The sequence below is a fragment of the Pelagibius marinus genome (genome assembly GCF_014925385.1).
Lineage (GTDB): Bacteria > Pseudomonadota > Alphaproteobacteria > Kiloniellales > Kiloniellaceae > Pelagibius > Pelagibius marinus.
The window spans coordinates 1-47255 of record NZ_JACSDK010000002.1 but is presented as its reverse complement, the minus strand read 5'-3'; the positions used below and the strand labels follow the sequence as shown (position 1 = coordinate 47255).

The 47255-nt window shown below is 68.2% G+C and carries 38 protein-coding genes and 1 tRNA gene; 18 read left to right on the top strand and 21 right to left on the bottom strand.

What is annotated here, in order from left to right:
- Nucleotides 1-105: 105 nt before the first annotated feature.
- A complete protein-coding gene (locus tag H7X47_RS05305) occupies nucleotides 106-1212 on the bottom strand; it encodes a TRAP transporter substrate-binding protein (RefSeq protein WP_193367614.1) in 1107 nt (368 codons plus the stop codon).
- Nucleotides 1213-1462: 250 nt separating this feature from the next.
- Nucleotides 1463-2239, bottom strand: a complete 777-nt coding sequence (locus H7X47_RS05300) for a DeoR/GlpR family DNA-binding transcription regulator (protein WP_193367613.1) — start codon at nucleotides 2237-2239, stop codon at nucleotides 1463-1465.
- Nucleotides 2240-2501: 262 nt separating this feature from the next.
- Between H7X47_RS05300 and H7X47_RS05295 the strand changes: the two genes are divergently transcribed.
- Genes H7X47_RS05295 through H7X47_RS05285 form a run of 3 tightly spaced genes read left to right on the top strand, consistent with a single transcriptional unit; the run spans nucleotide 2502 to nucleotide 6571 of the window.
- A complete protein-coding gene (locus H7X47_RS05295) occupies nucleotides 2502-3902 on the top strand; it encodes an NAD(P)/FAD-dependent oxidoreductase (RefSeq protein WP_193367612.1) in 1401 nt (466 codons plus the stop codon).
- Nucleotides 3892-5148 (top strand): NAD(P)/FAD-dependent oxidoreductase, encoded by a 1257-nt coding sequence (locus H7X47_RS05290; protein ID WP_193367611.1) that lies wholly within the window; start codon nucleotides 3892-3894, stop codon nucleotides 5146-5148. Before H7X47_RS05295 ends, H7X47_RS05290 begins: the two co-directional genes overlap by 11 nt.
- Before the next feature lies 1 nt (nucleotide 5149).
- A complete protein-coding gene (locus H7X47_RS05285; protein ID WP_193367610.1) occupies nucleotides 5150-6571 on the top strand; it encodes an FGGY family carbohydrate kinase in 1422 nt (473 codons plus the stop codon).
- 9 nt (nucleotides 6572-6580) lie between these two features.
- Here H7X47_RS05285 and H7X47_RS05280 read toward each other — a convergent pair whose 3' ends face one another.
- Entirely contained in the window at nucleotides 6581-7570 is a 990-nt protein-coding gene (locus H7X47_RS05280; RefSeq protein WP_193367609.1) for a magnesium transporter, read from the bottom strand.
- A 109-nt stretch (nucleotides 7571-7679) separates the two neighbouring features.
- On the opposite strand from H7X47_RS05280, the gene H7X47_RS05275 reads away from it, so the two are divergent.
- The 3 genes from H7X47_RS05275 (at nucleotide 7680) to H7X47_RS05265 (ending at nucleotide 10040) form a co-directional block, all read left to right on the top strand.
- Nucleotides 7680-8426 carry a BON domain-containing protein gene (locus tag H7X47_RS05275; protein WP_193367608.1) on the top strand — a complete coding sequence of 249 codons (747 nt, stop codon included), beginning with the start codon at nucleotides 7680-7682 and terminating at the stop codon, nucleotides 8424-8426.
- A 16-nt stretch (nucleotides 8427-8442) separates the two neighbouring features.
- On the top strand, nucleotides 8443-9774 hold the full coding sequence (locus H7X47_RS05270) for a hypothetical protein (RefSeq protein ID WP_193367607.1): 1332 nt from the start codon (nucleotides 8443-8445) through the stop codon (nucleotides 9772-9774).
- 65 nt (nucleotides 9775-9839) lie between these two features.
- On the top strand, nucleotides 9840-10040 hold the full coding sequence (locus H7X47_RS05265) for a hypothetical protein (protein WP_193367606.1): 201 nt from the start codon (nucleotides 9840-9842) through the stop codon (nucleotides 10038-10040).
- Between the two features lie 18 nt (nucleotides 10041-10058).
- Here the strand turns inward: H7X47_RS05265 and H7X47_RS05260 are convergent, their stop codons facing one another.
- The 11 genes from H7X47_RS05260 to H7X47_RS05210 all read right to left on the bottom strand — a co-directional run bounded on the left by H7X47_RS05260 (nucleotide 10059) and on the right by H7X47_RS05210 (nucleotide 25783).
- Complete coding sequence (locus H7X47_RS05260) at nucleotides 10059-11657, bottom strand: FGGY-family carbohydrate kinase (RefSeq protein ID WP_193367605.1); 1599 nt, start codon at nucleotides 11655-11657, stop codon at nucleotides 10059-10061.
- Nucleotides 11657-12349: an HAD family hydrolase gene (locus H7X47_RS05255; RefSeq protein WP_193367604.1), complete on the bottom strand. Its 693-nt coding sequence runs from the start codon at nucleotides 12347-12349 to the stop codon at nucleotides 11657-11659. The genes H7X47_RS05260 and H7X47_RS05255 overlap by 1 nt, the downstream gene beginning before the upstream one ends.
- A 30-nt stretch (nucleotides 12350-12379) precedes the next feature.
- Nucleotides 12380-13156, bottom strand: a complete 777-nt coding sequence (locus tag H7X47_RS05250) for an SDR family NAD(P)-dependent oxidoreductase (protein WP_193367603.1) — start codon at nucleotides 13154-13156, stop codon at nucleotides 12380-12382.
- A 13-nt stretch (nucleotides 13157-13169) separates the two neighbouring features.
- Nucleotides 13170-13940, bottom strand: coding sequence for an L-iditol 2-dehydrogenase (locus H7X47_RS05245; protein ID WP_193367602.1), 771 nt, complete (start codon nucleotides 13938-13940; stop codon nucleotides 13170-13172).
- Nucleotides 13940-14938, bottom strand: coding sequence for an ABC transporter ATP-binding protein (locus H7X47_RS05240; protein ID WP_193367601.1), 999 nt, complete (start codon nucleotides 14936-14938; stop codon nucleotides 13940-13942). The genes H7X47_RS05245 and H7X47_RS05240 overlap by 1 nt, the downstream gene beginning before the upstream one ends.
- A gap of 29 nt (nucleotides 14939-14967) precedes the next feature.
- The gene (locus tag H7X47_RS05235; protein ID WP_193367600.1) at nucleotides 14968-15798 is read right to left on the bottom strand and encodes a carbohydrate ABC transporter permease; all 831 of its coding nucleotides are present in this window, start codon (nucleotides 15796-15798) and stop codon (nucleotides 14968-14970) included.
- Between the two features lie 3 nt (nucleotides 15799-15801).
- A complete protein-coding gene (locus H7X47_RS05230; protein ID WP_193367599.1) occupies nucleotides 15802-16674 on the bottom strand; it encodes a carbohydrate ABC transporter permease in 873 nt (290 codons plus the stop codon).
- Nucleotides 16675-16795: 121 nt separating this feature from the next.
- Complete coding sequence (locus tag H7X47_RS05225) at nucleotides 16796-18100, bottom strand: ABC transporter substrate-binding protein (RefSeq protein WP_227010230.1); 1305 nt, start codon at nucleotides 18098-18100, stop codon at nucleotides 16796-16798.
- Nucleotides 18101-18265: 165 nt separating this feature from the next.
- Nucleotides 18266-19225 (bottom strand): sugar-binding transcriptional regulator, encoded by a 960-nt coding sequence (locus tag H7X47_RS05220; RefSeq protein WP_193367597.1) that lies wholly within the window; start codon nucleotides 19223-19225, stop codon nucleotides 18266-18268.
- 184 nt (nucleotides 19226-19409) lie between these two features.
- A complete protein-coding gene (locus H7X47_RS05215; protein ID WP_193367596.1) occupies nucleotides 19410-19877 on the bottom strand; it encodes a hypothetical protein in 468 nt (155 codons plus the stop codon).
- A 206-nt stretch (nucleotides 19878-20083) separates the two neighbouring features.
- Nucleotides 20084-25783: a NosD domain-containing protein gene (locus H7X47_RS05210; protein WP_193367595.1), complete on the bottom strand. Its 5700-nt coding sequence runs from the start codon at nucleotides 25781-25783 to the stop codon at nucleotides 20084-20086.
- A gap of 389 nt (nucleotides 25784-26172) precedes the next feature.
- Here H7X47_RS05210 and H7X47_RS05205 point away from each other — a divergent pair, with 389 nt between their 5' ends.
- The 3 genes from H7X47_RS05205 (at nucleotide 26173) to H7X47_RS05195 (ending at nucleotide 29728) form a co-directional block, all read left to right on the top strand.
- Nucleotides 26173-26766 carry a transglutaminase-like cysteine peptidase gene (locus H7X47_RS05205; protein WP_193367594.1) on the top strand — a complete coding sequence of 198 codons (594 nt, stop codon included), beginning with the start codon at nucleotides 26173-26175 and terminating at the stop codon, nucleotides 26764-26766.
- A 27-nt stretch (nucleotides 26767-26793) separates the two neighbouring features.
- Nucleotides 26794-27909 (top strand): helix-turn-helix domain-containing protein, encoded by a 1116-nt coding sequence (locus tag H7X47_RS05200; protein ID WP_193367593.1) that lies wholly within the window; start codon nucleotides 26794-26796, stop codon nucleotides 27907-27909.
- Nucleotides 27910-28570: 661 nt separating this feature from the next.
- Nucleotides 28571-29728, top strand: coding sequence for a helix-turn-helix transcriptional regulator (locus H7X47_RS05195; RefSeq protein WP_193367592.1), 1158 nt, complete (start codon nucleotides 28571-28573; stop codon nucleotides 29726-29728).
- Between the two features lie 51 nt (nucleotides 29729-29779).
- Here H7X47_RS05195 and H7X47_RS05190 read toward each other — a convergent pair.
- Nucleotides 29780-29855 (bottom strand) — tRNA-Ile (locus H7X47_RS05190).
- A 106-nt stretch (nucleotides 29856-29961) separates the two neighbouring features.
- Nucleotides 29962-30636, bottom strand: a complete 675-nt coding sequence (locus tag H7X47_RS05185) for a CHAP domain-containing protein (RefSeq protein WP_227010229.1) — start codon at nucleotides 30634-30636, stop codon at nucleotides 29962-29964.
- A gap of 331 nt (nucleotides 30637-30967) precedes the next feature.
- Between H7X47_RS05185 and H7X47_RS05180 the strand changes: the two genes are divergently transcribed.
- Complete coding sequence (locus H7X47_RS05180; RefSeq protein WP_193367591.1) at nucleotides 30968-31219, top strand: YMGG-like glycine zipper-containing protein; 252 nt, start codon at nucleotides 30968-30970, stop codon at nucleotides 31217-31219.
- A 7-nt stretch (nucleotides 31220-31226) separates the two neighbouring features.
- Nucleotides 31227-31754 carry a septal ring lytic transglycosylase RlpA family protein gene (locus H7X47_RS05175; RefSeq protein WP_193367590.1) on the top strand — a complete coding sequence of 176 codons (528 nt, stop codon included), beginning with the start codon at nucleotides 31227-31229 and terminating at the stop codon, nucleotides 31752-31754.
- A 74-nt stretch (nucleotides 31755-31828) separates the two neighbouring features.
- On the opposite strand, the gene H7X47_RS05170 is transcribed toward H7X47_RS05175, so the two are convergent.
- The 5 genes from H7X47_RS05170 to H7X47_RS05150 all read right to left on the bottom strand — a co-directional run bounded on the left by H7X47_RS05170 (nucleotide 31829) and on the right by H7X47_RS05150 (nucleotide 38411).
- Entirely contained in the window at nucleotides 31829-32431 is a 603-nt protein-coding gene (locus tag H7X47_RS05170) for an RT0821/Lpp0805 family surface protein (RefSeq protein ID WP_227010228.1), read from the bottom strand.
- A gap of 89 nt (nucleotides 32432-32520) precedes the next feature.
- Nucleotides 32521-33420, bottom strand: coding sequence for an MBL fold metallo-hydrolase (locus H7X47_RS05165; protein WP_193367589.1), 900 nt, complete (start codon nucleotides 33418-33420; stop codon nucleotides 32521-32523).
- A gap of 127 nt (nucleotides 33421-33547) precedes the next feature.
- On the bottom strand, nucleotides 33548-35671 hold the full coding sequence (rpoD, locus tag H7X47_RS05160) for an RNA polymerase sigma factor RpoD (protein ID WP_193367588.1): 2124 nt from the start codon (nucleotides 35669-35671) through the stop codon (nucleotides 33548-33550).
- Nucleotides 35672-35771: 100 nt separating this feature from the next.
- Nucleotides 35772-37730 carry a DNA primase gene (gene dnaG, locus H7X47_RS05155; RefSeq protein ID WP_193367587.1) on the bottom strand — a complete coding sequence of 653 codons (1959 nt, stop codon included), beginning with the start codon at nucleotides 37728-37730 and terminating at the stop codon, nucleotides 35772-35774.
- A 225-nt stretch (nucleotides 37731-37955) separates the two neighbouring features.
- On the bottom strand, nucleotides 37956-38411 hold the full coding sequence (locus H7X47_RS05150) for a GatB/YqeY domain-containing protein (protein ID WP_193367586.1): 456 nt from the start codon (nucleotides 38409-38411) through the stop codon (nucleotides 37956-37958).
- 178 nt (nucleotides 38412-38589) lie between these two features.
- Here H7X47_RS05150 and carA point away from each other — a divergent pair, with 178 nt between their 5' ends.
- The 7 genes from carA (at nucleotide 38590) to H7X47_RS05115 (ending at nucleotide 47252) form a co-directional block, all read left to right on the top strand.
- The gene (gene carA / locus H7X47_RS05145; protein ID WP_193367585.1) at nucleotides 38590-39813 is read left to right on the top strand and encodes a glutamine-hydrolyzing carbamoyl-phosphate synthase small subunit; all 1224 of its coding nucleotides are present in this window, start codon (nucleotides 38590-38592) and stop codon (nucleotides 39811-39813) included.
- 1 nt (nucleotide 39814) lies between these two features.
- Nucleotides 39815-43090: a carbamoyl-phosphate synthase large subunit gene (gene carB, locus H7X47_RS05140; protein ID WP_193367584.1), complete on the top strand. Its 3276-nt coding sequence runs from the start codon at nucleotides 39815-39817 to the stop codon at nucleotides 43088-43090.
- 78 nt (nucleotides 43091-43168) lie between these two features.
- Nucleotides 43169-43645: a transcription elongation factor GreA gene (greA, locus tag H7X47_RS05135; RefSeq protein ID WP_193367583.1), complete on the top strand. Its 477-nt coding sequence runs from the start codon at nucleotides 43169-43171 to the stop codon at nucleotides 43643-43645.
- A gap of 168 nt (nucleotides 43646-43813) precedes the next feature.
- Nucleotides 43814-44575 (top strand): ABC transporter ATP-binding protein, encoded by a 762-nt coding sequence (locus H7X47_RS05130; protein ID WP_193367582.1) that lies wholly within the window; start codon nucleotides 43814-43816, stop codon nucleotides 44573-44575.
- Nucleotides 44572-45285 carry an ABC transporter ATP-binding protein gene (locus H7X47_RS05125; RefSeq protein WP_319633541.1) on the top strand — a complete coding sequence of 238 codons (714 nt, stop codon included), beginning with the start codon at nucleotides 44572-44574 and terminating at the stop codon, nucleotides 45283-45285. The genes H7X47_RS05130 and H7X47_RS05125 overlap by 4 nt, the downstream gene beginning before the upstream one ends.
- 20 nt (nucleotides 45286-45305) lie before the next feature.
- Nucleotides 45306-46175 (top strand): branched-chain amino acid ABC transporter permease, encoded by an 870-nt coding sequence (locus H7X47_RS05120; protein ID WP_193367581.1) that lies wholly within the window; start codon nucleotides 45306-45308, stop codon nucleotides 46173-46175.
- Between the two features lie 15 nt (nucleotides 46176-46190).
- Nucleotides 46191-47252, top strand: a complete 1062-nt coding sequence (locus H7X47_RS05115) for a branched-chain amino acid ABC transporter permease (protein WP_193367580.1) — start codon at nucleotides 46191-46193, stop codon at nucleotides 47250-47252.
- Nucleotides 47253-47255 lie beyond the last annotated feature (3 nt).

The window sequence follows — 47255 nt, the reverse complement described above, 5'->3', positions numbered from 1 at the left end:
CCCGCCCCCCGGGAGCGGGGGGGGGGGCGGACCCCGCCCCAAAAAACAAGCGGGCGGCGGGCCCCCCCGGGCGCCCGCCCCTTTGAAACCCGCTGATCCGGGGGATCAGGAGTAGCGGTAGGGAACGCCGACCTGTTCCATGGTGGCGTTGTACTTCTTGAAGATTTCGATGACGCGGGCCGCGCGCGGGCTTTCGGCGGCGAGTTCGTCCCAGAAGCCTTCGGCGTCCTTCACCACCTGGTCCCACTCCTCGGCGGGGATGGTGGTCAGTTCCATCTTCTTGCCCTCGGCGCGCAGCTGCGCCTCACCGCCCCAGTACCAGACGTTGCGGTAGTAGTGCGACTGGTCGCAGGTGATGAGGAACAGCTCCTTCAGGTGGTCCGGCACCTTCGCCCAGGAGTCGGTGTTGGCGAAGTAGGAGCCGCACCAGGCGCCGGTCACGTTGTTGAGCAGCGCGTAGTTGCAGACGTCGGCCCAGCCCACCTCGTAGGCTTCGGTGAAGCCGCACCAGGCGACGCCGTCCAGCTCGCCGGTCTGAATGGCGACTTCCACGTCGTCCCAGGGAACGGTGACCGGGATCAGGCCGTAGCGGGCCAGGAAGCGGCCGGCGGTCGGCACACCGAAGACGCGCTTGCCGTTCATGTCGGCCAGGGAGTTGATCGGCTCCTTGGTGAAGATGTGCAGCGGATCCCAGGCGCCGGCGCTCAGCCACTCCACGCCCTCGACCTCGTCATAGGCTTCCTTCCAGATCTCGTTCAGGCCGTAGCGCTGGAACAGCACCGGCAGGTCCAGGCTGTAGCGCGTGGAGAAGGGGAAGTAGCCGCCGAAGACGGAGATATCGACCGGCGAGGCCATGGTGGCGTCGTCGCTCTGCACCGCGTCGATGGTGCCGTTCTGCAGGGCGCGGAACAGCTCCGAGGTCGGGACCAGCTGGTCGGCGTAGTAGAGCTCGATCTCCATCTCGCCGTTCGCCGCCTTGTTGAAGGCCTCGATCTGCGGCTTGATGACATGGGCGCCCAGCGGCGCGCCCGAATAGGTCTGCAGGCGCCACTTGATCGGCGCGCTTTGCGCGTGAACGTAGGGGGCCGCCAAGGTCGAGGCGGCTACCGCCGTGCCGCCGATGCCGGCGTTCTTTAGAAATGAGCGGCGCCCCGTGCTGACTGTCTTGTCGGCCGCCTTCCCTGCCTTGTTAGGTTGTGACTTCTTCGTCATTGCCTTCTCCTGTTTTATACGGATTCACTTCTCTAACCAGCCTCCCCCAGACGTGACCTGTCGTTCAGACCCGAAACCTCGCCTCACTTGAACGCGGCCCGAAGGCCACGAAGCGAGCTCGGGGAAGCCCATTACAGTTACCGGCCCCCGAAGTTCCCCTCGGGCGGATGCCCCTTGGCGCAGTCGCGCGCCCGGCCGGTAAATGTTCCTTCTAGATCTTTCCTTGCCCCCCTCGTCAGTGGAACGCTTCTCAGTGGACCGAGACCTCGGCCGCCGCCAGGGCCGCTTCCAGTTCGCCCGGCGGCGTACGGTCGCTGACCAGCGCGCCGATGCGCTCCAACGGGCAGACCGTGAAAGCCGCCCGGTTTTGAAACTTCGACGCATCGGCCACCACGATCAGGTTGTCGGCGTTCTCCATCATCGCCCGGGCCACCTGGGCCTCGTCGAAGTTGAAGTCGGTGGCGCCGGCCGCCGCGTCCAAGGCACCGATGGTAATCAGGGCGTGGTCGGCATGGAACGATTGAATCTCGGAAATCGCCGTCGGGCCGACAGTTTCCTGGTTATCGCCGTCGAATCGGCCGCCCAGCAGAAAAATCACCGTGCGGTTGCCACGCTCCGACATCACCGCCGCGATACGTGTGGAATTGGTGATCACCGTCAGCCCGCCGATCTTGGCGATCTCCTCCGCGCACATCAGGGTCGTGGAACCGGTGTCGATGAAGATCGTGTCCCCGGGCGCGATGAGGCCCGCCGCCTTTTCCGCGACCACGCGCTTGGCCACCGCGTTCAGCGCCATGCGCTCGCGGAAAGGGCCCTCCTCCTGGCGGCGCGGCAGCTTGGCGCCGCCGTGGAATTTCTGCACGCTGCCGGTCTCCGCCAGGGCGCTGAGATCGCGGCGGATGGTCTCGTGGGAAGTCTTGAAGCGGGCCGCGAGCTGCTCGACGCTGACCCTGCCGTGGCGGCGCACGGCCTCGGCGATTTTTTCCTGGCGCAGCTTGGGCCCAAGGGGACGCGTCTTGCTCTTCAAGGGCGATCTCCCGCCAGATTGCGCGCAGAGGTTTGACCAAAGGCATTGCTTCGCATTGCCCGAATCCACAAAATATCTTTCAACTTATTGTTTTTACTTAGATATTTTATGTTCACTTGCTCGCCATTCTATTGACCGAAAGGGCAGGCTTGAGTACGGTAGGCGGCGGCTCTTTGCGGGGCAAGCGCAAATTCCGAAAGCAGCCAGGCGCCGCGAGGCCGCTTCCCCGGCCGGCGCCAGCCACAAGGACCTCGCCTCCGTCATGCCAGACGCCCCGGCAGAGACTTTCGACGTCACGGTCATCGGCGCCGGGGTCGTGGGCTGTGCCGTGGCGCGGCGGCTGACCCTGGAAGGCGCCAGGGTCCAGGTGGTCGAGAAAGCCGTCGACATCCTGGACGGCGCCAGCAAGGGCAACAGCGGCATCCTGCACACCGGCTTCGATGCGCCGCCGGGCTCCCTGGAGCAGGCCTGCATCGCCGCCGGCTACCGCGAGTACCTGGAAATCCGCGAGAGGCTGAACCTGCCGCTGCTCACCTGCGGCGCCCTGGTGCTGGCCTGGAACGAGGAGGAGGAAGCCCGCCTGCCGGCGCTGATGGAACAGGCGCGCGCCAACGGGGTCGACGACGTCGCAGCGCTGAGCCGGGCGGAGATCCTGGCGCTTGAACCCAATCTCTCGCCCCGGGTCCGGGCCGGTTTCAATGTACCGCGCGAATACGTCATCGACCCCTGGAGCGCGCCCAGCGTCTACCTGCAGCAGGCCCTGGACAACGGCGCCGCCTGCCGGCGCGGCAGCGAGGTGCTGGGCGGCGCCTTCGACGGGGAGACCTGGGAGCTTGAGACCTCCGGCGGGCCGCTGCGCAGCCGCGCCGTGGTGAACTGCGCCGGGCTCTACGGCGATATCGTCGACCAGCGCCTGCTGGGCGAAAGCGGTTTCACCATCCGCCCGCGCAAAGGCCAGTTCGTGGTCTTCGACAAGGCCGCGGCCCGCCTCGCCCAGTCGATCATCCTGCCGGTACCGACCGCCAAGACCAAAGGCGTGGTCATCTGCCGCACCAGCTTCGGCAACCTGCTGGTCGGGCCGACCGCCGAGGACCAGGACAGCCGCGACGACGCCTCGACCGACGGCGCGACGCTGCAGATGCTGCGCGCCAAGGGCATCGAGATGCTGCCCGCCCTGGCCGCGCTGCCCGTCACCGCCACCTACGCCGGCCTGCGCCCCGCCAGCGAACACAAGGACTACCAGGTAAAGGCGCGCGCGGAGCAACGCTACGTCACCGTCGGCGGCATCCGCTCGACGGGGCTGAGCAGCGCCCTCGGCCTGGCGCGCGAAGTGCACCGCCTGCTGGTCTCCTTCGGCGACAGCTACCGGCCGCCGCAGCAGGTCGCCTGGCCCCGGGCCGGCGTGCTGACCGACTACGCCGAGCGCGCCTGGGCCCGGCCGGACAACGGTGGCATCGTCTGCCATTGCGAGCTGGTGACCCGGCGCGAGATCGAGGCGGCGCTGGACGGTCCGCTGGCCGCGCAGAGCCTCTCGGGCCTGAAGCGGCGCACCCGCGTCACCATGGGACGTTGCCAGGGCTTTTACTGCCTGGGCGCCCTGTCGCAGATCACCGAAGGGCGCTTCGACAGCCCGCTGGCGGAGGACGACCGCGATGCCGGGTGACGCCAAGGCCCTGCCGCAGGCGGTCGAGGTCGCCGTCGTCGGCGGCGGCCCGGCGGGCCTCGCCGCCGCCACCCGCTTGAAGGAACACGGCGTCGCCTCGGTCGCGGTGCTGGACCGCGAACCCCGGGCCGGCGGCATCCCGCGCCACTGCGGCCACTACCCCTTCGGCCTGCGCGAGTTCCACCGCCTGCTGCGCGGCCCCGACTACGCCCGGCGCCTGGTGGCCCGCGCCGAGGACGCCGGCGTCGAGATCTATCCGCAGACCACCGTGACCGGGATCACGCCGGGACCGAGGCTCAGCCTCTCGACACCCGGCGGCGCGGCCGACATGACCGCCAAGAAGGTGCTGCTGGCCACCGGCGTGCGCGAGACCAGCCGCGCCGCCCGCTTCATCGGCGGCCAGCGCCCGCTGGGCGTGGTCTCCACAGGGGCGCTGCAGTCCCTGGTTTACCTGGCCCACAAGCGGCCCTTCGCGCGGCCGGTGATCCTGGGCAGCGAGCTGGTCTCCTTCTCGGCCATCTTCACCTGCCGCCACGCGGGCATCCGCCCGGTGGCGATGGTCGAGCCCGGCGAAAGAGTCACCGCGCGCAGCTTTACCCGGGCCCTGCCGCGCCTCTTCGGTGTTCCCCTGCATCTCGGCACGGAGCTTGTCACCATCCACGGCAAGGAGCGGGTCGAGGGCGTAACCCTGCGCGGGCCCGGCGGCGCGGAGCAGGTGCTGGACTGCGACGGCGTTATCGTCACCGGCGCCTTCACGCCGGAGGCGACGCTCTGCCGCCTGGGCCATCTGGAACTCGATCCCGGCAGCGGCGGTCCGGTCATCGACCAGTTCGGGCGCTGCTCCGACCCCGACTTCTTCGCCGCCGGCAACCTGCTGCGCCCGGTGGAGACCGCGGGCTGGAGCTGGCACGAAGGCGTCGCCGCCGGCGACGTGCTGACCGAGTGCCTGGCCGGCAGGCTGCCCGCCGCCGAGCGCCATCTGGAGATCGTCGTCGACCATCCGGCGATCAAGCTGGCGCTGCCCCAGCGCATCGCCCTGCCTTTTTCCGACGGCGCCCTGACTCATCTGCAGCTGCGCGTGACGCGGGCCGCCGGCGGGAAACTGGAGGCGCGCGACGGCGACACCGTCGTCTGGTCCAAGACCCTTTCCGTACTGCCGGAGCGCCGGCTGCTGTTGCCGCTGCACGACGTCGTCGGCAAGGTGCGCGGCGCGACTCTTTCTCTCCGCTTTTCCGAGGTCGCGTGACATGACCATCGCCGCCATCGATCAAGGCACCACCAGCACCCGCGCCCTGGCCCTGGAGGCCGACGGCACGGCGCGCGTGGTCAAGGCGGTGGAGCACCGCCAGATCTATCCGCGACCCGGCTGGGTCGAGCACGACCCGGAGGAACTGATCGCCAGCATCCGCGCCTGCGCCGAAGCAGTCGAGGCGCCGGAGGCCTTCGGCATCGACAACCAGGGGGAAAGCTGCCTCGCCTGGCACGCCGAGACCAAGGAGGCCGTCTCACCCGTCGTCGTCTGGCAGGACGCCCGCACGGCGGAGACCATCGTCCAGCTGAAGGCCCAGGGGGCAGAGACGCTGACCCTGGAACGCGCCGGCCTGCCGCTGGACGCCTACTTCTCCGCCGCCAAGCTGGGCTGGATCGTGGAAAACCTGCCGGAGGCCAGGCACCTGCTGGACCAGGGCAAGCTGCGTCTGGGCACCACCGACGCCTTCTTCCTGGACCGCCTGACCGGGCGCTGCGTCACCGACATCACCACCGCCTCGCGCACCTCTCTCATGAACCTGGAGAGCGGCCAGTGGGACGCGGAGCTCTGCCGCCTCTTCGGCGTGCCGATGGAATGCCTGCCGAAGATCGTGCCCACCACCGGCGACTTCGGCGCCCTGGACGTGAATGGCAAGGCGGTGCCGGTGACCGCCAGCCTGGTCGACCAGCAGGCGGCGCTCTACGGTCACGGTTGCCGCACCGCCGGCGACGTGAAGATCACCTTCGGCACCGGCGCCTTCGTCCTCATGCTGACCGGCGCGGAGATCCTGCGCGCACCGGACAAGGGCCTGCTGCCCACCGTGGCCTGGCAGCTGGCCGGCGAGAAGCCGGTCTACGCCCTGGACGGCGGCGTCTACTCGGCCAGCGCCGCGGTCAACTGGGGACGCGGCCTCGGCCTGTTCCAGGACTTCGACTGGCTGAACCGCCTGGAGGGGCCGCCGGCCCTGGAAGGCGGCCTTGCCTTCGTGCCCGCGCTCTCCGGCCTCGCCTGCCCGCATTGGGACCGCCAGGCGCGCGGTACCTGGGTCGGGCTGTCCATCGACCACGGCCCGGCGGAGCTGATGAAGTCCATCCTGGAGGGCGTGGCCTGCCGCGCCGCCGAGGTGGTCCAGGCCATGAGCAGCCTGCTGCCGGCCAGCGGCCCGCTGTCCATCGACGGCGGCATGTCGGCCAATCCCTACTTCCTGCAGTTTCTTGCCGACATCCTGGAGCGCGAACTCAAGGTCTCCACCAACGCCGAGCTGACCGGCAGCGGCACGGCGAAACTGGCCGCCCTGGCCTGTGGCCGCAACGTGGCGGAAGGCGGCACGGCACAGGTGGTGGAGCCGGCGGCGGCGCGCGGCAACCTGCTGGCCAGGTTCGACGAGGCGGTGAAGGTCTCGCGCGCCTGGAAAGGTTGACCGGCCGGTTCAGATCACGATCGCGGTGACCAGCATGAAATAGATCGCGAGGCTGGCCACGTCCTGGATGATCGTGCAAACCGGACCGCTGCCCAGCGCCGGGTCGAAGCCGAAGCGCTGAAAGGCCCAGGGCAGGCCGAAGCCGACCACCGCCGAGACCGTGCCCGCGCCCAGCACCGCCAGCCCCAGCGCCACGGCCAGGGGGCCGTCGCCGAAGATCAGGTAGACCGGCAGGGCGGAGAGCAGCCCCATGGCGAGGCCGATGAACAGGCCGATGATCAGCTCGTCGCGCATCAGGCGGACCAGGCCCACCTCCACCACCGAAAGGGCGCGCACCGCCACCGAGACCGCCTGGGTGCCGATGGCCCCGGCGATGTAAACCAGCGCCGGCACGAAGAAGGCGATGGTGACGTTGGCATTCAAGGTTTCCTCGAAGAGGGCCACTACGCCTGTCGCCGCAGTGGAGGCCACCAGGCCGACGATGAGCCAGGGCAGGCGGCGGCGCACGCGGTCGTGTATCGGCGCCTCCAGGGCCTCAGCCGCGCCGTCGCGATGGCGCTGGATGCCGGCCAGGCGCTGCAGGTCTTCCATGTGTTCGTGACGCAGGATATCGAGCAGAGCATCGGGCGGCACCGCGCCCACCAGCTTTCCCGCGCCGTCCAGCACCGGCACCGCGATCATGTCCTTTTCCATGGCCAGGAGGGCGATGTGCTCCTGGTCGTCGCCGAGCTGCGCGGTGCCGTGGCGTTCCTCGACGATGTCGCCGATCTCCTCCTCCGGCGCGGCGGCCAGCAGGTCGTTGATGCGCACGATCCCGGTGAAGCGGCCCTCCCTGTCGGTCACGAAAATGCAGTCCGCACAGTCGAAGAGGTGCCCGCGCAGCTCCTCCACCACCACCGCAACGGGCAGGTCTGCGGTCGCCTTGGGGATTCCGGTGACCATGTGAAAGGCGGCAGTTTCCAGCGCCTCTACCCTGTCTTCCGCCATTTCCGCTGCCATTTCCACCGGGCTCCTCTCCTGGCCTTGCCGCGGCGCTTGACCCACGTCAATGTGGCCGGGGCGCCGTCGCCGCAGCATAGCATCACCTTCTCCCAGCGAGAGCCGTCCCATGCCCTCCACGCAGACTGCACAAGACGTCCTCAACGCCGTTCGCCGGGCTTGGCGCAGCGAGCCGCGCATCGGCCCCAAGGCACCGCACGGCAACTTGGAGTTCGACGCCGGCACATTGACGCTGGAAGGCGAGATGCCGGACATCGCCGCCAAGAAGCTGGCCCTGGAGCTGGCCGCCGCGGTGCCGGGCGTCACCGGCATCATCGACCGCCTGCATGTCGCCCCGGCCGAACGCCTGGAGGACGGCGAGGTCCGCGACCTGGTGCGCCGCGCGCTGGAGCAGGAGCCGGCTTTCGCCGAGCTGGCATTGTCCGAGATCGCCAAGGGCGAGGAGCAGACGCTGCGCGAGCCTGCCGAGCGCAAGCGCGGCTGGATCCGCCTTTCAGTCGCCGAAGGGGTGGTGACGCTGGACGGCGAGGTGCCGGGCCTGGAGTTCAAGCGCCTGGCCGGCGTCCTGGCCTGGTGGGTGCCGGGCAGCCGCGACGTCGTCAACGGCCTGGGCGTCACCCCCGAAGAGCCGGACAACGACGCCGAGATCACCGGCGCCGTGCGCATGGCTCTGGAGAAGGACCCCTTCGTCAACGCCGGGCAGGTCATCGTCGGCACCGTCGACGCCGTGGTCACCCTGGCCGGGCTGGTACCCAGCGAGAGCGAACGCGAGATGGCGGAGTACGATGCCTGGTACGTCTTCGGCGTCGATAGGGTGCACAACAAGATCGAGGTGGCGCCCTTTGCGGCGGGCTGAAGGCCGCGCGTTTTCCTTGAGCCCCCGGAACGGCATGACCCTGGTGAAGAAACTCCTCTTCTGCATCCTGCTGCTGGCCACCGTCTTCGCCGAGACGGCGCCGGCCGCGGCCCAGGACGGCGAAGAGAATCCCTGGTACCGGGTCACTCCCCAGGGCGAGGTCGAGGTCTCGCTGCACTTCTTCTATTCCGCGACCTGCCCCTACTGCGCCGAGGCGGAGCGCTTCCTGCCGGGGCTGCTGCTGCGGCGGCCCTGGCTGAAGCTGGAGTCCTATGAGGTCGACTCCTCGGCGGAGAACCGCGCCCTCTTCGCCGACTTCGCCGCCGCCCTGGACGAGGAGATCCTGGGCGTGCCCGCCTCCTTCATCTGCGGCCAGATGATCGTCGCCTTCGCCGAGACCACCGGCGGCGTCCTGGCCCCGGCCGCCGACTCCTGCCACGACCTGCTGCAGCAGGACGTGGCGGCCGGAGGAGCGCCCGGAGCGGCCGCCGGGGTGGAAGCCGCGGAGGCCCCGGCTCAGGAGGTCGCCCTGCCCCTCTTCGGCAGCCTACAAGCCGAGCAGCTCTCCCTGCCCGTCCTGACCCTGGTGCTGGGCGGGGTGGACGCCTTCAACCCCTGCGCCTTCTTCGTGCTGCTGTTCCTGCTGAGCCTTCTGGCCCACGCGCACAGCCGGCGGCGCATGCTGCTGGTCGGCGGCGTCTTCGTGGTGTTCTCCGGCCTGCTTTATTTCCTCTTCATGGCCGCTTGGCTGCATTTCTTCCTGGTGCTGGAGGGTCTGCGCGCGGTGACCCTGATCGCCGGCCTCGTCGCCGGCGCGCTGGCCGTCATCAACATCAAGGATTTCTTCCTGGCCGGCCAGGGCCCCTCCCTGGAAATCCCCGAGGGGCGCAAGCCGGGGCTCTTCGCGCGTATGCGCGGCCTGCTGGCGGCCGACAGCCTGCCGGCGATGCTGGCCGGCACCGTGGTCCTGGCCCTGGCGGCCAATACCTACGAACTGCTCTGCTCCACCGGATTTCCGCTGGTCTACACCCGGGCCCTGACCCTGAACGAGCTGTCGACCGCCGGCTACTACCTCTACCTGGCATTCTACAATCTGGTCTACGTGCTGCCGCTGCTGGTCATCGTCGTCGTCTTCACCTTCACGCTGGGCAGCCGCAAGCTGAGCGCCGGCGAGGGTCGCGTGCTGAAGCTGCTGTCGGGCTTGATGATGCTGGGCCTCGGCGCGGTCCTGATCGCCGCGCCGGAGCTGCTGGACAACGGCCTGACCGCGATCGCCCTGCTGGCCCTGGCGCTGCTGGGAACCTGGCTGCTGCACCGCCTCGTGAAAGGGCGCATACTCGGGTCTTGACCCACATCAAGGTGGCGGTGGTGTGCTGCTGCTTTGCTGTTCCCAGGCTGGGAAGGAGGGACACCATGAACCGCGCCGAGACAGACCCCCGCAAGGGCAAGCAGCCGAAGCGGCCTTACAGCTATACCGAAGGCACCGACGAATCGCCCTCGCTGCTGGAGGAAGAGCCGGTGGACGTCGAGGAGAGCACCCCCGCCGACAAGCGCAGCTCAGTGGAAAGTGTAGACGACGACGACGACAAGACGCCGCCGCTGTTCGAGGAATAGAGCGCGACGCGGCTGCGGTCAGCCGGCGCCGCCCTGGCAAAGCGCGTCCAGGGCGCGGCGTTGTTCGTGCATCTTCAGGAAGACCGCGTAGTCCCGGTCGAAGCGGGGCCGCGCCGCCGGGTTGGGATGGCGCTCCTGGCCGCCCTGCTGCATGCCCTCGGCGGCGCTGCGCAGGCTGTCGTAGATGCCCGCCGCCGTAGCCGCCACCATGCCGCTGCCCAGCAGCACCGCATCCTCCGCCGCCGGTTCGATCACCTTGCAGCCGACGGCGTCGGCGTAGAGCTCCATGAGCAGCGGGTTCTTCAGGTGGCCGCCGGTGACGTGCAGGGTGTCGATGCCGTAGCCGCGCGCGTTCAGCGCTTCCAGGATGTGGCGCACGCCGAGCGCGATGCCTACGGCGGTGCGCCAATAGAGCTTGCACAGGCTGTCGAAAGAAGAATCCAACGTCAGGCCGCTGATGACGCCGACCGCGTGGGGGTCGGCCAGGGGCGAGCGGTTGCCGTGGAAGTCCGGCAGGACGTGCAGGCGTCCGGCGAGGTCGAGGCCCGCATCCCGGCGCAGCTCCATGATGCGCTGGGTGATGCGCCGGTGGCCCTCGGCGCTGGGGCTGCCACCGGCGCTGTGCCAGCGGATGATGTGGTCCAGCAGCGCGCCGGTGGCCGATTGGCCGCCTTCGTTCAGCCAGCAGTCCGGCAGCAGCGCGCCGAAATAGGGGCCCCAGACGCCCTGGGTCGGCCGCGGCTCGGCGGAGAGCGCCATGACGCAGCTGGAGGTGCCGGCGATGAGCGCCAGGTGGCGGTCGATCCCTGCGGGATCGCCGGCGTAGCCGCCCAGCACGCCCAGCGCCCCGGCATGGGCGTCGATGAGCCCGGCGCCGACGCGGCAGGCGGTGGTGAGGCCCAGCTCCGCGGCCGCCGCCTCGCTCAGCGGGCCCAGGTCCGCGCCGATGGGGCTGGCCCGCTCCGGCAGGCCGCCGCGCGCACGCAGGTCGCCGAGCCCGACCTGTTCGAAGAAATCCTGCTGCCAGCCGGGGTTCTCGTGGCCCAGGTAGGTCCACTTGCAGGTCACCGTGCATTGAGAGCGCGCCGCCTTGCCGCTGGCCTTCCAGGTGAGGAAGTCGGCGAGGTCGAAGAAGTGGCCCGCCCCCTCCCAGCACTGCGGCAGGTGGCGCTTCAGCCACATGAGTTTCGGCGTCTCCATCTCCGGCGACATGACGCCGCCGATGTAGTCGAGCACCCGGTGTCCGGTGGCGGTGCACTCCTCGGCCTCCGCCAGCGCCCGGTGGTCGAGCCAGACGATGGTGTCCCAGCGCGCTTCGCCGCCGGTGGAGACGCTGAGCTGACCGCCGGCGGGGTCGCGCACCACCAGCGAACAGGTGGCGTCGAAGGAGATGCCGGCGACGTCGCCGCCCGCGGCCCCGGCGGCCGCTAGGGCCCCGCGCACGGCGGAACCCACCGCCGCCCAGATCTGCTCCGAATCGTGCTCGCTGTGGTTGGTCTGCGGCTGGTTCATGTCGATGGGGTGCTCGGCCCGGCCCAGCAGCTTGCCGTCCCGTCCCAGCACGCCGGCCCGGGCACTGCCGGTGCCGACATCGACCCCAACCACCAAGTCACCCATCAGGATACCTTCCGGTCCTTCTCCAATCCCGCCAGCAGACCGGGCAAGGCCGCCATGTCGTCGAAGACGCCCGTCGGCCGCAGCGCCCGCAGCTTCTCGCGGTGCGTGGCCGCCTGCGCGTGGCTGCCGCCGGTAAATCCCAGCACCTGCATGCCGGCCTCGCGCGCCGCGGTGACGCCGGCGGGGCTGTCCTCGACCACCATACAATGCTCCGGCGCGGCGTGCATCCGTTGCGCCGCGAAGAGGAAAAGGTCCGGCGCCGGCTTGCCCCGCGCGACCATGGTGGCACTGAAGACGTCATCGCCGAAGAAGCGCTCGAGGCCGGTCACCGCCAGGGAAAGACGGATGCGTTCGACCTGGCTGGAAGAGGCGACACAGACCCGATGCGACAGCTTGGCGAGCGTGTCGGCGATGCCGGGAATGGGCCGCAGTTCCTCGCGGATCGCCGCATTCAGCCGGGCGCGCATGCGCTCCAGCGCGGCGGCGTCGACATCCACGCCGTAGTCGCGGCGCAGAATGCCGCAGACCGTGGCCAGGCTCTTGCCGAGGAAGGCCTCGTAAGCCTCCTCGGGGGCCAGCTCGACACCGGCCTCGGCCAGCGTCTGCAGCAGCAGACGCAGGGCCAGCGGCTCGCTGTCCACCAGCACACCATCACAATCGAAGATGACGAGGCTGATGGGGGTCGCGTTCACGGGACTGCGCCGATCCGCCGCCGGAGCGGGCTACCAGCAGGTGTAGCCGCCGTCGGCGGCGACGATGGCGCCGGTGACGAGGCTGGCGGCATCGGAGGCGAGGAAGTGGACCACCGAGGCGATCTCCTCCGGCTGGCCGACCCGGCCCATGGGGGTCATCTCCAGCCAGACCTTGTACATCTCTGGGTTCTCCTCGATGCCGAAAGCGGTCAGCGGGGTTTCGATATAGGTCGGCGCCACCGCGTTGACGCGCACGCCGCGCGCCGCCCACTCCGCGGCCAGCGAGCGCGTCAGGTGATGCACGGCGGCCTTGGAGGCATTGTAGAAGGACTGCGGCTGCGGCTTGTTGACGATGAAGCCCGACATGGAGCCGATGTTCACGATGGAGCCGTTGCCCTGGTTCAGCATCTCGCGGCCGAAGGCGCGGCAGCACCAGAACAGGCCGTCGACGTTGACCTTCATGTGAAAGCGCCAGTGATCGTCGCTGGTGTCCTCTGCGCGCACGTCGCTCTTCGCGACGCCGGCATTGTTCACCAGGATGTCGATGCGGCCGTGGTCGCGCTTCACCTTGGCGGCCAGTTCGTCGACCTGCCCCGACTGGGTGACGTCCAGTTCCATGGCCTCCACCTCCAGGCCCTGGCGGCCCAGCATTTCCGCGCAAGCCGTAGCCCGCTCCGGGATCAGTTCGGCCACCACCACCTTGGCCCCCGCCTCGCCCAGCGCCTGGGCGCAGGCGGCGCCGATGCCCTGACCTCCGCCGGTTACCACGGCGACACGGCCGTCGAGTTTCAGTTTGTCCAGATACATGTCACCAGGCCTCTCAGCTCAGATAGTTGCCGCCGTCGACGTTGTAGGTCTGTCCGACGACGTAATCGCTTTCGGAACTCGCCAGGAAGACCGCCATTCCGGTCAGATCCTCGGCCCGTCCCATACGGCCATAAGGCACGGCTTCCCCGACAAGGCGCTTCTTCTCCCCGCGGGGGCGCTTCTCGTACTTGGCAAAGAGGGCATCGACCCCGTCCCAGTGCTCACCCTCGACCACACCGGGAGCGATGGCGTTCACGTTGATGCGGTGTTCGATGAGGTTGAGGCCGGCCGACTGGGTAAGGCTGATCACCGCCGCCTTGCTGGCGCAGTAGACGGCGACCAGCGACTCGCCGCGACGCCCGGCCTGGCTGGCCATGTTGATGATCTTGCCGCCCTGGCCGCGCCGGATCATGCCGCGGGCCGCCGCCTGCAGCGTGAAGAGCGCGCCGGCGACGTTGACGGAGAAGAGGCGCTCGTAGCTCTCACGCGTGATCTCCACGATGGGCGCCAGGTCGAAAAGGGCGGCGTTGTTCACCAGGATATCGATGCCGCCGCGTGCCTCCACGGCCTGCACCGCCGCCTCTATGGAGGCCTGATCGGTCACGTCCATCCGCAGGGCGAAGGCCTGCGGCCCGATGGCCGCGGCCGACTCCTCGGCCCGCGCCAGGTCGATGTCGCCCAGCGCCACGCTGGCGCCCTCGGCGGCATAGGCCCGGGCGAAGGCCAGGCCGATGCCGCGGGCCGCCCCGGTGATGAGAGCCGTCTTGCCGTCCAGGCGGGCCATTACAGGGCCAGTCCGTCCGCACCGAAGCGGTAGAGACGGTCGGCCGGGGGCGTAACCCACACCCGGTCGCCGTGACGCACGCCGAACTCGCCGTTGACCCGCGCCGTCACCAGGCCGATGTTGTCGACGTTCACGTGCAGGAAGGTGTCGGAGCCCAGGTGCTCGGCGACGCCGACCACGCCGGACCACTCGCCGCCCTCGGTCGAAAGTTCGATATGCTCGGGGCGGATACCGATGGTGTGGGCGTCGTACTTGGCCGCCGCCGCGCCTTCTAGCAGGTTCATCTTTGGCGAGCCGATGAAGCCGGCGACGAAGACGTTGGCCGGGTTGCGGTAGAGCTCCAGCGGCGAGCCGACCTGCTCGATGTAGCCGTCGTGCAGCACGACGATCTTGTCGGCCATGGTCATGGCCTCGACCTGGTCGTGGGTCACGTAGATCATGGTGGTCGCCAGCGAGTTATGCAGTTCGCTGATTTCCAGGCGCATGTTGACGCGCAGGGCGGCATCCAGGTTCGACAGGGGCTCGTCGAAGAGGAAGGCCGCCGGCTCGCGCACGATGGCGCGGCCGATGGCGACGCGCTGGCGTTGACCGCCGGAAAGCTGGCCCGGACGGCGGTCCAGGTAGTTCGTCAGATTCAGGGTGGCCGCGGCGCTCTCCACCTTCTGCTTGATGGTGGCTTCGTCAACGCCGGCCATTTTCAGCGGGAAGGCAATGTTCTTGTAGACGCTCATGTGCGGATAGAGCGCGTAGGACTGGAAGACCATCGCCAGGCCGCGCTTGGCCGGCGAGGTACCGGTGGCGTCGACGCCGTCGATCTTGATCGTGCCCGAGGTCACGTCCTCCAGGCCGGCGATGAGCCGCAACAGGGTGGACTTGCCGCAGCCCGAGGGGCCGACGAAGACGACGAACTCGCCCTCGGCGATCTCCAGGTCGACGCCCGGGATGACCGATACGTCGCCGAAGCTCTTGGTCACCTTCTCCAGGGTGATTGCGCCCATGGTTCTTGCTCCCTATTTGACTGCGACGCCTATTTCACTGCGCCGAAGGTGAGGCCGCGGACCAGCTGTTTCTGGCTGAACCAGCCCATGACCAGGATCGGCGCGATGGCCAGGGTCGAGGCCGCCGACAGCTTGGCCCAGAACAGACCCTCCGGGCTGGAATAGGAGGCGATGAAGGCGGTCAGCGGCGCCGCCTTCGACGCCGTCAGGTTCAGGGTCCAGAAGGCCTCGTTCCAGGCCAGGATGATGTTGAGCAGCAGGGTCGAGGCGATCCCCGGCACGGCCATGGGCGTCAGCACATAGATGATTTCCTTGCCCAGGGAGGCGCCGTCCATGCGCGCGGCCTCGAGAATGTCGCCCGGGATCTCCTTGAAGTAGGTGTAGAGCATCCACACGATGATCGGCAGGTTCATCAGCATGAGGATGGCCACCAGCGCGACCAGCGAATCGAGCAGGCCGAGCCACTGGCACATGAGGTAGATCGGCATCAGCACACCGACTGCCGGCAGCATCTTGGTGGAGAGCATCCACATGAGGATGTCCTTGGTCCGCTTCGTCGGGGAGAAGGCCATGGACCAGGCCGCCGGAATGGCCACGAGCAGCCCGAGCAGGGTCGAGCCCACGGAGATGACCACGGAGTTCATCGCGTGGCGCAGGTAGTTGGAGCGCTCTTGCACTTCGACGTAGTTCTCCAGGGTCCAGTCGAAGAAGAAGAAGGTGGGTGGTGTGGCGATGGCCTCCCCCTCCGTCTTGAAACTGGTGAGGATGGTCCAGAGCACCGGGAAGAACAGGGTGAGCCCGACGGTCCAGGCGATGATCGTGAAAGCGAGCTTGCGTTGGGTGGTGACTGCGCGCGCCATGGCTCAGGTCTCCAGGTTCTTGCCGATCATGCGGATCAGGAAGATCGCGACGATATTCGCCAGGATGATGGCCACCACGCCGCCGGCCGAGGCGGTGCCCGCGTCGTACTGCAGCAAGGCCTGAATGTAGATCAGGAAGGGCAGGTTGGTGCTGGCGGTGCCGGGCCCGCCGCCGGTGGTGACGTAGATCTCGGCGAAGACCGACAGCAGGAAGATGGTTTCGATCAGGGTAACTACCGTCAGGGCCCGCGACAGGTGCGGCAGGGTGATGAACCAGAAGATCGAGATCGGGCCGGCGCCGTCCATCTCCGCGGCTTCCTTCTGCTCGCTGTCCAGCGACTGCAGAGCGGTGAGGATGATCAGCGTGGCGAAGGGCAGCCAGCCCCAGGCGACGATCACGGTGATGGAAAACAGCGGCAGGTCGGCCAACCAGTCCACCGGCTCCGCGCCGAGGCCGCGGGTGATCCAGGCGAAGAGCCCGTTGACCGGGTGCATCAGCATGTTCTTCCACACCAGCGCGGAAACCGTCGGCATGACGAAGAAGGGTGCGATGACCAGCAGCCGCACAATGCCGCGCCCCCAGATGGGCTGGTCAATCAGGATGGCGAGGAAGGTGCCGCCGATCACGGTGGCCAGCAGCACGCCGCCGACGAGCAGCAGCGTGTTGCCCAGGGCTTCCAGGAAGGCGGGATCAGTCAGGAAGAATTCGTAATTGCCGAAGCCGGTGAATTCCTCCATGCCCGGCATCAGCAGGTTGTAGCGCAGGAAGGAGAAGTAGAGCGTCATGCCCAGCGGCACGATCATCCAGGCCAGCAGCATGAGAACCGCCGGAGACATCATGATCTTGGCCGTAACCTGCGTTTGCTTGGTCGCCATGGCTTCCTCCCTTCCGCTCCGCGCCTTCAGGATAGGCGCCGAAAGGTGAATCGTCGTCGCTGAGAAAAAAGTTGCGGGCCGCCCGTGGTTGGGAGGACGGGCGGCCCGCCGGGAGGAAAAGCTACTTGATGTAGCCGCTGCGCTTCATCTCACGCTCGGTGAGGGTCTGCGCATTCTTCAGCGCCTGGTCGACGGAGACCTGGCCGGCCAGGGCCGCCGAGAACTGCTGGCCCACCGCCGTGCCGAGGCCCTGAAACTCGGGGATCGCCACGAACTGCACGCCGACGTAGGGAACGGGATCGACCGTCGGGTGCTTGGGATCGGCCGCCTTGATGGACTCCAGGGTCATCTCGGCAAAGGGCGCCGCTTCCTGGTACATCGGGTTCTCGTAGAGGGAGGTGCGGGTGCCCGGCGGCACGTTGGCCCAGCCTTCCTTGGCCGCGACCAGTTTCGCATAGTCCTTGCCGGTCGCCCAGGAGATGAACTCCTGCGCCGCCTCGGTCTTCTCCGAACCCGCCGGCACGGCCAGCGACCAGGCCCACAGCCAGTTGCCGCGCTTGCCCAGGCCATTGTCCGGCGCCAGGGCGAAGCCGACCTTGTCGGCGACCTGCGATTCATCGGGGTTGGTCACGAAGGAAGCGGCAACGGTGGCGTCGATCCACATGCCGCACTTGCCGGTCTGGAACAGCGCCAGGTTCTCGTTGAAGCCGTTGGAGGAGGCTCCCGGAGGGCCGGCGTCCTCCATCAGGTCGACATAGAACTGCAGAGTCTGCTTCCATTCCGGCTGGTCGAACTGCGGCTGCCAGTTCTCGTCGAACCAGCGCGCGCCGAAGGAGTTTGCGGTGGCCGTCAGGAAGGCCATGTTCTCGCCCCAGCCGGCCTTGCCGCGCAGGCAGATGCCGTAGACTTCGTTGTCCTTGTCGGTGATCTTGCGCGCCGCCTCGGCGACGAAGTCCCAGCTCGGCGCGTCCGGCATGTCCAGCCCCGCCTTCTCGAAGAGGTCGGTGCGGTACATCACCATGGAGCTTTCGCCGTAGAAGGGCGCGGCGTAGAGCTTGTCCTCGACGGTCAGGCCGCCGCGGATGGCCGGCAGCAGATCGTCGACGTCGTAGTCGGCGCCGAGGCTTTCGAGCGGCACCAGCCAGCCCTGCTTCGCCCAGATCGGCACTTCGTAGGTGCCGATGGTCATGATGTCGTACTGGCCGCCCTTGGTGGCGATGTCGGTCGTCACCTTCTGGCGCAGCACGTTCTCTTCCATGGTCACCCACTCGACTTTGATGTCGGGGTGCTTGGCGGTGAAGTCGTCCGTCAGCTTCTGCATCCGGATCATATCGCCGTTGTTGACCGTCGCGATGGTCAGCGTGGTCTCGGCAAGAGCCTGCCCGGCAAGCAGCGCCGCGGCACAGGTACCCAACAAAATCGGCATGAATCTCATGATTTCCTCCCCGAGGCGTTATTGAGCAATTGCCTACGTTGAGAGCAATTACTCACAAGTAGGCCGATGACGTCAAGAAGGATTCGTTGCTGCGGCGCACAACAAAGGCCGCGGCAAACCATCGAATTCGGCAGTTTTGCGAGAGGAAGAAAGAGGTTAGCGCTCGGCCAGAAGTTTTCCGGCCGTCCACTCATCGGTGATGAGTCCGTTGACCAGCGGCCGGCTCACGGCCGCCCGGATGCCCGGCAGCTTGGCCTCCCCCTTGGCCACGGCGACGACCAGCGAGCGCTCCGGCGAGGGCAGCGGCGCGGAAGCGACCCGCGCGTTGGTCAGGTCCTGGATCATCCGGCCCTCGGCATCGAAGGCCCAGCCGATGATCTCCGCCACGGCGCCGGCTTTCTGCAGCGCCGCCAGCTCCGCCTTGGTGATGAAGCCGTCCTCCTGCAGCGGCGCGCGCGGGGCGAGCTCGCCGATGCCGAGGAAGGTCACGTCGGCCTGGGCCGCCAGATCCAGCGTGGTGCGAACGATGATCTGCTGGTGCAGCAGGTCGCGCTCTTCCGGCGAGGCGGCGATGACCGGCATCGGCAGCGGGTAGTGCCGGGCGTTGACCACCTCGGCCATGGTGAAGATGACGCTGTAGAAAGCCGCCGCGCCGTCCGGCGTGAAGTTGCCGGTCAGCGAGACGATCTTCTTGTCCGGCGCGTCGACGCGCGGCAGCAGTTCGCCCGCCGCCTTGAGGGTGCGGCCGGTGCCGATCGCCATGACCATTGTCTCCGGCGACTTGAGGCGGCGCTCCATCTCCGCCGCCGCGGCATCGGCGACGCCCAGCGTCGAGGAGTCCGAGGCCGGGTCCGTGGGCACGACCTCGCAGAGCGCCAGGCCGAAACGCTCACGCAGCCGCGTGGCCAGTTCCAGGCAGTTGGCCAGGGGGTGGTCGAGGCGGACCTTCACCAGGCCCTCGGAGACCGCCAGCGAAACCAGGCGCTGGGCGGACTGCCGGGAGATGCCGAGCTTGGCGGCAATCTCGTCCTGGGTGTTGCCGGCCACGTAGTAGAGCCAGCCGGCCCGCGCCGCGTCGTCCAGGCGGCTCTCTCCGTTGTCCCTGCGCTTCCTCAACGAACTACCCTCAAGGTTTCCCGGCGCCGCCCGCGGGTCGCAGGACGCAACGGACGGCTGCGGCAGTCTAGCGGCGACGGCCGCTCTGTGTAGCGAATTCTTCACCCCTGAGGGGGGGAACGGCGGGAAGGCAGGGGGTTGAAGCAGCCGGAATCGGGGGGAACGCAGCGGTGAGGCCGCCCGGCTAAAGCAGATCCCACTCAGGAGATTCGGCCTCCGGCAGAATGCCGTCGCGCCGCAGCGCCGCGATCACCGGGCCGAGATCGCGCTTGGGTGGCGGCGAGGGGCTGGGGGAGCGGGAATAGAGCGACCACAGGGGGGCGCCGCCACCCTCGGCCAGGGCCAGGACGGCGGCCAGGGAGGCCAGCAGGTCGCGCGCGCCGACTTCGAAGACCGGCGGATCGGCCATGGCCTCGACGGTGATGAGATCGCGCAGCAGCAACAGCCCGCCGTGGGGAAGCTGCAGCAGCAAGTCCCGGTCCACCGCGGAGACGCGGGCCTGCAGGGCGGACGCGGGGAGGCGGTAGGGGCAGCGGGGCGGGATGCGCTGGGTGTTGAGCCCGCCGGCGCCCGGGTCCCTGACGTCGCGGCAGCCGCGCGCCTGCAGCGCGACGCCGCCGCGCCGCGCAACCGTGCTCGCCGGCTGCCGCAATCGCTGGTTCCTATCCACCATGCCTGCCGTCACGCCACTCTCAGCACCCGGATTCGGCGCCAGACCGGGGCTAGGAACGCCCAAGCCCGCCCCCTTGGGGGAAGGGAAAGCAGTCAGCGGCGAGCCTGGGCGTCCTTGCAACGAAGCCGGGCGCTCCGTTGACGGTGAAATGATCGTTCTCTCGGCACGGCAAGACGCACTCCTCCTCAAGGCGTCTGCAGGTTGAGGTCGTCGATCGTGAGGTCCCCGGTCACGTTGGTGACGGTGACCAGGACCAGCTCGAAGCCGTCGCTTGCGGTGTCGGTGTCGATCGAGATGACCGCATCGCCGTCCGTCGCCGACTGCTGAATATCGACGCGGTCGCCGCGCAGGCCGACCCCCACCACCCCCAGGGAGTCGAAGAGACCGTCGAGGTCGATCTGGTCGCCGCCGGTCGCGTCGAAACCCTCGATGACGTCGCCGGCATCGAGAATGTCGGTGTAGATGAAGAGGTCGCTCCCCTCGCCGCCGACCAGGGTGTCGCTGCCGATCCCGCCGTTCAGGGTGTCGTCGCCCTCCCCGCCGACCAGGCTGTCGTCGGCGGAGTTGAAGGCGGTGATCTCGACGTTGTCGAAGTAGAAGCCCTGATTGATGCCGCCCGGGCCGTCGCCTTCGACACCGCCGGAGCCGGGCCGGAAGAACAGGCCGGCGGCCAGGGTCGCCTCGGCATTGGCCGCGTGGTCGTCCAGCAGCCAGTCGCGGTAGTTCTCGAAGGTCGTGGTGGTGCCGATCAGGGCATCATCCAGGTAGACGTCGATGACGTCGTTGTCCGGCCCGTCGAAGGACTGGAACTCCATGCGCAGCTCGTGCCATTGGGCGCCGTCCGTATCGAGGCCCTCGACCAGGGTGCGGTTGCCGGTGAAGGCCTGGAAGTCGTTGGTGAACCACTGGTCAAAGGTCGTGGTCGGTTCGTTCACCGCGATGCGCAGCCCGACGCTCTCGTCCCATTCCAGCACCAGGAAGTTCTTGCGGTCGACCTCGCCTTCGCGGCCGATGTCCACTTCCAGGCGCGAGGAGTCCGGCGTCTCGCTGACCGCCTTGAACTCGTAGCTGACGATCATGCTGTTGAACTCGGCGGTGGTCTGCGGCTCGCCGACCCGCTGCGCCTCGCCGCCGATCTCGATCGGCGGCGAGTAGGGCCCGCCGAAATCCCCGAAAGTGGGATCGCTGGACATGCGGAAGACCTTCTCATGGTCGCCGTCGTCCAGGTCGACGATCTCCTGGTCGTGGGCGGCGTTCTTCACCGTCCAGCCCTCGTAGCCGTCGGCGATCGCACCGTCGGTGAAGTTGTCGAAGTCGGTCGAATACAGGGCGACGGTGTCCGACACCCCCGCGCCGTCGCCGAGCAGCAGGTCATTACCGTCGCCGCCCTGCAGCGTGTCGGAGCCGCTGCCGCCGGTCAGAGTATCGTCGTCGCCAAAGCCTTGCAGCAGGTTGTCGCCGTTGTTGCCGATGATGTCGTTGTCGCCGTCGTTGCCGACGACCGTGAAGTCGGCATCGCCATCCAGCTCGATGTCGAGCACCCCGTCCTGCAGCTCCAGGGTCACCGCGTCGGTGCCGATGTCCCCGGTCACCACGATGTCGTCGGCGTAGACGCCGATCTTGCGCACGCTGTCGTCGAAGCTGTTGCCCTCGATGGTGACCGTGGGACTGGCCGCGCCCGGCCCGAGGCCCAGGTGCTCGAAAGCGCTGGTGGCGAAACTGTTGCCGGAGATGAGCACGCCCTCCGGCCCGTCGACCGAGACGCCCACGTTGTTGCCGGCGAAGACGTTGCCGATGATCTCGGCGTCGCTTGAGCCCGGATTGAGATAGATGCCCGTCGCCCAGCCGGCAAAGCTGTTATCCGAGAGGATCAGGCCACTGTTGGCGCCGCCCGAGGTCGTCAGGATCGCGCGTGGGGAGCCGGTGAAGCTGCCGTCCGCCGTGAAGACGTTGTTCTCGACGATGACGTCGGTCACGCCGGCGGCGAGGTAGAGGCCCGCCGACTCGCCGCCCCCGATGGTGTCGCCGTCCTGGATGGCGAAGCCGTCGATGGTGCTGCCGTCGGCACCGTCCTGCAGGATGATGTTGCCCACCAGCAGGGTCTCGCCGCTGCCGTCACGGCTGTCATCGGCGGCCGAGACATCGCCGAAGGCGCCGTAGAGCTTCACCAGCTTGTCGATCACCACGTTCTCGGTGTAGGTGCCGGGTTCCACGAAGATGGTGTCGCCGGCGCCGGCCGCGTCGATGGCTTCCTGGATCGTGGTGTAATCCCCGTCCACACCCACCGTGATATCGGCCTCGACCACGACCTGCATCTGGGTCTTGGCCACCACCTCGCCGCTGTCCTTGTCGGTGACCGTCAGGACCACCGTGTAGATGCCCGGCACCGTGGCGTTGTAGTCGGCGCTGTACCAGCTGATGTTCTGGGAGTTCTGGTTGCCGTCGGTCGCGCCCGTATCATCCTGATAGTAGGCCTCGCCCACCGCCTCGTCATGGGCGATGGGGTCGTAGTCCAGGATGCCCGTGGTCGTCACATCGTTGTAGTCGGTGAAGTCGGCGGTGATGCGGATGTCGTAGTTCGAAAGATCCGCTGCGCCGTAGTCGACGACGCTGTAGTTGAAGTTCCAGAAGCCGACTTCCGAGTTCTCGTCGGCCAGGCCGTCCGCGTCCTTGTCGCTGAAGCCCAGCGTCGCATAGTAGGTCTGGCCGTCCGACTCCAGGTCGCCGTGATAGCGTGCCGTCGCCTTGATGGCCGCCTCGACCTTCGCTTCGGTGTTGTCGTGGATGGTGAAGTTGACGTCCGAATTGCCGCTTCCCGGGTGGAAGCCGTCGGTGCCGCCGCCGTCGCTCTCCGCCACGGCGCGCGCCAGGGTGGCCCCGAAGCGCAGTGTGCCGTCCTCGAACTGCAGCGTCTCGATGGAGACCAGGGTGTCCTCGCCCTGGTTGCCGGCGCCGTCGGCGACCAGGACATCGCCCTCCGCGTTGCCCTCGACCTCGAAGTCCAGGCGGCCGCCCAGGTAGGTCGCCGTGTCGTCGCCGTCGTCGCCGTCGATGCTGTCGTCACCGCCGCCGCCGAAGAAGAGGTCGTCCGCCGTGTCCCCTATCAGGGTGTCGGCCCCGTCCAGCACCGCGTAGGGTGCCGGCAGGCCGTCCGGGAACTGCACCCCGTGGGTCAGGTCGTAGGCGATGGTCGAGGCCGCCAGGTCCGGATCGTCATAGAGGTTGCTGCCGTCGACCGAGCCGTCGTGGTAGGGCCGTTCGCCGAAGGTCTGGCCCGTGTCGGTGCGCGGGTCGGGCTGGCTGCCGTCCGGATGGTTGATGAAGCGGCTGTTGATCGGGCTGTCGCCGATGTTGCCCAGCAGGTTGTCGTGCAGGGTCTGCAGGCGCCCGCTGGGCACCTTCACCAGATCAAGCAGCGCCTCGCCGCCTGCCGCCAGATAGGCGGCATAGTCGTTGCCCAGGTAGGCGACCGGCGTGTTGATGTCCAGGTTCAGGTAGTTGCTGCCGTCGATGTAGAGCAGATCGAGCTGGATCCAGAAGGCCGCGAAGACTGCCGTGTGGCTGCCGTCGATGGTCAGATTCTCCGGGACCAGCGACTTGGCCGCGGCCAGGCCGTCGAACTCCAAGCCCAGCAGGTTCTGCACGCTGGGCGCCGTGCCGTCATTGGGCAGGGTGAGCCCGGCATTGACCACATTGACCGCCCCGCCGCCGGCGATGGTGAGCGTACCGTCGGCCTCCGAGATCGTGTCGATCTGGGTGGCGTCCAGGGTGATGTTCTGGCTGGCCGCGGTGGTGATCTTGGTCAGGCCGTCCAGGCTGGCGAAGGTGACGCTGACCGCGCCCAGCTTGGAGATATCCAGGGCGCCGCTGCCGAGCGTCAGCGTCTTGCCGTCGTCAAAGCGCAGACTCTCGACGTTGGTCAGCGTGTCGACGGCACCGCTGGCCAGGTGGGTGACCCGCACGATGCCGTCGTCGATGACGAAGCTGTAGGCGCTGGCGTTGCCTGCGAAGCGCACGATGTCGTTGCCGTCTCCGCCGTCGATGGAATCGCTGCCGGCGTTGCCGATGATGTCGTCGTTGCCGGCCCCGCCAAACACGGTGTCGTTGCCGCTGCCGCCGGATATCACGTCATTGCCGCTGCCACCGTAGATCAGGTCGTTACCGGCGCCGCCGGAGATGGCGTCGGCGCCGCCGGCGCCGTCCAGGGTGTCGTCGCCGGCGAGGCCGTCGATGGCGTCGCCGCCGGGCCCGCCGGTGTAGTTGTCGGCGCCCGAGGTCAGGGGATCGGAACCGTCGACGTCGCCGACCTCCGCGCTGTCAGCTTCGGTCTCGACTTCGCTGGCATCATCGTAGGCGTCGTCGGCGCTGTCGTCGTTGTTCTGAACCGAATCCTCGATTGCCGTCGAGGCGTTGCTCTGGGCCACCTGGGCCACCTGAGCCAGCTTGGTCAGCGTCTCCGTCGTCGTCCCGCCGCCACCCGAGGTGTCGATGTTCTCCACCACCGTGTTGGTGGCGGTGATCACGTTGGCGGCGTTGTCCAGATCGTTGCTGTCGAAGGTGGTGGTCTGTCCGGTCGCAGTATCGTGTGTTGTTTTCGCAGCGCCGATGACCGTTTTCACTTGGTCGGCGTCTTTCAGGTCGGTGCTCGCGCCATTGTCAGAAATCTGCTTGGCGATGGCATTGAAGGCCGCATTGGAGGCCGCCTCCTCGTCGCTGGCCCCGCCGCCCTTGAGGGCGGCCTTCACCTGCTTGGCTGTGTTGGCCACGGCGATGCCGGCCTTCACGGCCTTCAAGGCCGCGTTGTCGCCCGAGGCGGCGGCCTTAACCGGATCGGTCTTGGAGATCTGGAAGGTCTCGTCGATGCCGAGGGCCTGCTTCACCTTGGTCTCGGCTGCGTCCGCGGTGTCGCCGGACTCGACGAGCTGCTGGACCAACGTGGTCAGCGGGGTGATGACGGTCGAGCCTTCCGGCGCCTTCAGGACCCCGTCGAAGGGCAGGCCGGTGGAGACGTCGGTGCCGCCCAGCGCGACAAGGGGGCCGCTGCCACCCTCCAGGGTGAAGTTGCCGTCGATGTCGGTGGTGGTGAAGGATTCGCCGTCGTCCAGCGCGCCGTTGTTGTTGGCGTCGCGGAACACCGTGGCGTTGGCGACGTAGCCGTCCACCACCTGGCCGGCCAGCACCTCGACCCCGTCACCCCCGGCAGCGCCGCCGCCGGCAGTGGGCAGGGAGTCGACGTCGTCGGCCTCGGTAAAGCGGCGCGGCAGGCCGGTGATCACCGTGCCCGAGGCGCCGCCGGGCGCGAAGGCGGCACCCAGCGGCGCGCCCGTCGAAGCCAGCGTCTCGCCGCCGCCCGTGAGGGCCTGGCCGCTGAAATCTTCCTCGTACTTGCTGCTGCCGGAATCCCGCGGTCCCGCGGGGCCCGGCTCGCCACCGGCGGTCTCCGGCAGTCCGGCGACTTCGGCCTCGGCCATCTCGCGGGCCTCTTCCAGGCTCTCGGCCGCGGCCATGAGGGATGAAATATCGTAGTCGACGCCGGCGATCATCAGCGTCGGCGCGTCGGGCTCGCCCGCCATGCCGGCAAGCCCCAGGAAGACGATGTGGGAGTCGGCGGCGCCGTCCCCGTCCACATCGAAGGTCATGATGATGTTGTCGCCCTCGACCAGGAAGGTCACGTCTTCCGGCGCGAACTCCAACTGATAGACCGCGCCGGGCGCGCTCTCGACGACGACCGTCTCGCCCAGCTGCGGCCGGTCGACGGTGATCGGCTCCTGGGCCTGCCCCCTCAGCACGGCGCTGCCGGATCCCTCCGGCGCCCGCGCCTGATCTTCGGCAACAACCCCTCGTTCGGTGCCCGCGGCGGGCACACTGCTCCCTTTTGACTTCATGTCCTTCTGGTCCTTCGCCAGCTCTCCTACCCCGAAGAAGTCTGGATAGACGAAGGCCAGAGCCGCGACGTCACCCCTCAAGGTGAGGCGATCTGCGGTCGGCAGTCACAACCGCCAAATTAACCATGAGCAGAATAACTAGCCCGCATCACCCCTAGGGGTGGCGGCAGCCCCTCCGACTTTCCGTAGTTCTAGAAGCCGCAGGACGGAGAGCCCTGCGCCTCCGGGATGGCGGAGAGGTACCGCCGACAGAGGCCGGAAGAAGGCGCAGCCCCCAAGAAGGGCGGCTCTCCCCAGCGGCGGGACGCGGCGACCAAAAGAGGTCCGCGCAAACGACCCCAAAAGCCAAGCCCCGCCGCCCGTCAGCAGAAAGTTGAGGAGGGAGACCGATGCTTTCGAGACGTGGATTTATGGCGGCCGGCGCCGCCGGGCTGGCGCTCGGCGCCCTGCCGGGCAGGGCTTCGGCAAAGCTCATCGCGCTGCCCCGCCCGCTGCCGCCGTCGACGGCGATCGCCGGGGGTGACTTCGTGGCCGCGCCTACCGCCTGGCTGCGTCTGGTCGCCCGCTTTCCGGCGCTGCATCCGGGCGCGATCAAGCCCTGCCGGGTGCCCTCCACCAAGCTGCGCGAGGCCGAACTGGTCCAGGTGCAGCGGGAAGTGAACGGCAAGGTCCGCTTCCAGCGCGAAGCCGAGGACCTCTGGCAGCCCGCCTCGCTGACCGGCGACTGCGAAGACTTCGCCATCCGCAAGCTGATCATCCTGACCCGTGAATTCGGCTGGCCGCGCGGCGCCCTGACGCTGGCGACCTGCACCGCCGAGACCGGCCAGGGCCACGCGGTGCTGCTGGCCCACACCGAACGCGGCGCCTACGCGCTCGACAACCGGCGGGGCCCCGTCCTGCCGTGGCGCGCCCTGCCCTACGACTGGCGGGCGCGCGAGGCGCCGGGCAGCCCCTTCGCCCTGTGGCGTTCGATCGACGCCTAGGGCGGCAGAGAAGAGCCGATCACCAGGATGGACCTGACGACCAAGAAGGAGACCGTCATGCCCGCACCGACCAAAGCCATGGACCTGCAGACGCCCCGCGCCGAGCACGGCTGGTACGCGCCGTTGGGGACCCTGACGCAAGACCGGGGCCCGGCTCACGAGGAGCGCACGCCCGGCTACCGCGTCGCCCTGCCGTGGGAGGACTTCGCCGAGGCCTGGAGCCAAGCCGAGAACCGCTTGGCCTGCCTGGAGCACGACCTGGCGACCCACGCGCTGCGGCCCTACTGGATCTGCCGTGCCGACTTCACCGAGGCCGCGGCCCTGGCGTCGCTGCGCGGCACCCCGATCGCCCTGGAGGACCTAGTCATGGCCGACGCCGGCCTGACGCCGCGCAAGCAGACCGCGGCCTGGTTCGTGGGCAAGGCCCTGCTGTCGCTGCGCCGGCATATCAGCCGGGCCGGGCCGGCGAAGGTGCTGACCGTCGACGGAATCCTGGAGCTTGAGATCCGGCTGGCCAGCGCCCTGGCCACCGCCGGCACCGCCGACGGCGAAACCGCGGCGCCCGAGGCCCGGCGCCAGCGCGTGGCGCGCTGGCTGGGCGTGGTTGAGGAGCTGCGCTCCACCCCGCCCCTCCCCGCCGCGGCCATCGCGCTCAGGGTGTGGCGCCGCATCGCCCCCCTGGCCTCCCACAACGACGAAATCGGCCTGCTGCTCTCCTCCACCCTGCTGTGGCACTGGGGAAAGACCAAGGGGCTGACGGCCTGCCCTGTGGCCGGGCTGCAGGCCGCCGGCCTGGCCACGGTCAGCCGCGATCTGGACGACCGGGCGACCCTGGGCAGCTGGATTGCGCTGTTCTGCCGGGCCGTGGAGGCCGCCGCCGCGGCCGGCCAGGAGAGCCTGGAGACCATGACCCAGGGCCGGGCCCGGGCCGCCAGGCTGCTGAAGGGGCACCGCCCCAATTCGCGCCTGCCGCGGCTGATCACGTTGTTCCTGACTTATCCGGTCATGACCGCCCGTTTTATTAACCAGAGGCTCAATTTGACTGCTCAAGGAACCGACTGGCTAATTAAAGAACTCACCAAAAATAATATGGTAGTTGAAACTACTGGAAGAGCAAAGAACCGAGCATACCGACTCACATGAATTATTCACTGGACTGACAGATAGGACAACTTGGCCATATAGGCTGATAAAACCGGGCATAATAACCTATTAGGGCGTAAAGCCCGGCTACTTTGGCCTAATAGGCTGAATCGCCCTAAATCGTAACAATTTCTAATGGGAATTCTGACTCAATTATTGTGGAAAAGTGCGATCTTTATTGAGAATCGCGTTGTGGTCGTCGGTCGCCCTTTCTACAATTATTGGTAGCCAAGGCATGAATATCGGCCCTGGCGAACGAGCGAAGGGGACCCGCAGTTAGTCGGAAAACCGCGCTTTTCTGGAAAGGGGTTACTTGGAGTGGCCCAAGTCGCCCGCCAGCCTCACCCCGGCATAGCAGCGAGGAACCGCTTAAGCAGACGCACTGCGCCGTCTGCTTAGGAAAGGTTGAAAAGCCGTAACGATTATCACCCTTGAGGGTGACGCTGCCCCCCTTCTCTCGACCCAAGATTGGTGCCGGGAGATCAAAGGGTTGAGACTTACGAAGTCGATAGAGGCGAAGTTGCCGCCATGCTGGGCGCCGACCGCGAAAGCGGCCGTGGCGACCCTTGGCGTCGGCATCCTCGCCCTATCGGGGGTCTCTCCCACCACCGCGCATGCCGCCTTGGCGGCCCCCGCGGCCGGCGGGGAAGGCGGGTGACCCATGGTCCTCGACCGCCAAGCCTTCGATAAACTCGTCGACCAGGTCTACCGCGCCTCCACCGGGGAGGTCGGCTGGCAGCCGACGCTGCGCGCCATCGCCGAGGCCTTCGATGCGTCTTTTGCCTGGCTGGCCCTGGAGCGCAGCGACCTGTCCCAGATCCGCCAGTCACCCTCCGAGGTGAACCCGGAGCCCGTGGCGGTCCATATGTCCGCCGATCTGAGCGATCTGGCCGAGCTCTACTTCAAGCATTACCACCGCCTGGACCCCTTCCGTCCGCAGATGCAGCTGGCCTGCGCGCCGACGGTCATGCAGCTGCACGCGGTCTGCGACCCCAAGGAGTTCGTGCGCAGCGAGTACTACCAGGACTTCGCGCGCCGCGCCGACTCCTTCCACCTCACCCGTTTTTCCGCGCGCTTCGATGCGAAGCTGCAGCTGACCTTCGAGGTCAACCGCAGCGCCTCGGGGCAGCCGCTGAACGAGACCGAGCTGGAACGCTTCGAGTCCCTCAGCAACCACATCGTCCGGGCCCTCAAGGTGGAGCGCCACATCACCCAGATGGGCGCGACCATGGACGCCGCCTTCGACGCCCTGGAGCAGATCGGCCGCGCCGCCTTCCTGGTCGACCGCAACGGCCGGGTGGTGCGCATGAACGCCCTGGCCGAAGCCATCTCGGTGCTGGCCGACGGCGTGAGCATCCGCAACCAGCGCCTCATCATCGAGGCACCGCGCGGCCAGCAGCTGCTGCGCCAGGCCCTGCAGGCCCACCTGGGAGAAGGCAGCACGGAGATGCCCCGCGAGGCCGCGGTCATCGCCGTGGAGCGCCCCTCCGGCAGCCGCCCCTACCTGGTGGAGGTCACGCCCTTCGAATTCGAGAGCTACTGGAACACCGGCGTCGCCGCCACCGCCCTGGTCACCATCCGCGACCCGGACGTCACCCTGCGCCCCAAGACCACCCGCAACTGGGGCCGCGCGCTGGGCCTGACGCGCAGCGAATGGCGCGTCGCGCGCACCCTGGTGGTCAGCCGCGACGAAGGCGAGGTCGCCCAGACCCTGGGCATCAGCCTCAACACCGTGAAGACCCACCGCAAGCGCATCTACGCCAAGCTGGGCATCCACCGCCGCGCGGAGCTGAGCGCCATGCTGCCGGGCACCGGATGACCTTGTTGAAGGGGTGGTGGGCGCTGAAGGGGTGGTGGGCGCTGAAGGGGGTGGTGGGCCCGGCAGGATTCGAACCTGCGACAACGCCGTTATGAGCGGCGGGTTCTGACCGCTGAACTACGGGCCCCCAAATTGCCTGGCCGCCATTGTGCCGCCGGAGGCGGTCAGATCAAGCGAATTGGGGTGGGGAAATTCCCCCGGTCGTACCGGCGGCGGCAGGCAGGCCCGGCGGCCTAGTTGGCGGCCTGGCGCAGCTCCGGCGTCTCGCCGGTCTCCGGGTATATGAAGCCGTAGGCGGGGTAGTGGCCCGAGCCCATCTGCTGGCCCGGCGTGTACCAGACGCGCACCACCGACCAGTCGTTGTTCTTGGAGATGTCGCGCACCGGCGTGTAGCGGTGGATCTGGCCGCGGTTCAGCCAGTTGGCCTGGTGCACGATGATCTCGCGGCTGTTCACCACCTCGGCCACCACGGCCAGATGGCCAAGGCGCAGGCGGCGCGTCTTGCTGAGCACCAGCACCGAGCCGACGCGCGGCGCCGAGCCACGCTCGTAGCGGCCTTCGGCCTTCTGCCACCAGGTCCAGGCATTGCCGCGCAGGGCGATCTTGGAGAGCTCGCGCGCGTAGGGCACGCACTGCAGGGGACGCTTGGCCCTGACGATGGCCGGGCGCGGGCGGGCCGGCGCGGGCGGCGGCGGCAAGGCCGTGAGGCCGGCCGGCGTCACCTCGGTCAGCCGCTGCGCCTCCGGGCGCGCCACCTGCTGCGTCGTCAGCGGCCTGGGGATCTGGGCGCGCGGGGTCACCGCCGCGCTTTCCCCGGCACCGGACGCGCCGGACTGGGGCGCCGCGCAGGCGCCGAGCAGCAGCAGCAGGCCCAGCGAGAACGCCCGACCACCCGCAAGGAACGACAAACCACCGATCCTACAACCCAAGAAACGGAACCTCCCCTTGTACCCCGGCGGCGCCTTGCCGCCTGAGCGCCGCTATCTCTTTTCCGGCTTCCCGCGCCCCGAGCGAATACAAAACCGGAACAACAAACAAGACCAGATCAAAGTCTACAACCGGTGCGTTGAGGTATCGCTCCAGTTGTCGCCGGGGCTTGGCGATAGAGTCTACGCCCTTGCCCAAGAAAGTGAGCCCCCGAAGCTTTTAAGGGCACAGTTTTGACATAGCAACAACAAGCTGACGCTTCCTATATGCCTGCCCACGCACGTTCCAGTCCATTGAGGCAGGGAGATATAAATGATTCGTTTATCAACTTTCACGCCAGCCCTTCTTCTCGCCGCCGCCCTGGGCCTCTCCGCCTGCGGCAGCACCACCGGCGACCGCGGCCCCAGCGGCGCCGGCATCGGCGCGGCAGCCGGCACCGCGGTCGGCGCCGTCACCGGCCTCGGGATCGTGGAGGGTGCCCTGATCGGCGCCGGCGCCGGCGGCCTGACTGGCGCCCTGACCGACGAGGACACCATCGACCTCGGCGATCCCTGGTGGAAGTAAAGGAAGGGTGGCAAGGCCTCACTCAGCGCGGCACCTGTCACCACGCATCCGGCACCACGGCGCGACGGCGACCGCCGCGCTGCTGAGCCTGCTGCTGGCGGCAGGCTGCGCCTCGCCTGCCGACTCCCACGACAGTGAAATCCGCCCGGCGCGGAAGCCCGCAACCGATCTGGCGGCGCTGCCCGCGCCGGATCATGATCCGCGCGGCGACGCCACGGGGGAAACCGTCGTCGAGAGCTACGTCGGCCTCGCCTCCTGGTACGGGCCGGGCTTTCACGGCCGGCGCACCGCCAGCGGCAAGCGCTTCGACATGGCCGCCCTCACCGCGGCGCACCGAAGCCTGCCGTTCGGCAGCCGCGTGCGCGTCACCAACCTCGCCAACGGGCGCTCGGTGATCGTGCGGATCAACGACCGCGGCCCCTACGTGAAACCGCGCATCATCGACCTGTCCCGCGCCGCCGCCAGGGAACTAGACTTCCTGGAGGACGGCATCACCCGCGTGCGCATCGACCTGCTGGCCGCGCCGACGGGCTAGCATACCTCGCGCCTTGCCGGCATCACCGGCCCGGCGCCGCGTTGGCGCGCCGGGCCGGAAGCACAAGCGATCGATCAGTTCTGGAGTTTCCAAGCGCCGTCGGGCTGACGGCAGGCGGTGCCGTAGGTTTCCCTGCTGCGCCCGCCGATCACGGCGGTGGTGCTGTACTCGCGGCAGTAGGCGCCGGCGGTCTGGAATGTGCGCAGCGGCTCGACCTGGTAGCGCGTCTGATCGGCGCCGACCCAGGTGATGTCGGAGCCGTCGGGCGCGTGCTCCAGAGCCTGGCCGACGCAGTACTGGTCGACCCGGTCCATGGAGCGGCCGAGGCTGCCGCCGACCAGGAAACCGACGACCGCGCCGCCGATGATGGCGGCGGTCTTGCCGCTGCCCGAGCCGATCTGCGTGCCCGCGGCGGCGCCGGCCGCACCGCCCAGCAAGGCGCCCAGGGTTTCACGGTTGCAGCGGCCGAGGCCGATGTCGAAGGGCGCCCGGTAGTCCGAATAGCGATAGTGCTTGTTCTTGTGCTTGGCGCGGTAGCCGTGGGCAGGCGCCCAGGGCGGCGGATCGGCCCAGGCCGGCGCCACCGGCGCCGCGGCCATGGTGAAGGCCGCGAGCGCGGCGGCAAAAAGTCCCAGCCGGCGCCCGCCGCGGCGCTGCGCCGTTTGATTGCATAACATTGGTCAAGTACCTCTTGCTGCCTTTCCAAGGGCCGTCTCCGGCCCGGCGCAAGTGCATCTAGGCAGCGATCATGGCAACAAGGTGGCGATCAGCGTGACACCGCTGTGACATCGCCGCCGCCCAGCGCCAGCACTGCGGAACCGTAGGCGACGCGCCGCGCCGTCAGGTCGATCCGCAGCAGGTCCTCGGCCAGGATCAGCGCTCCGCCGAAGTCGGCGGCCACTTCCGCCAGCAGCGCCGCCCGGTCGCAGGCCGGCGGCACGAAGTGGGTGAGCGCCAAAGCCTTCACCCCGGCCTCCGCCGCGATCTTGCCGACCTCGTCGGAAAGCGTGTGGTAGCTCGCCACGCTGGCCACGGTCTCCGCCGAGCGCACGCCGGGGATCACCGGCATCTCGCGATGGATGAAGACCTCGTGGACCAGCAGGTCGGCGCCCCGGGCCGCGGCGACGAGCGCGGCGCAGCGCCGGGTGTCGCCGGAGAGCACCAGCCGCTCCCCCTTTTCCTCGAAGACGAAGCCGAAGGCATGGCGCACCGGCTGGTGGTCGACTTCCACCACCTGCACGGCGAGGCCGCCGAGCGACAAACTCTGCCCAGCGGCGATCTCCGTCACGGCGATCTTCAGCGCCTCGATGGAGGGGCGTTTCTCGTGGGCGATGCGCAGGCTGAGCTCCGGCTCCCACAGCGCCATGAGCCCCTCGACGTAGCGCCGCGTGCCCGGCGGCCCGTAGATCGGCAGCGGCCGGTCGCGGCCCTGGTGCCAGGAGGAGACGATGAGCTGGTAGAGATCGACCAGGTGATCGGAATGCAGATGGGTGAGCAGCAGGGCATCGAGATCGCGCCCGGGCGCGCCGGCGGCGAGCAGGCGTTGCGTCACGCCGGAGCCGCAGTCGACCAGCACCTTGGCGCCCTGCCCCAGGACGAGCTGCGCGGGCCCGTAGCGTTCGGTCGAGACCACCGGACAGCCGGTGCCGAGAAAGACGATTTCCATGAGCGGAGAGGCTAACGCGGCCGTCGCGGCGCGCAACGAAAAAGGGCCGCTCCGGAGAGCGGCCCCTTGTCTTGTTCGGCGTCTTGTTCGGCGTCTTGTTCGGCGTCTTGCTCGGCGCTGTCCCGCCTCAGGTGTCGAGGAAGGAGCGCAGCTTGCGCGAGCGCGAGGGGTGCTTCAGCTTGCGCAAGGCCTTGGCCTCGATCTGGCGGATACGTTCGCGGGTGACCGAGAACTGCTGGCCGACTTCCTCCAGGGTGTGGTCGGTGTTCATGCCGATGCCGAAGCGCATGCGCAGCACGCGCTCCTCGCGCGGCGTCAGGCTGGCCAGCACCCGCGTGGTGGTCTCGCGCAGGTTGGACTGGATGGCCGCGTCCAGGGGGATAACCGCGTTCTTGTCCTCGATGAAGTCGCCGAGATGGCTGTCCTCTTCGTCGCCGATCGGGGTTTCCAGGGAGATCGGCTCCTTGGCGATCTTGAGGACCTTGCGCACCTTTTCCAGCGGCATGACGAGACGCTCGGCCAGTTCCTCCGGGGTCGGCTCGCGGCCGATCTCGTGCAGCATCTGGCGGCTGGTGCGCACCAGCTTGTTGATGGTCTCTATCATGTGCACCGGGATACGGATGGTGCGGGCCTGGTCGGCGATCGAGCGGGTGATCGCCTGGCGGATCCACCAGGTGGCATAGGTCGAGAACTTGTAGCCGCGGCGGTACTCGAACTTGTCGACCGCCTTCATCAGGCCGATGTTGCCTTCCTGGATCAGGTCCAGGAACTGCAGGCCGCGGTTGGTGTACTTCTTGGCGATGGAGATGACGAGACGCAGGTTGGCCTCGACCATCTCGGTCTTGGCCTTGCTCGCTTCCTTCTCGCCGGTCTGCACCGTCTTGACGATACGGCGGAACTCGCTGATCGGCAGCTCGCTCTCCGCGGCGATCTCGGCGACCTCCTTGCGGATGGCCTTCACGTCGTCGCCATAGCGCTCGGCGAACTTGGACCAGCCCTTGCCGGTCAGGCGCTTCACGCGGCTGACCCAGCGCGGATCGAGCTCGCGCGTGAAATAGTGGTCCAGGAAGTCCTGGCGATCGACGCCGCAGCGCTCGGCCATGCGCAGCATCTTGCCCTCGAATCCGACCAGGCGGCGGTTGAGGCCGTAGAGCTGGTCGACCAGTTGCTCGAGGCGGTTGTTGTTGAAGTGCACGACCTCCATGAGCTCGACCAGCTCATGCTGCAGCTTCTCGTAGCGCTTCTCGGTCTGCGGCGTGATCTTCTCGCCCCGCTGCAGGTGGGTCAGGCGCTTTTCCTGAACCTTGGTGATCTTCTTCCAGGTCTTGGAGATCTCGTCGAAGGTGTCGAGCACCTGCGGCAGCAGGGCGGCTTCCATGGCGGCGAGGGAAATGGAGTTCTCTTCCTCGTCGTCGTCGTCGTCGTCGCCTTCGCCCTCGGTCTTCTCGCCCTCTTCTCCGGACTCCTCTTCCTCGCCCTTGGCCTTCTTGCCCTTGGACTTGGCCGCGGCATCCTCTTCGGCCTTGGCGGCCTTGCCGCCCTTACCCTTCGAGGCGTCCTTGGCGTCTTCCTTGGTGTCCTTGCCCTTCCCCTTGGCGTCCTTGCCCTTGGCCTCTTCCTTGGGCTCGGGCACGTCCTCCATCTCGGCGATCTCCTCGACCGCCTGGTTCATGGCATCCTCGGAGGGCCCGCCGCCGTAGGTGGCGTCCAGGTCGATGATGTCGCGCAGCAGGATGCGGCCCTCGATCAGGGCCTCGCGCCAGGCCAGCAGGGCGCGGATGGTCAGCGGGCTTTCGCAGATGCCGCCGATCATCTTCTCGCGGCCGGCCTCGATGCGCTTGGCGATGGCGATCTCGCCCTCGCGCGACAGCAGCTCCACCGAGCCCATCTCGCGCAGGTACATGCGCACCGGGTCGTCGGTGCGGCCGATGTCGTCGTCGTTCAGGTTGCCGGTGACGGTCTTTTCGCCGTCCTTGGCCTCCTCGTCGCCGGAGGAGTCGTCCTGCTCCTCGCTCTCGATGACGGTGATGCCCATCTCCGACAGGAGGGACATGGTGTCTTCGATCTGTTCGGAGGACATCTGGTCCGGCGGCAGAACGGCGTTCAACTCGTCATAGGTGACGTAACCGCGTTCCTTCGCCTTCGCGATCATCTTCTTGACCGCGGCGGACATGGAGTCCATCAGCGGCCCGTCAGAGGACTCCTCGCGCGATTCCGTCGATTCAGCGCTTTCTTTTGCCTTGGTCGCCATTCAGCCAACTACCTCAAAATGCCTTCTTGGAAGCGCCCCGACAGCGCCGAAGCATCGATCCGCCCAAGATCGACCCTCCGCGCCCGACGGCGCACCTTGCTCAAGAGTCTGCTTTGTCCACGGTCGTTTGAAGCATCGCCTCAAATCGGTCCAGATCCACCTTGCGGCCATCATCTTCAAGCCGAAGTTTCTGCCGGGCCTGAACCCGCTTCAACTGCTCAGCCGTCATATCCGCCGCCAGGGCCTGCGCCTCTTCCACACGCTGCACCCCGGATTGGCGGTCACGCAAAACCCCCAAAATGTGCAAAACAGATTGCCGCGCCACCTCCGCTGAGGCGTCGGGACGGGCAAACCTGCCATGAACATATACTTCTGAGGCCAAAAGCGTAGCCAAAAGCCCCGAAAACCCCTGTTCTGACAGGTGGCATTTCACACCTTCGGTGTCAAGTTCCGCATTGCGGGCCATGCAGTCGATCAGAGCCTGGCGCAGCGCGTTGAGCTCGCTGCTGATGAAGTCGATCCCAGCCAGATCCTCGACAAACTCGATTAATAAATTGTTATGATTAATCAAAGTGGCAAGGAGAAGCTGCTCGGTCCGCTCCGGGCGCAGCAGATCGCCGGGCCGCCGCCGCTTGCCGGGCTCGTCCAGCGGCCCCCACTGTTGGTTCCAGCCGCCCCTGCCGCCCCACTTGCCGCCGGGCCTGCCGCGCCGCCCGCCGCCATAGCCTGAGCGGCCGCCGGCCTGCCGCCCGCCCGCCCTGGGGCCGTGGCCCCCGGTTCCTTTGGGGGCGTAGCCGAAGACCAGCTCGAAGCGGCGCTCCATCTCCTGACGATAGTCCTCGCGCAACTCCGGGTCGCGGATCGTGCGCACCTGATCGCGCAGCTCGGCGCGGATGGCGGCCCGGCGCTCCGGCGTGTCGGCGGGCCGGCCCTCGGTGGCCTGGCGCCAGATCATGTCGGCCAGGGGCTGGGCCGTCTCCAAGAGGCCGCGCAGGGCCGCCGGGCCCTGGCCGCGCAGCAGGCTGTCCGGGTCCTCGCCCGGCGGCAGCAGGGCGAAGAGCAGGCTCTTGCCCGGCTTCAGCAGCGGCAGGGCGCGGGCGGCGGCGCGGAAGGCGGCGCGCTGGCCGGCGGTATCGCCGTCGAAGCAGAGGGTCGGCTCGGGCGTCAGGCGCCACAGCTCCTCGATCTGCTCCTCGGTGATGGCGGTGCCGAGCGGCGCCACCGCCGCCGGGAAGCCGCCCTCGGCCAGCGCGATGACGTCCATGTAGCCCTCGGTCACCAGCAGCTCGCCGGTGTCGTGGGCGGCCTTGCGCGCGCGGGCCAGGTTGTAGAGCACCCGGCCCTTGTGAAACAGCGACGTATCGGGAGAGTTGAGGTACTTGGCCTTGGACTCGCCCAGGGTGCGCCCGCCGAAGGCGATGACCCGGCCGCGCCGGTCGGTGATCGGGAAGACCACCCGGTGGAAGAAATAATCGCGCAGGTCCTCAGGGCCATCTTCGCCGCGCTTCACCAGCCCCGCCTCGAGCAACTGGTCGACGGTGATGCCGCGGGCGCGCAGGGCCTTGGCCAGCACCCCGCGGTTGCGCGGCGCAAAGCCCAGGCGGAAGCCCTTCACGGTTTCCGGCGCCAGGCCGCGGCGCTCCAGGTAGTCGCGCGCCTCCTTGCCCGCCTCGGTCTGGAGCTGCTCCTCGAACCAGGCAGCCGCCGCCTCCATGACGTCGATCAGGCCGGCGCGCTTCTGGGCGCGCTCGCGGTCCTCCGGGCGCTCCTGGGGCACCTCCATGCCGGCCAGGCCCGCCAGGCGCTCCACCGTCTCCGGGAAGCTCAGGCCCTCGCTGTTCATGATGAAGTCGATGGCGCTGCCGTGGGCGCCGCAGCCGAAGCAGTGGTAGAAGCCCTTGTCGTCGTTGACGGTGAAGGAGGGCGTCTTCTCGTTGTGGAAGGGGCAGAGGCCGGAGAACTCGCGGCCCTTCTTCACCAGTTTCACGCGCTTGCCGACCACCTCCGAGGTGGTGATGCGGTTGCGCAGTTCGTCCAGAAATTCCGGTGGAAAAGCCATGGTGCCGAGCGTTCAGGAGGCCGGGCGGTCGCTGCGACTCCGCCGGCGGGTCGCCAAACCTATCAAAGCCCCGCGGGGCGCGCATCCGCGCGCGGCGCCCGAGTCGGGGACACTATTGTAGGACAACTTGGGGAAAACAGCGGGAAAACCTGATGAATTGCGGGGATCGATCGTCCCGATCGTCCGGCGGCCGGGCGTTGCGGGCCTGGGGATAAGACTGCCTCCCTAGACCAGCGCCTCTTTCACGATGCCGCTGGCCTTGCCGAAGTCCATGCGGCCGGGATAGCGCTCCTTCAGGGTGCCCATGACCCGGCCCATGTCCTTGACGCTGGAGGCGCCGAGTTCGCCGATCACCGTCTCGATGGCCGTGCGCATGTCGCTCTCGTCCATCTGCTTGGGCAGGAAGCGCTCGATGACCTCGATCTCCTCGGCCTCGCGCTTGGCCAGGTCGTCGCGACCGCCCTTGGTGTACATCTCTATGGAATCCTGGCGCTGGCGCACCATCTTCTGGAGCATCTCCAGGATCTGTTCGTCGCTCAGGCCGTCGCCGTTGCCTTTGCTGCGCTCGGCGATATCCCGGTCCTTGAGGGCGGCCAGGATCAGCCGCAAGGCCGAGGTGGCCCGGACCTCCTTGGACTTCATGGCGTCTTTCAGAGCGTCGTTGAGACGGGTGCGCAACATCTATGGTCTTCCCTGTGACTCGCAAGGCGCGGGAGGTTAGCTCAAAACATCCGAAATGGCAAAACGCGGAACGCTATCTCAACCTATTGAAATATAACGATTATGGACTTTTGGTTAGGCTTGACCAAGCCGGGCCTTTCCCTTAAACATCAGGCCGCCTGCGTCGAGGATCCGCTTCATGAACGACACACCTCCGATCCCTAACCCGTCCGCCGCGGACGGGACGTCTTCCGCTGCGCCCGTTTCCGTGCCGCCGGGGGTGACCGGCGCCCTCGTATTGGCCGACGGCAGCGTGTTCTGGGGCAAGGGACTGGGCGCCAGCGGCCGCTCGGTGGGCGAGGTCTGCTTCAACACCTCCATGACCGGCTACCAGGAGATCGCCACCGATCCCTCCTACGCCGGCGAGATCATCACCTTCACCTTCCCCCACATCGGCAACGTCGGCACCAACGCCGAGGACATCGAGACGCTGACCCCCGCCGTGCGCGGCGTGGTGCTGCGCGACGACATCACCGAGCCGTCGAACTGGCGCAACGCCCAGCACTTCGACGCCTGGCTGAAGTCGCACAACCTGATCGGCCTGGCCGGCGTCGACAGCCGCGCCATCACCCGGCGCATCCGCGACAGCGGCGCGCCGCACGGCACCATCGTCCACTTCCCCGAGGGAGAGGTCGACATCGAGGCTTGCCGCAAGCTGGCCGCCGAGTGGCCGGGCCTGGAGGGCATGGACCTGGCCGCCGAGGTGAGCTGCCGCCAGACCTACGACTGGTCGGAGACGCGCTGGGAACTGGGCCGGGGCTACGGCACCCAGGCGGCGCCGAAGCACAAGGTGGTGGCCGTCGATTACGGCGCCAAGCGCAACATCCTGCGCTGCCTGGCGAGCCTCGGCTGCGACGTCACCGTGGTGCCGGCCGACGCGGCGCCTGAGGAGATCCTGCGCCACAAGCCCGACGGCGTCTTCCTCTCCAACGGCCCCGGCGACCCGGCGGCGACCGGCGTCTACGCCGTGCCGACGGTGCGCGCCGTCCTGGACACCGGCCTGCCGGTCTTCGGAATTTGTCTGGGCCACCAGATCCTGGCCCTGGCGCTGGGCGCCAAGACCACGAAGATGCAGCGCGGCCACCGCGGCGCCAACCACCCGGTCAAGGACCTGGCCACCGGCAAGGTGGAGATCACCAGCCAGAATCACGGCTTCATGGTCGACACCAAGACCCTGCCGGAAGGCGTGGTCGAGAGCCACGTCTCGCTCTTCGACGGCTCCAACGAGGGCATCGCCGTGAAGGGCCGCCCGGTGTTCTCCGTGCAGTACCACCCCGAGGCCTCCCCGGGCCCCAAGGACAGCCACTATCTCTTCGAGCGCTTCGTCTCGATGATCGAGGACCACAAGGCCGCCGCCAGCTGACATGCCCAAACGCACAGACATCAAATCGATCCTGATCATCGGGGCCGGGCCCATCGTCATCGGCCAGGCCTGCGAGTTCGACTACTCCGGGGCGCAGGCCTGCAAGGCGCTGAAGGAGGAGGGCTACCGGGTCATCCTGGTGAACTCCAACCCCGCCACCATCATGACCGACCCGGACCTGGCCGACGCCACCTACATCGAGCCCATCACTCCGGCCATGGTCGCCAAGGTGATCGAGCGCGAGCGCCCCGACGCCCTGCTGCCCACCATGGGCGGGCAGACCGCGCTGAACACCGGCCTGGCGCTGGAGCGCGACGGCACGCTGGAGAAGTTCGGCGTCGAGATGATCGGCGCCAAGGGTGACGTCATCGACAAGGCCGAGGACCGCCAGCGCTTCCGCGAGGCCATGGACAAGATCGGCCTGAAGTCGCCGCGCTCCCACCTGGTCAGCAGCTTCGAGGCGGCCATGGAGGCCCTGCCCGACGTCGGCCTGCCGGCCATCATCCGCCCCTCCTTCACCCTGGGCGGCACCGGCGGCGGCATCGCCTACAACCCCGATGAGTTCGAGGAGATCGTCAAGGGCGGCCTGCGCGCCTCGCCGACCAAGCAGGTGCTGATCGAGCAGTCGGTGCTGGGCTGGAAGGAGTACGAGATGGAGGTGGTCCGCGACTGCGCGGACAACTGCATCATCATCTGCTCCATCGAGAACGTCGATCCCATGGGCATCCACACCGGCGACTCCGTCACCGTGGCCCCGGCGCTGACGCTGACCGACAAGGAATACCAGATCCTGCGCGACGCCTCGATCGCGGTGCTGCGCGAGATCGGTGTCGATACCGGCGGCTCCAACGTGCAGTTCGCCATCAACCCGGACAACGGCGAGCTGGTCATCATCGAGATGAACCCGCGCGTCTCGCGCTCCTCGGCGCTGGCGTCGAAGGCCACCGGCTTTCCCATCGCCAAGATCGCCGCCAAGCTGGCCGTGGGCTATACCCTGGACGAGCTGGACAACGACATCACCAAGGTGACCCCGGCCTCCTTCGAGCCGACCATCGACTACGTGGTCACCAAGATGCCGCGCTTCACCTTCGAGAAGTTCCCCGGCGCCGAGCCGCTGCTGACCACCTCCATGAAGTCGGTGGGCGAGGCCATGGCCATCGGCCGCAGCTTCGCCGAGTCGCTGCAGAAGGCGCTGCGCTCCATGGAGACGGGCCTGACGGGACTCAACGAGGTGGAGATCCCCGGCGCCCTGGACGGCGAGGGCAATGTCGACCGCGACGCCATCCGCACCGCGCTGGCCGCGCCGCGCCCCGACCGCCTGCTGACCATCGCCCAGGCCTTCCGCCACGGCATGACCCTGGTGGAGATCCTGGAGACCACCCACTTCGACCCCTGGTTCCTGCGCCAGGTGCAGGACATCGTCAAAGCCGAGGAGGCGGTGCGCAAGAGCGGCCTGCCGCGCGACCGCGCAGGCTGGCTGCGCCTGAAGCAGATGGGCTTCTCCGACGCGCGCCTCGGCGAGCTGAGCGGCCAGGAGGAGAGCGCCGTCTACCAGGCCCGCCTGGCCATGGACGTGGGCGCCGTCTACAAGCGCATCGACACCTGCGCCGGCGAGTTCCCCTCCATCACGCCTTACATGTACGCGGCCTACGAGACCGGGCACCTGGGCCCCGACGGCCCCCTGCCCGCCGACTGCGAGGCGGATCCCAGCGAGCGCAACAAGGTGATGATCCTGGGCGGCGGGCCGAACCGCATCGGCCAGGGCATCGAATTCGACTACTGCTGCGTCCACGCCGCCTATTCGCTGGGCGACGCCGGCTACGAGACCATCATGGTCAACTGCAACCCGGAGACCGTGTCCACCGACTACGACACCTCCGACCGTCTCTACTTCGAGCCGCTGACCACCGAGGACGTGATCGGCATCGCCCGCAAGGAGCAGAGCCGCGGCAGCCTGAAGGGCGTCATCGTGCAGTTCGGCGGTCAGACGCCGCTGAAGCTGGCCAACGACCTGGAGCGCGCCGGCATTCCCATCCTGGGCACGGCGCCGGACGCCATCGACCTGGCCGAGGACCGCAAGCGCTTTCAGGCGCTGCTGGCCCAGTTGAACCTGAAGCAGCCGCCCAACGGCACCGCCACCTCCAAGGCCGAGGCCCTGGCGGTGGCCGAGCAGATCGGCTACCCGGTGCTGATCCGCCCCTCCTACGTGCTGGGCGGGCGCGCCATGGAGATCGTGCACAGCCCCGAACGGCTGGAGCGCTACATCGAGACCGCGGTGAAGGTCTCCGGCAAGAACCCGGTGCTGATCGACAGCTACCTGCGCGAGGCGGTCGAGGTCGACGTCGACGCGGTGGCCGACGGCGAAGCCGTCTTCATCGCCGGCGTCATGGAGCATATCGAGGAAGCCGGCATCCACTCCGGCGATTCGGCTTGTTCGCTGCCGCCCTACAGCCTGGCCCCGGCCATCGTCGAGGAGATCGGCCGCCAGACCGAGCAGCTGGCCCGGGCGCTGAAGGTGGTCGGCCTGATGAACGTGCAGTTCGCGGTGCGCGGCGAGGAGATCTACATCCTGGAGGTGAACCCGCGCGCCAGCCGTACGGTGCCCTTCGTGGCCAAGGCCACCGGACTGCCCATCGCCAAGATCGCCGCCCGGATCATGGCCGGCGAGAAGCTGGCCGACTTCGACCTGACCCGCAACGGCGGCGGGCATGTGGCCGTCAAGGAAGCGGTCTTCCCCTTCGCCCGCTTCCCCGGCGTCGACGTCATGCTGGGCCCGGAGATGCGCTCAACCGGCGAGGTGATGGGCCTGGACAGCGATTTCGCCCGCGCCTTCCTGAAGGCCCAGTTGGGCGCCGGCGTCACCTTGCCGCAGAGCGGCACGGTCTTCATCTCCGTGAAGGACGACGACAAGGCCGCCATGACCCCCGTCGCCCGCGCCATCGCCGACCTGGGCTTCAAGATCCTGGCCACCGGCGGCACGGCAAAATATCTTGCAGATCAAGGGCTTGATGTGGAGTCGATCAAGAAGGTCCGGGAAGGCCGGCCGCACATCGTCGACGCCATGAAGTCCGGCCAGGTGCAGCTGGTGTTCAATACCACCGAAGATGCCAAAGCCATCGCCGACTCCTTCGAACTGAGACGAACGGCGTTAACCAATTCTGTACCTTATAGCACCACGGTTGCAGGAGCCCGCGCCGCCGTTAAGGCCATCGAGGCCTTGAAATCGGACGATCTTGCAGTCGCCCCCCTGCAGTCTTATTTTAGTGGGTCGTACTAAGAACAGCGGCTTTTCGGGTCCTGTTCTATCGGGCAGAGTTACTCCCTCGGTTATTTAGGAAGCATCAGGCTTGCTCCCATGAGCGATAAGGTACCTATGACGGCGGGCGGATTTACCCGCCTTGAAGAAGAGCTGCGCTATCTGAAGACGACGGCGCGGCCGGAAGTGATTCGCGCCATCGCGGAAGCGCGCGAGCACGGCGACCTCTCCGAGAACGCGGAGTACCATGCCGCCCGCGAGCGCCAGAGCTTTATCGAAGGCCGGGTCGCCGAGCTGGAGGACAAGATCGCCCGTGCCGAGGTGATCGACGTCGCCAGCCTGGACGGCGACACCGTGAAATTCGGGGCCACCGTCACCCTGGTCGACGAGGACACCGACGCCGAGACCGCCTACCAGCTGGTCGGCGAGCTGGAAGCCGACGTGAAGGAAGGCCGCCTGGCCATCACCGCGCCGCTGGCGCGCGCCCTGATCGGCAAGGAAGTCGGCGATTCCGTCGAGGTGATGACCCCCGCCGGCTCCAAGGCCTACGAAATCCTGAAAGTCCAGTACGTCTGACCCGGGCCGGCCGACCGGCCGCGCCCTGGTGAGAAACCCCACGAATTGCCGCGGCCGGGGCATGGACAAGCTTTGCCCCTTGCCCTATACACCACTGCGCTTGGCGGGCTGATCAGCCGCTCCTTTCCGCCGCGCAACGTCGCCGCACAATTTGTCCCTTGAGGATTCATGCTCGCGCTTACCGGGCTGAGGCGGAGCTTTGGCGGCTTCACGGCAGTCGACGACTGCAGCTTCACCGTATCCGAAGGCACCATCACCGGGCTGATCGGCCCCAATGGCGCCGGCAAGACCACCCTGTTCAACCTGGTGGCCGGGCTGCTGCGCCCGGAGGCCGGCAGCGTCACCTTCCTGGGCGAGGACATCACCGCCCTGCCGCCGCACGCGCGCTTCCGGCGCGGTCTCCTGCGCACCTTCCAGATCCCCCAGGAGTTCCACCGCCTGACGGTTCTGGAGAACCTCATGGTCGCGGCGGCGGCGCAGCCCGGCGAAGAGATCTGGGCCAACTGGCTGGCCGGGCGGCGCGTGCGCGCCCGCGAGGCGGCGGTCGCCGCGCGCGCGGGCGAGGTGCTGGACTTCCTCGGGCTCGCTCCGCTGGCCGGAACGCCGGCGGGGCGGCTGTCGGGCGGCCAGAAGAAGCTGCTGGAGCTGGGCCGCACCATGATGAGCGAGGCCCGGCTGGTGCTGCTCGACGAGCCGGCCGCCGGGGTGAACCGCACCCTGCTGCGCGAGATCGAGGACAAGATCGAGCGCCTGAACCGCAGCCTGGGCCTCACCTTCCTGATCATCGAGCACGACATGGAGACGGTGGCGCGGCTCTGCGACCCGGTGATCTGCATCGCCGAGGGGCGGGTCCTGGTCGAGGGCGACTTCGCCACCGTCCGCAGCCATCCCCAGGTCCTGGACGCCTATCTGGGGGAGGCCGGCCTGTGAGCGCCGCCCCCCTGCTCCGAACCGCCGGCGTCACCGGCGGCTATGGCCCCGTGGACATCCTGCACGGCATCGACCTGCAGGTCGGCGCGCGCGAGATCGTCGCCATCATCGGCCCCAACGGCGCCGGCAAGTCGACGCTGCTGAAGACCGTCTTCGGCCTGGCGCGTCTTTCGGGCGGCAAGGTCTTTCTCGGCGCGGAGGACATCTCCGGCTGGGCGCCGGCGCGTATTGCCCGCCGCGGCCTGGGCTATGTGCCGCAGGTCGCCAACGTCTTCGCCGAGATGACGGTGCAGGAGAACCTGGAGATCGGCGCCTTCCTGCGCCGCGACGGCCTCGCCACGGCCATGGAGCGGGTCTTCGGCCTCTTCCCGGACCTGACGGCCAAGCGTCACAAGCCGGCCGGCAGCCTGTCCGGCGGGCAACGCCAGATGGTCGCTTTCGGGCGCGCCCTCATGCTCGACCCGCAGGTGCTGCTGCTCGACGAGCCGACAGCGGGCCTCAGCCCCAAATACCAGACGCAGATCTTCCAGATCGTGCGCGACATCCGCGCCGCCGGCGTCGCCGTGCTGCTGGTCGAACAGCACGCCAAGCAGGCGCTGGCTCTCTGCGACCGCGCCTATGTCCTGGCCGCCGGCTGCAAACGCGCCGAGGGGCGCGGCCGCGACCTGCTGGCCGACGCCGACATCGGCCGCCTCTTCCTCGGCAGCTAATCCGGAAAACACCGCTCCCTATGGACCTGCTCTCCTTCGTCAACTTCTACCTAGTGCCGGGCATCGTCGCGGGCGCCATCTACGCCCTGGGCGCCATCGGCGTCACGCTGGTCTTCGGGGTGCTGCGCTTCGCCCACCTGGCACACGGCGACCTGGCGACCTTCGGCGCCTTCCTGGTGCTGGCCCTGGTCGGCGCGGGGATGACCCCCTGGCTGGCGCTGCCGCTTGCCATGGCGGCGGCGGCGCTGACCGCCATCGCCCTGCACCACCTGTTCTACGCGCACCTGAGCCGGCGCAGCGCCATCCTCACCGTCATCTCGTCGCTGGGGGTCGCGCTCATGCTGCGCGCGGTGGTGCAGATGATCTGGGGCGTCGACACCGAATCCTACGTCAGCGGCATCGACCGGCCGCAGAGCTATCTCGGCATCCGCCTGAAGGACCGCGAGCTCTGGACCCTGCTGGCCACCGCCGGCCTGGTCGTCGGCCTGCTGGTCTTCCTGGGCCGCACCCGCTGGGGCAAGGCCCTGCGCGCCATGTCGGACAACCCCGACCTCGCCGCCCTTTCCGGCATCGACAAGCGGCTGACCACGGCCCTCACCTGGGGCCTGGCCGGCCTGCTCACCGCCGCCGCCGGCTTCTTCCTGGGGCTCAATACCGAGGTCAAGCCGCTGATGGGCTGGCACATGCTGCTGCCGGTCTTCGCCGCCGCCATTCTGGGCGGCGTCGGGCGCGTCGAGGGCGCCCTGCTGGGCGGCCTCTTGATCGGCATCGTCGAGGAATGCTCGGTGCTGCTGCTGCCCGCCCAGTACAAGTCCGCCGTGGCTTTCGCGGTGCTGCTGGTCATGCTGAGCGCCAGGCCCAGCGGCCTGCTGCGCGGCAAGGTTCTCTAGAAAGGAGGACGCGCGATGGAATGGCTCGGCCTGGTGAACTACGCGCTCTTCATGGCGATCTTCATCGGCATCTACGCGATCCTCGCCCTGGGGCTGAACGTGCAGTGGGGCTTCAGCGGCCTGTTCAACGCCGGCGTCGCCGGCTTCCTGTCCACCGCGGGCGCGCCCGCCTCCTTCGCGGTGGGCCCCACCACCTCGCCCATCGTCACCGGCCCGGCGGCCGAGGGCCGTCTCGGCGGCTTCGAGCTGCCGGTCGCCCTCGGCTGGCCGGCGGCCATGGCGGCGGCCGGCCTCATCGCCTGGCCCATCGGCAGGATCACGCTGCGCTTCCGCTCCGACTACCTGGCCATCGCCACCATCGGCGTCGCCGAGATCATCCGCCAGGTCGCCAGGTCCGAGGACTGGCTGACCAACTCGGCCGGCGGCCTGACGCGCCTGCCGCGCCCCTTCGGCGACCTCGACTACACCCTCTCGCAGCTCGCCTACCTCGGCCTGGTGCTGGCCTGCCTGGGCGGCGCCTATCTGCTGGTGGAGCGCCAGCGCCGCGCGCCCTGGGGCCGCATGATGCGCGCCGTCCGCGACAACGAGACGGCGGCCGCCGCCCTGGGCAAGGACGTCGCCCGCCGCCGCCTGGAGGCCTTCGTCCTCGGCGCCTGCCTCATGGGCCTGGGCGGCGCGCTCTTCGCCCATTTCAACCGCGCCATAACGCCCGGCGCGATCGATCCCATGATCGCCACCTTCCTCATCTGGATCATGCTGATCCTCGGCGGCTCGGGGAACAACCGCGGCGCCGTCCTGGGCGCCGCCGTGGTCTGGATCATCTGGTCGATGTCGGAGATCCTGACCGACCGGCTGCCCACCGAGATGGCGATCCAGGCCAAGTACCTCCGCATGTTCCTCATCGGCCTCATGCTGCAGCTGGTGCTGCGCTTCCGGCCCGAAGGCCTGCTGCCGGAGCCGGCCGGCGACGGCGCCCAGAAAGACGCCAAGCGAGACGCCAAAGAAAACGGCGGGGGGGGGGGGGGGGCCCCCCCCCCCCCCGCGGGGGGGGGAAAGACCCCCCCCCCCCCCAGTTGAGGG

Excerpts from the sequence above, each read along its gene's own strand:
- H7X47_RS05225 (WP_227010230.1), bottom strand. The coding sequence starts at position 18,100 with ATGCCGATTTTGTTGGGTACCTGTGCCGCGGCGCTGCTTGCCGGGCAG.
- H7X47_RS05240 (WP_193367601.1), bottom strand. The coding sequence starts at position 14,938 with ATGGGCGCAATCACCCTGGAGAAGGTGACCAAGAGCTTCGGCGACGTA.
- greA (WP_193367583.1), top strand. The coding sequence starts at position 43,169 with ATGAGCGATAAGGTACCTATGACGGCGGGCGGATTTACCCGCCTTGAA.
- H7X47_RS05200 (WP_193367593.1), top strand. The coding sequence starts at position 26,794 with ATGGACCTGACGACCAAGAAGGAGACCGTCATGCCCGCACCGACCAAA.
- rpoD (WP_193367588.1), bottom strand. The coding sequence starts at position 35,671 with ATGGCGACCAAGGCAAAAGAAAGCGCTGAATCGACGGAATCGCGCGAG.
- H7X47_RS05180 (WP_193367591.1), top strand. The coding sequence starts at position 30,968 with ATGATTCGTTTATCAACTTTCACGCCAGCCCTTCTTCTCGCCGCCGCC.
- H7X47_RS05210 (WP_193367595.1), bottom strand. The coding sequence starts at position 25,783 with ATGAAGTCAAAAGGGAGCAGTGTGCCCGCCGCGGGCACCGAACGAGGG.
- H7X47_RS05115 (WP_193367580.1), top strand. The coding sequence starts at position 46,191 with ATGGAATGGCTCGGCCTGGTGAACTACGCGCTCTTCATGGCGATCTTC.
- H7X47_RS05130 (WP_193367582.1), top strand. The coding sequence starts at position 43,814 with ATGCTCGCGCTTACCGGGCTGAGGCGGAGCTTTGGCGGCTTCACGGCA.
- H7X47_RS05275 (WP_193367608.1), top strand. The coding sequence starts at position 7,680 with ATGCCCTCCACGCAGACTGCACAAGACGTCCTCAACGCCGTTCGCCGG.
- H7X47_RS05205 (WP_193367594.1), top strand. The coding sequence starts at position 26,173 with ATGCTTTCGAGACGTGGATTTATGGCGGCCGGCGCCGCCGGGCTGGCG.
- H7X47_RS05195 (WP_193367592.1), top strand. The coding sequence starts at position 28,571 with ATGGTCCTCGACCGCCAAGCCTTCGATAAACTCGTCGACCAGGTCTAC.
- H7X47_RS05290 (WP_193367611.1), top strand. The coding sequence starts at position 3,892 with ATGCCGGGTGACGCCAAGGCCCTGCCGCAGGCGGTCGAGGTCGCCGTC.
- H7X47_RS05150 (WP_193367586.1), bottom strand. The coding sequence starts at position 38,411 with ATGTTGCGCACCCGTCTCAACGACGCTCTGAAAGACGCCATGAAGTCC.
- H7X47_RS05305 (WP_193367614.1), bottom strand. The coding sequence starts at position 1,212 with ATGACGAAGAAGTCACAACCTAACAAGGCAGGGAAGGCGGCCGACAAG.
- H7X47_RS05295 (WP_193367612.1), top strand. The coding sequence starts at position 2,502 with ATGCCAGACGCCCCGGCAGAGACTTTCGACGTCACGGTCATCGGCGCC.
- H7X47_RS05165 (WP_193367589.1), bottom strand. The coding sequence starts at position 33,420 with ATGGAAATCGTCTTTCTCGGCACCGGCTGTCCGGTGGTCTCGACCGAA.
- H7X47_RS05260 (WP_193367605.1), bottom strand. The coding sequence starts at position 11,657 with ATGGGTGACTTGGTGGTTGGGGTCGATGTCGGCACCGGCAGTGCCCGG.
- H7X47_RS05265 (WP_193367606.1), top strand. The coding sequence starts at position 9,840 with ATGAACCGCGCCGAGACAGACCCCCGCAAGGGCAAGCAGCCGAAGCGG.
- carA (WP_193367585.1), top strand. The coding sequence starts at position 38,590 with ATGAACGACACACCTCCGATCCCTAACCCGTCCGCCGCGGACGGGACG.
- H7X47_RS05235 (WP_193367600.1), bottom strand. The coding sequence starts at position 15,798 with ATGGCGCGCGCAGTCACCACCCAACGCAAGCTCGCTTTCACGATCATC.
- H7X47_RS05250 (WP_193367603.1), bottom strand. The coding sequence starts at position 13,156 with ATGTATCTGGACAAACTGAAACTCGACGGCCGTGTCGCCGTGGTAACC.
- H7X47_RS05230 (WP_193367599.1), bottom strand. The coding sequence starts at position 16,674 with ATGGCGACCAAGCAAACGCAGGTTACGGCCAAGATCATGATGTCTCCG.
- H7X47_RS05120 (WP_193367581.1), top strand. The coding sequence starts at position 45,306 with ATGGACCTGCTCTCCTTCGTCAACTTCTACCTAGTGCCGGGCATCGTC.
- H7X47_RS05245 (WP_193367602.1), bottom strand. The coding sequence starts at position 13,940 with ATGGCCCGCCTGGACGGCAAGACGGCTCTCATCACCGGGGCGGCCCGC.
- H7X47_RS05170 (WP_227010228.1), bottom strand. The coding sequence starts at position 32,431 with ATGTTATGCAATCAAACGGCGCAGCGCCGCGGCGGGCGCCGGCTGGGA.
- H7X47_RS05285 (WP_193367610.1), top strand. The coding sequence starts at position 5,150 with ATGACCATCGCCGCCATCGATCAAGGCACCACCAGCACCCGCGCCCTG.
- dnaG (WP_193367587.1), bottom strand. The coding sequence starts at position 37,730 with ATGGCTTTTCCACCGGAATTTCTGGACGAACTGCGCAACCGCATCACC.
- H7X47_RS05280 (WP_193367609.1), bottom strand. The coding sequence starts at position 7,570 with ATGGCAGCGGAAATGGCGGAAGACAGGGTAGAGGCGCTGGAAACTGCC.
- carB (WP_193367584.1), top strand. The coding sequence starts at position 39,815 with ATGCCCAAACGCACAGACATCAAATCGATCCTGATCATCGGGGCCGGG.